Source organism: Chelatococcus asaccharovorans (genome assembly GCF_003201475.1).
GTDB classification, from domain to species: Bacteria; Pseudomonadota; Alphaproteobacteria; order Rhizobiales; family Beijerinckiaceae; genus Chelatococcus; species Chelatococcus asaccharovorans.
In genome coordinates this window covers 338,989-393,773 of record NZ_QJJK01000007.1, presented here as the reverse complement: position 1 = coordinate 393,773, position 54,785 = coordinate 338,989, and the positions used below count along the sequence as shown (strand labels likewise).

At 64.2% G+C, this 54,785-nt stretch carries 57 protein-coding genes and 3 pseudogenes (2 of these 60 only partly in view); 25 read left to right on the top strand and 35 right to left on the bottom strand.

Annotated elements, in window-relative coordinates; translation table 11 throughout:
- The 5 genes from C7450_RS18650 to C7450_RS18630 form a co-directional block, all read right to left on the bottom strand.
- Positions 1-762 carry the 5' portion of an ABC transporter permease gene (locus tag C7450_RS18650; protein ID WP_110375929.1) on the bottom strand. Its footprint begins 108 nt before the window's first position, so 762 of the gene's 870 nt are visible here — the first part of the coding sequence; its start codon is at positions 760-762; its stop codon lies off the left edge, out of view.
- An 11-nt stretch (positions 763-773) separates the two neighbouring features.
- Positions 774-1,700 (bottom strand): ABC transporter permease, encoded by a 927-nt coding sequence (locus tag C7450_RS18645; protein ID WP_110375928.1) that lies wholly within the window; start codon positions 1,698-1,700, stop codon positions 774-776.
- Positions 1,700-2,653, bottom strand: coding sequence for an ABC transporter ATP-binding protein (locus tag C7450_RS18640; RefSeq protein WP_110375927.1), 954 nt, complete (start codon positions 2,651-2,653; stop codon positions 1,700-1,702). The genes C7450_RS18645 and C7450_RS18640 overlap by 1 nt, the downstream gene beginning before the upstream one ends.
- A gap of 47 nt (positions 2,654-2,700) precedes the next feature.
- A complete protein-coding gene (locus C7450_RS18635; protein ID WP_110375926.1) occupies positions 2,701-3,687 on the bottom strand; it encodes an ABC transporter ATP-binding protein in 987 nt (328 codons plus the stop codon).
- 296 nt (positions 3,688-3,983) lie between these two features.
- The gene (locus tag C7450_RS18630; RefSeq protein ID WP_110376020.1) at positions 3,984-4,919 is read right to left on the bottom strand and encodes a pirin family protein; all 936 of its coding nucleotides are present in this window, start codon (positions 4,917-4,919) and stop codon (positions 3,984-3,986) included.
- Between the two features lie 408 nt (positions 4,920-5,327).
- Between C7450_RS18630 and C7450_RS18625 the strand changes: the two genes are divergently transcribed.
- The 4 genes from C7450_RS18625 to C7450_RS18610 all read left to right on the top strand — a co-directional run bounded on the left by C7450_RS18625 (position 5,328) and on the right by C7450_RS18610 (position 8,420).
- Entirely contained in the window at positions 5,328-6,035 is a 708-nt protein-coding gene (locus C7450_RS18625; RefSeq protein WP_110375925.1) for a glutathione S-transferase, read from the top strand.
- Between the two features lie 428 nt (positions 6,036-6,463).
- Positions 6,464-7,504 carry an aldo/keto reductase gene (locus C7450_RS18620; protein WP_110375924.1) on the top strand — a complete coding sequence of 347 codons (1,041 nt, stop codon included), beginning with the start codon at positions 6,464-6,466 and terminating at the stop codon, positions 7,502-7,504.
- Positions 7,505-7,642: 138 nt separating this feature from the next.
- Positions 7,643-8,071, top strand: coding sequence for a MerR family transcriptional regulator (locus C7450_RS18615; protein WP_110375923.1), 429 nt, complete (start codon positions 7,643-7,645; stop codon positions 8,069-8,071).
- Positions 8,007-8,420 carry a carboxymuconolactone decarboxylase family protein gene (locus tag C7450_RS18610; RefSeq protein WP_110375922.1) on the top strand — a complete coding sequence of 138 codons (414 nt, stop codon included), beginning with the start codon at positions 8,007-8,009 and terminating at the stop codon, positions 8,418-8,420. Before C7450_RS18615 ends, C7450_RS18610 begins: the two co-directional genes overlap by 65 nt.
- 220 nt (positions 8,421-8,640) lie before the next feature.
- Here C7450_RS18610 and C7450_RS18605 read toward each other — a convergent pair whose 3' ends face one another.
- From C7450_RS18605 to C7450_RS18590, 4 genes are read right to left on the bottom strand one after another with little or no spacing between them, the layout of a single operon-like run.
- Positions 8,641-9,162, bottom strand: coding sequence for a PaaI family thioesterase (locus tag C7450_RS18605; protein ID WP_110375921.1), 522 nt, complete (start codon positions 9,160-9,162; stop codon positions 8,641-8,643).
- Positions 9,152-9,403, bottom strand: coding sequence for a tautomerase family protein (locus C7450_RS18600; protein WP_110376019.1), 252 nt, complete (start codon positions 9,401-9,403; stop codon positions 9,152-9,154). The genes C7450_RS18605 and C7450_RS18600 overlap by 11 nt, the downstream gene beginning before the upstream one ends.
- A 60-nt stretch (positions 9,404-9,463) precedes the next feature.
- Positions 9,464-10,726 (bottom strand): beta-ketoacyl-ACP synthase II, encoded by a 1,263-nt coding sequence (gene fabF / locus C7450_RS18595; protein WP_110376018.1) that lies wholly within the window; start codon positions 10,724-10,726, stop codon positions 9,464-9,466.
- A 9-nt stretch (positions 10,727-10,735) separates the two neighbouring features.
- Positions 10,736-11,251, bottom strand: coding sequence for a winged helix-turn-helix transcriptional regulator (locus tag C7450_RS18590; protein ID WP_110375920.1), 516 nt, complete (start codon positions 11,249-11,251; stop codon positions 10,736-10,738).
- Between the two features lie 71 nt (positions 11,252-11,322).
- On the opposite strand from C7450_RS18590, the gene C7450_RS18585 reads away from it, so the two are divergent.
- The 4 genes from C7450_RS18585 (at position 11,323) to C7450_RS18570 (ending at position 12,846) form a co-directional block, all read left to right on the top strand.
- Entirely contained in the window at positions 11,323-11,487 is a 165-nt protein-coding gene (locus C7450_RS18585; protein ID WP_245449901.1) for a hypothetical protein, read from the top strand.
- 105 nt (positions 11,488-11,592) lie between these two features.
- Positions 11,593-11,895 carry an antibiotic biosynthesis monooxygenase family protein gene (locus C7450_RS18580; RefSeq protein WP_110375919.1) on the top strand — a complete coding sequence of 101 codons (303 nt, stop codon included), beginning with the start codon at positions 11,593-11,595 and terminating at the stop codon, positions 11,893-11,895.
- Between the two features lie 7 nt (positions 11,896-11,902).
- Positions 11,903-12,592, top strand: coding sequence for a helix-turn-helix transcriptional regulator (locus C7450_RS18575; protein WP_110375918.1), 690 nt, complete (start codon positions 11,903-11,905; stop codon positions 12,590-12,592).
- Positions 12,589-12,846: a TfoX/Sxy family DNA transformation protein gene (locus C7450_RS18570; protein WP_110375917.1), complete on the top strand. Its 258-nt coding sequence runs from the start codon at positions 12,589-12,591 to the stop codon at positions 12,844-12,846. The genes C7450_RS18575 and C7450_RS18570 overlap by 4 nt, the downstream gene beginning before the upstream one ends.
- A gap of 216 nt (positions 12,847-13,062) precedes the next feature.
- Here C7450_RS18570 and C7450_RS18565 read toward each other — a convergent pair whose 3' ends face one another.
- The 7 genes from C7450_RS18565 to ampC form a co-directional block, all read right to left on the bottom strand.
- Positions 13,063-15,870 (bottom strand): ATP-binding protein, encoded by a 2,808-nt coding sequence (locus C7450_RS18565; RefSeq protein WP_170147313.1) that lies wholly within the window; start codon positions 15,868-15,870, stop codon positions 13,063-13,065.
- A gap of 250 nt (positions 15,871-16,120) precedes the next feature.
- Positions 16,121-17,074, bottom strand: a complete 954-nt coding sequence (locus C7450_RS18560) for a helix-turn-helix domain-containing protein (protein WP_170147312.1) — start codon at positions 17,072-17,074, stop codon at positions 16,121-16,123.
- 214 nt (positions 17,075-17,288) lie between these two features.
- On the bottom strand, positions 17,289-17,714 hold the full coding sequence (locus tag C7450_RS18555) for an Ohr family peroxiredoxin (protein ID WP_110375915.1): 426 nt from the start codon (positions 17,712-17,714) through the stop codon (positions 17,289-17,291).
- Complete coding sequence (locus C7450_RS34030; RefSeq protein WP_170147311.1) at positions 17,711-17,887, bottom strand: hypothetical protein; 177 nt, start codon at positions 17,885-17,887, stop codon at positions 17,711-17,713. The genes C7450_RS18555 and C7450_RS34030 overlap by 4 nt, the downstream gene beginning before the upstream one ends.
- A 67-nt stretch (positions 17,888-17,954) precedes the next feature.
- Entirely contained in the window at positions 17,955-18,740 is a 786-nt protein-coding gene (locus tag C7450_RS18550) for an alpha/beta hydrolase (protein WP_210206479.1), read from the bottom strand.
- Between the two features lie 931 nt (positions 18,741-19,671).
- Positions 19,672-20,550 carry an AraC family transcriptional regulator gene (locus C7450_RS18535; RefSeq protein ID WP_110376015.1) on the bottom strand — a complete coding sequence of 293 codons (879 nt, stop codon included), beginning with the start codon at positions 20,548-20,550 and terminating at the stop codon, positions 19,672-19,674.
- 152 nt (positions 20,551-20,702) lie between these two features.
- Complete coding sequence (ampC, locus tag C7450_RS18530) at positions 20,703-21,890, bottom strand: class C beta-lactamase (RefSeq protein ID WP_110375912.1); 1,188 nt, start codon at positions 21,888-21,890, stop codon at positions 20,703-20,705.
- On the opposite strand from ampC, the gene C7450_RS34025 reads away from it, so the two are divergent.
- Positions 21,869-22,399, top strand: coding sequence for a hypothetical protein (locus tag C7450_RS34025; protein ID WP_170147310.1), 531 nt, complete (start codon positions 21,869-21,871; stop codon positions 22,397-22,399). The two genes, ampC and C7450_RS34025, sit on opposite strands and share 22 nt — an antisense overlap.
- 230 nt (positions 22,400-22,629) lie before the next feature.
- Positions 22,630-23,511: a LysR family transcriptional regulator gene (locus C7450_RS18520; RefSeq protein WP_110375910.1), complete on the top strand. Its 882-nt coding sequence runs from the start codon at positions 22,630-22,632 to the stop codon at positions 23,509-23,511.
- 150 nt (positions 23,512-23,661) lie between these two features.
- Here the strand turns inward: C7450_RS18520 and C7450_RS18515 are convergent, their stop codons facing one another.
- From C7450_RS18515 to C7450_RS18505, 3 genes are read right to left on the bottom strand one after another with little or no spacing between them, the layout of a single operon-like run.
- Positions 23,662-24,027, bottom strand: a complete 366-nt coding sequence (locus C7450_RS18515) for a cupin domain-containing protein (protein ID WP_110375909.1) — start codon at positions 24,025-24,027, stop codon at positions 23,662-23,664.
- Positions 24,028-24,030: 3 nt separating this feature from the next.
- Entirely contained in the window at positions 24,031-25,227 is a 1,197-nt protein-coding gene (locus C7450_RS18510; protein ID WP_210206478.1) for an MFS transporter, read from the bottom strand.
- Positions 25,224-25,589 carry a RidA family protein gene (locus C7450_RS18505; RefSeq protein WP_110375908.1) on the bottom strand — a complete coding sequence of 122 codons (366 nt, stop codon included), beginning with the start codon at positions 25,587-25,589 and terminating at the stop codon, positions 25,224-25,226. Before C7450_RS18505 ends, C7450_RS18510 begins: the two co-directional genes overlap by 4 nt.
- A gap of 129 nt (positions 25,590-25,718) precedes the next feature.
- Here C7450_RS18505 and C7450_RS18500 point away from each other — a divergent pair, with 129 nt between their 5' ends.
- Positions 25,719-26,540 (top strand): TrmB family transcriptional regulator, encoded by an 822-nt coding sequence (locus C7450_RS18500; RefSeq protein ID WP_110375907.1) that lies wholly within the window; start codon positions 25,719-25,721, stop codon positions 26,538-26,540.
- Here the strand turns inward: C7450_RS18500 and C7450_RS18495 are convergent.
- Positions 26,474-26,929: a helix-turn-helix domain-containing protein gene (locus tag C7450_RS18495; protein ID WP_110375906.1), complete on the bottom strand. Its 456-nt coding sequence runs from the start codon at positions 26,927-26,929 to the stop codon at positions 26,474-26,476. The two genes, C7450_RS18500 and C7450_RS18495, sit on opposite strands and share 67 nt — an antisense overlap.
- Before the next feature lie 15 nt (positions 26,930-26,944).
- The gene (locus C7450_RS18490) at positions 26,945-28,111 is read right to left on the bottom strand and encodes an MFS transporter (RefSeq protein WP_245449899.1); all 1,167 of its coding nucleotides are present in this window, start codon (positions 28,109-28,111) and stop codon (positions 26,945-26,947) included.
- Positions 28,112-28,258: 147 nt separating this feature from the next.
- Between C7450_RS18490 and C7450_RS18485 the strand changes: the two genes are divergently transcribed.
- A complete protein-coding gene (locus tag C7450_RS18485) occupies positions 28,259-28,846 on the top strand; it encodes a TetR/AcrR family transcriptional regulator (protein WP_110375904.1) in 588 nt (195 codons plus the stop codon).
- A gap of 26 nt (positions 28,847-28,872) precedes the next feature.
- On the opposite strand, the gene C7450_RS18480 is transcribed toward C7450_RS18485, so the two are convergent.
- The 3 genes from C7450_RS18480 to C7450_RS18470 all read right to left on the bottom strand — a co-directional run bounded on the left by C7450_RS18480 (position 28,873) and on the right by C7450_RS18470 (position 31,264).
- A complete protein-coding gene (locus C7450_RS18480; protein WP_110375903.1) occupies positions 28,873-29,175 on the bottom strand; it encodes a glutathione binding-like protein in 303 nt (100 codons plus the stop codon).
- Between the two features lie 169 nt (positions 29,176-29,344).
- Positions 29,345-30,631 carry an MFS transporter gene (locus C7450_RS18475; protein ID WP_110375902.1) on the bottom strand — a complete coding sequence of 429 codons (1,287 nt, stop codon included), beginning with the start codon at positions 30,629-30,631 and terminating at the stop codon, positions 29,345-29,347.
- Positions 30,632-30,649: 18 nt separating this feature from the next.
- On the bottom strand, positions 30,650-31,264 hold the full coding sequence (locus tag C7450_RS18470) for an isochorismatase family protein (RefSeq protein WP_110375901.1): 615 nt from the start codon (positions 31,262-31,264) through the stop codon (positions 30,650-30,652).
- A gap of 281 nt (positions 31,265-31,545) precedes the next feature.
- On the opposite strand from C7450_RS18470, the gene C7450_RS18465 reads away from it, so the two are divergent.
- From C7450_RS18465 to C7450_RS18455, 3 genes and pseudogenes are all read left to right on the top strand, one after another.
- Positions 31,546-32,505 (top strand): helix-turn-helix domain-containing protein, encoded by a 960-nt coding sequence (locus C7450_RS18465; RefSeq protein WP_170147308.1) that lies wholly within the window; start codon positions 31,546-31,548, stop codon positions 32,503-32,505.
- Positions 32,506-32,891: 386 nt separating this feature from the next.
- On the top strand, positions 32,892-33,221 hold the full coding sequence (locus C7450_RS18460) for a TfoX/Sxy family protein (RefSeq protein WP_110375899.1): 330 nt from the start codon (positions 32,892-32,894) through the stop codon (positions 33,219-33,221).
- A gap of 252 nt (positions 33,222-33,473) precedes the next feature.
- Positions 33,474-33,635 (top strand): annotated as a pseudogene (locus C7450_RS18455) (helix-turn-helix transcriptional regulator); the annotation flags it as partial.
- On the opposite strand, the pseudogene C7450_RS18450 reads toward C7450_RS18455, so the two are convergent.
- Positions 33,630-33,851 (bottom strand): annotated as a pseudogene (locus C7450_RS18450) (transposase); the annotation flags it as partial. The pseudogenes C7450_RS18455 and C7450_RS18450 sit on opposite strands and share 6 nt — an antisense overlap.
- Positions 33,852-34,033: 182 nt before the next feature.
- Between C7450_RS18450 and C7450_RS18445 the strand changes: the two are divergent.
- The 4 genes from C7450_RS18445 (at position 34,034) to C7450_RS18430 (ending at position 37,032) form a co-directional block, all read left to right on the top strand.
- The gene (locus tag C7450_RS18445) at positions 34,034-34,372 is read left to right on the top strand and encodes a GCG_CRPN prefix-to-repeats domain-containing protein (protein ID WP_210206477.1); all 339 of its coding nucleotides are present in this window, start codon (positions 34,034-34,036) and stop codon (positions 34,370-34,372) included.
- A gap of 50 nt (positions 34,373-34,422) precedes the next feature.
- Positions 34,423-34,941 carry a Spy/CpxP family protein refolding chaperone gene (locus tag C7450_RS18440; protein ID WP_245449898.1) on the top strand — a complete coding sequence of 173 codons (519 nt, stop codon included), beginning with the start codon at positions 34,423-34,425 and terminating at the stop codon, positions 34,939-34,941.
- A 47-nt stretch (positions 34,942-34,988) separates the two neighbouring features.
- Complete coding sequence (locus C7450_RS18435; RefSeq protein WP_110375898.1) at positions 34,989-35,471, top strand: cupin domain-containing protein; 483 nt, start codon at positions 34,989-34,991, stop codon at positions 35,469-35,471.
- 91 nt (positions 35,472-35,562) lie between these two features.
- Complete coding sequence (locus tag C7450_RS18430; protein WP_110375897.1) at positions 35,563-37,032, top strand: FAD-dependent monooxygenase; 1,470 nt, start codon at positions 35,563-35,565, stop codon at positions 37,030-37,032.
- Between the two features lie 92 nt (positions 37,033-37,124).
- On the opposite strand, the gene C7450_RS18425 is transcribed toward C7450_RS18430, so the two are convergent.
- The 6 genes from C7450_RS18425 to dld form a co-directional block, all read right to left on the bottom strand.
- Positions 37,125-38,816 carry an NAD-dependent malic enzyme gene (locus C7450_RS18425; protein WP_110375896.1) on the bottom strand — a complete coding sequence of 564 codons (1,692 nt, stop codon included), beginning with the start codon at positions 38,814-38,816 and terminating at the stop codon, positions 37,125-37,127.
- A gap of 11 nt (positions 38,817-38,827) precedes the next feature.
- On the bottom strand, positions 38,828-40,621 hold the full coding sequence (locus tag C7450_RS18420; protein ID WP_110375895.1) for a CocE/NonD family hydrolase: 1,794 nt from the start codon (positions 40,619-40,621) through the stop codon (positions 38,828-38,830).
- 54 nt (positions 40,622-40,675) lie between these two features.
- Positions 40,676-41,044 carry a hypothetical protein gene (locus tag C7450_RS18415; protein ID WP_110375894.1) on the bottom strand — a complete coding sequence of 123 codons (369 nt, stop codon included), beginning with the start codon at positions 41,042-41,044 and terminating at the stop codon, positions 40,676-40,678.
- On the bottom strand, positions 41,041-41,376 hold the full coding sequence (locus C7450_RS18410; protein WP_245449896.1) for a hypothetical protein: 336 nt from the start codon (positions 41,374-41,376) through the stop codon (positions 41,041-41,043). Before C7450_RS18410 ends, C7450_RS18415 begins: the two co-directional genes overlap by 4 nt.
- Positions 41,377-41,439: 63 nt before the next feature.
- On the bottom strand, positions 41,440-43,047 hold the full coding sequence (locus C7450_RS18405; RefSeq protein WP_110375892.1) for a thiamine pyrophosphate-binding protein: 1,608 nt from the start codon (positions 43,045-43,047) through the stop codon (positions 41,440-41,442).
- 69 nt (positions 43,048-43,116) lie between these two features.
- Positions 43,117-44,916: a D-lactate dehydrogenase gene (gene dld / locus C7450_RS18400; RefSeq protein ID WP_425351229.1), complete on the bottom strand. Its 1,800-nt coding sequence runs from the start codon at positions 44,914-44,916 to the stop codon at positions 43,117-43,119.
- A gap of 315 nt (positions 44,917-45,231) precedes the next feature.
- Between dld and C7450_RS18395 the strand changes: the two genes are divergently transcribed.
- From C7450_RS18395 to C7450_RS18375, 4 genes are all read left to right on the top strand, one after another.
- On the top strand, positions 45,232-46,404 hold the full coding sequence (locus C7450_RS18395; protein ID WP_110375891.1) for a PAS domain-containing protein: 1,173 nt from the start codon (positions 45,232-45,234) through the stop codon (positions 46,402-46,404).
- A gap of 183 nt (positions 46,405-46,587) precedes the next feature.
- Positions 46,588-48,111 (top strand): UbiD family decarboxylase, encoded by a 1,524-nt coding sequence (locus tag C7450_RS18390; RefSeq protein ID WP_170147307.1) that lies wholly within the window; start codon positions 46,588-46,590, stop codon positions 48,109-48,111.
- A gap of 70 nt (positions 48,112-48,181) precedes the next feature.
- Positions 48,182-48,706: a phenolic acid decarboxylase gene (locus tag C7450_RS18385; RefSeq protein WP_110375889.1), complete on the top strand. Its 525-nt coding sequence runs from the start codon at positions 48,182-48,184 to the stop codon at positions 48,704-48,706.
- Between the two features lie 676 nt (positions 48,707-49,382).
- Positions 49,383-49,598: a helix-turn-helix domain-containing protein gene (locus tag C7450_RS18375; protein ID WP_110375887.1), complete on the top strand. Its 216-nt coding sequence runs from the start codon at positions 49,383-49,385 to the stop codon at positions 49,596-49,598.
- Between the two features lie 68 nt (positions 49,599-49,666).
- Here the strand turns inward: C7450_RS18375 and gstA are convergent, their stop codons facing one another.
- Entirely contained in the window at positions 49,667-50,284 is a 618-nt protein-coding gene (gene gstA / locus C7450_RS18370) for a glutathione transferase GstA (protein WP_110376010.1), read from the bottom strand.
- A 101-nt stretch (positions 50,285-50,385) separates the two neighbouring features.
- Here gstA and C7450_RS18365 point away from each other — a divergent pair, with 101 nt between their 5' ends.
- On the top strand, positions 50,386-51,264 hold the full coding sequence (locus tag C7450_RS18365; protein WP_110375886.1) for a LysR family transcriptional regulator: 879 nt from the start codon (positions 50,386-50,388) through the stop codon (positions 51,262-51,264).
- A 62-nt stretch (positions 51,265-51,326) separates the two neighbouring features.
- Here C7450_RS18365 and C7450_RS18360 read toward each other — a convergent pair whose 3' ends face one another.
- Both C7450_RS18360 and C7450_RS18355 read right to left on the bottom strand, forming a co-directional pair.
- Positions 51,327-52,250, bottom strand: a complete 924-nt coding sequence (locus tag C7450_RS18360; RefSeq protein ID WP_110375885.1) for an EthD domain-containing protein — start codon at positions 52,248-52,250, stop codon at positions 51,327-51,329.
- Entirely contained in the window at positions 52,247-53,470 is a 1,224-nt protein-coding gene (locus C7450_RS18355) for an MFS transporter (protein WP_110375884.1), read from the bottom strand. Before C7450_RS18355 ends, C7450_RS18360 begins: the two co-directional genes overlap by 4 nt.
- 122 nt (positions 53,471-53,592) lie before the next feature.
- On the opposite strand from C7450_RS18355, the gene C7450_RS18350 reads away from it, so the two are divergent.
- Positions 53,593-54,516, top strand: coding sequence for a LysR family transcriptional regulator (locus C7450_RS18350; RefSeq protein WP_110375883.1), 924 nt, complete (start codon positions 53,593-53,595; stop codon positions 54,514-54,516).
- A gap of 30 nt (positions 54,517-54,546) precedes the next feature.
- Here C7450_RS18350 and C7450_RS34645 read toward each other — a convergent pair.
- Positions 54,547-54,785, bottom strand: a pseudogene (locus C7450_RS34645) (DUF3363 domain-containing protein) (it continues 500 nt past the right edge of the window).

Sequence of the window (54,785 nt, the reverse complement as noted above, 5' to 3'; positions counted from 1 at the left end):
TATCCAGGGCGCGCGCGCGAGATAGTCGCGGCCATAGCCGATCATCGACCCGAGCGAAGTCGCCGGCGGCTGAACGCCCAGTCCGAGAAAGCTCAACCCGCTTTCGACAAGCATGATCTCGGGGAAGGCGATCGTCATGGAGACGATCAAAGTGGATGCGATGTTGGGCAGGATATGATGCGTGTAGACACGCACGGGATGCGCGCCCAGCTGGCGAACAGCCCCGGCGTATCCTTGGCCGGTCGCGGCGATCGCCAGTCCCCGCGCTATGCGGGTGTATCGCTCCCATCCATGCAAGCCGAGCAGGAGGATGAAGATCGTCAAGGAATTGCCGACGAAGGCGAGCACCGACAGCGCCAGGATGAGGAACGGCATCGCCGCCTGGAAATCGGCCAGCGTCAAGATAACGGCCTCGATAACCCCACGAAAGTGGGCGGCAAGACATCCGAGAATTGTCCCGAAGAAAGCACCGATCATCGTCGCGCCGAAGGCTATGACAATACTCATCCGTATTGAATAGATCAGCCGCGAGGCCATATCTCGACCGAGTTCATCGGTTCCAAGGATATGATCTGCGCTGCCTCCGAAGCCCAAGGGAGGGGCAAGCCGATTGCGCAAATCGATCGCCATATAGTCGAATGGCGCCAGTTCATTGGCAAACAGGGCCACGATCGCCAGGAGCGCCACCCAGGCGAAGGCGATCTTGAGCAGCAGAGGAATCCGAAGTCGCTTCCTTCTGCTCGCCCGCGACGCGAGCGACATGGTGAGTGCACTCACTTGTGCCTCCGCGACAGCGTTCTCGGATCAAGCATCCCATAGAGCAGATCGACGGCCATATTGGCGATCACCATGGTCAAGGCGACCAGAAGGAGGATGCCCTGGACGACCGCGAGATCGCGACTGACCACCGAGCCAACGAGCAAGCGGCCGATGCCGGGCCAGGAAAAGATGCTTTCCACGATCACCGCTCCGGCCACCAGATGGCCGACCATGAGCCCGATGATGGTGACGGTCGGTATGGCTGCGTTCGGCAGGACATGCCGCTCGACGACATGCCGCCAGGGAACACCTTTGGCGCTGGCCGTCCGAACATAGCTCTGCGTGAGAACCTCCAGGACGGCACTGCGCGTATAGCGCGCCAGGATCGCCGCACCGCCGACGCCCAGCGTGAAGACCGGCAGAACGGCATTGATCCAGCTTTGTGAGCCGCCGGACGGAAGCCAGCCCAACCAGACACTGAAGATCAGGACCAGCCCAAATCCAAGAACATAGGAGGGGACGGTGAAGCCCGCGACGGCGCCCGCCATAAGGATCCGGTCGAGCGGTGTATTCCTGTTCAGCGCGGCGACCACACCGGCCGGGATGCCAATGACGATATTGATCATCAACGCCGGGAGGGTAATCGCCAATGTGACAGGGATGCGCTCAGCCACCACGGTCAGCACATCGCGCCCATCGCGCATGGAGTGTCCGAGTTCACCGGCGAAGACGGCCTGGGCGTAGCGAAGGAACTGGACACCAATGGAATCGTCGAGCCCCCATGCGCTGCGGAATGCCGCGATCGCGTCCGGCGTCGCATCGCTCGACAGGATCTCAAGGGCCGGATCGCCCGACAGCCTCAGGGCGACGAATGCAAAGCTCACCACCAGGGCAATGGTGATGAACGCGCGCAGGAGCCGGGAGAGCGCGAATATCAGCATCAACCGACCTCGATCTGGCGGTGATCCACCGCTTTTACGCCATCGAGGCGATGGCAGGCGACCCGCTTTCCCGGCCCGACCTCGCGCAGGACGGGGGAATGCTGCGAGCATACATCCACCACCAGCGGGCAGCGGGGATGGAAGGCGCATCCACGGGGCCTGTTCGCCGGGCTCGGGGGCTCGCCCTTCAGCACAATGCGATCGCGCCGCAATCCGCGGTGGTCGGGAACTGCGGACACAAGCGCCTGGGCATAGGGGTGCAGCGGATGGAACAGCACGTCGGCGGTCGGCGCTTCTTCGACAATATGGCCCAGATACATGACAGCAATGCGAGACGCGATCTGCCGAACCGCCCGCAGGTCGTGGCTGATGAACAGAATGGCAATGCCGAGCTTCTGCTGGAGCGCGACGAGCAGGTTTATGATCTGCGCCTGGATCGATACGTCGAGCGCAGAGATCGGCTCGTCGCAGACCAGGACGTCCGGGTTCGTCGCGAGCGCGCGCGCAAGAACGACGCGCTGGCGTTGCCCACCGGAGAGCTCATGCGGATATCGCTCGTCGTGGTGACTTTGCAATCCCACCGCGTCGAGCAATTCCCTGGCGCGCACGCGCCTCGCATGCGTGTCGCCAAGACGATGGATAATCAGGGGCTCTTCGATCTGCTGATGGACCGTCAGCCGTCGGTCGAGCGCCGCCAGGGGATCCTGGTAGACCATCTGCATGCGCGCACGGGAATGCCTCCAGGCGGCACTGTCCATCTTCGCCAGCGGTTTCCCCTCAAAAAGGACTTGTCCTGCATTCGCGGGTTCAAGCCCAAGCAGGAGGCGCCCGACCGTCGACTTGCCGGAACCGGACTCCCCGACAAGGCCGATCGTTTCGCCGCGTCTGAGGTCGATCGAAACGCCGTCGACAGCCCGTATCGTCCGGGCGCGGCTGAAGACGCCGCTACGCATAGGGGAATAGTGCCGAACAACCGCCCTTGCCTGAAGAACCGGCCGATTCACGCCGCGACCTCCACCATGTCACCGATCGCGATGGAATGTCGCCGCAGGCAGGCGACGGCGTGCCGGAATTCCACAGACAATTGCCGAAGAGGCGGCGATGCTCGCTGACAGAAGGATATTCCCTCGTCACAGCGCGGTGCGAACGGGCAGCCGCTGCCGACCTCGTTCGGATGCGGAACGCTGCCTGGAATGGAGCGTAGCCGCTGGACCGGACCGCCTAGTGAGGGGAGTGCTGCAAGCAGTCCACGCGTGTAGGGATGACTGGGCGCAGAAAAAAGGCTCGCGACCGTGCCCTCCTCGACGACCGTCCCGGCATACATCACATAGGCGCGGCTGCAGACCTCCGCGACAACGCCGAGATCATGCGAGATCAGCACCAGCGCCATGCCGGTATCGCGCCGTATAACCTTCAGAAGGTCCAGAATTTGCGCCTGGATGGTGACATCCAGGGCCGTTGTAGGTTCGTCCGCAACCAGAACGTCGGGCTGGCCGGCCAATGCCATGGCAATCATCACGCGTTGGTTTTGCCCCCCCGACAATTGATGGGGATAGGCCTTGAGGCGCTCGGCCGGATCTGGAATGCCGACCTGATCGAACAACCGCTTCGCCTCGGCCCATGCCGCGTCACCGCCCATTCCGCGGTGCAGTTTGAGCACTTCCGTAACCTGTCGACCGACCTTTTTGGTCGGGTTCAGCGCGCTCGCGGGATCCTGGAAGATCATCGCGATCCGTCGGCCGCGAATCCGGTCGAGCACTTTGGGCGGGGCACCGCGGATGTCTTCGCCCGCCAACCTGACCTGCCCGTCGATCGCGACATGTCCCGGCAACAGACCCAGCGCGGCGAGCCAAGTCACGGACTTTCCGCACCCGCTCTCGCCGATCACACCGATCGCTTCCCCCTCGCCAACCGCGAGATTCACATTGCGAACCGCCGGGGCTCCGCCGAAGGTCACGGTCAGGTTCTCGATCTCGACAAGCGCCATTCGCAGAGCTTTCTCTCGGAAGGCGCGTTCAAAGGGCCTTCACTTGCCTCATGCAAACCACAGGTCGCGCACGGCGACGTCCGTGTTTTCGCTAATGAACCCACGTGACATCGTGATGACATATGCGGCAATGCGAGAGAACATGTGAGAACGATGCGATCCCCCGGCCGATCGGGGGGACCGACCTCCCCACCGCGGAAGGGCCGACCCCATCGGCCCTGGCGGTCATGTCACGCGACGTCTCATCGCGTCTGAACCGTTCGGGCCGGTGCCAGGTGCCCTCCCCCGAAGCTCGGTCAGTCCGGCAGGGGGATGTGCTCGTCACGGTCGTCGAGCGGCAGATCGAAGCGCCCCTTGCCCCAGTTCTCGGCGCGCCATTCGGCCTTGGCCTCTTCGATACGCTCCCGCGAGGAGGCAACGAAGTTCCACCAGATGTAACGAGGGCCCGGAAAGGTCGCGCCGCCGAGGATCATCAGCCGCGCGCCGCGCGCGCCGGCGGCGACGGTGATCCTGTCGCCCGGGCGGAAGACCATCATCCGACCTGCCTCGAAATCCTGGCCGGCAACCGAGATCGACCCTTCGACGATGTAGATGCCCCTGTCTTCGTGGTCGTCCGGCATCGGCAACCGGCAGCCGGCTGCGAGCGTCACGTCGGCGTAGAACGTCTCCGAGAACAGTGTCGCGGGGGCCCTCTCGCCATAAGCGTTCCCGAGGATGAGCCGGACAGAGGCGCCACGATCCTCGATCACCGGCAGCGTCTCTTTGCCGTGGTGCTCGAATGTGGGCGCCATGTCCTCATGGCTGTCGGGCAGCGCCAGCCATGTCTGGATTCCGAACAGGCTGTTCGGACCGGTTCGGGCGGCGGCGGACGTGCGCTCCGAATGGGACACGCCGCGTCCGGCGATCATCCAGTTCAGCGCGCCGGGACGGATCACCTGGTCGGCACCCGTGCTGTCGCGGTGGTGGAAGTCTCCGCGATAGAGATAGGTGACGGTGCCGAGGCCGATATGCGGGTGGGGCCGAACGTCGATGCCCTGACCGGTCAACAATTCGGCAGGCCCCGCCTGGTCGAAGAAGATGAAGGGCCCGACCATCTGCCGCTTCGGCGCCGGCAGGGCGCGCCGAACCTCGAAGCCGCCAAGGTCTCTGGCCCGTGGAACAATAAGGGTCTCGATGGCATCGATACCCACCGCGTCGGGGCACCCCGGTTCGAGGGCTGGGTTCCAACTCATGCGCGTCATCCTCTCATCAGGCTTCAGGTCGTGGCCTTCCGGGCTGTCTCGCCCTGCCGATGCTAAGGCCTCATCGCGATCAACCCGGACCATGCGAGCGGGCGAGCGCTTTCGGCCAGACTACACTGAAATCTGCCGTGCGCGCGTCTGCCCGACGAGTGGAGCGAATTTGACATTTGATCTGGAGCCTGATGTCAGGCGGGACTCAAATGTCGGAGCAGAACCACTAGCCCCTTGATAACTCAAGCTGCGTCGCAGCAAGGGGAACGCGCCGGCGATGGGGCCCGGGGCGTTCCAGCGGGGCTCGCGCGGGGGCCATCGTGTTTCGGACGCGATCGCGCCGTACAATTGACTTCGCATGCGCTTTGGCGTGGCGCAGGTTGGACTTAACGAGCCTGGAGCCCTGAGATGTCTGATTATGAATTCTACTACTGGTCCGTGCCGTTCCGCGGTCAGTTCGTGCGTGCCGTCCTCGCCTATGCCGGCAAAACCTGGATCGAAGGCGGCGACGACGCCATCGCGCGGTTGATGGAGGGGCCGGTGAGGCAGATGCCGGTCCCCTTCATGGGGCCACCCCTGCTCATCGACAAGAAGGCGAATTTCGCCATCGCCGAGATGCCGGCCATCGTTCTCTATCTGGGCGAAACCCTGGACCTGATGCCTGCCACCCCGGCATTGCGCGCGCTCACCATGAAGGTCGTCAATGATGCCAACGACGTGATCGACGACATCACCCTGGATGGCGGCCGTGAGATGTGGACGCGGGAGCGCTGGCGCGCCTTTGTTCCCCGCCTGGAGAAGTGGATGGCACTCTGGGAAGAAACCGGCCACCGCCACGGCCTTACGCCGGATTCCGGCTTCCTGCTCGGCGGCAAGGTACCGGGCATCGCGGATGTCGTGACGGCGACGCTGTGGTCGACCATGGCAGATCGATTTCATGAGATCGCCGCGATCCTGGAGGAGACGGCGCCCATGACGGCAGCACTGACGCGGCGGATTGCCGATCTGCCACCGCTGGCCGAGCTGGCCGCCAAGGCGCGCAAGGATTATGGCGACGCCTATTGCGGCGGCCAGATCGAGGCCTCGCTGCGCAAGGTTCTGGGCGCTTCGCCGTGAGCTCTCAATAGATTGTCCATCCGGTCCGGACCGGGGACGCTGAGGTTGCGCGACGCCAGAGCCCCGGAGGGATCGGAGGGACATTCACAGGAATGCCCGTTGACGCCGTTTGGTCGAGAGCATCTGGTTCCCCCTATGCCGCAGGCGTCTGCCTGGCGACGGCCCGCAAATGGGTCTCCCGGTATCGCGCGTAGGGCGTGGCTGACTGCAGGAGCGAACGAGCGGAGCGCGCTGTCGTCATTCAATTCACAAATGATATTCCTGTCGGCGTTCTATATCATCGAAGGCCGAACATCTATCTGTTGTCCTAGCACTCACCGTGCCGGTCGCGGTGATCGTCGTCGCAGCCCTCGCTGCCGGCAAGGACCGCGCGGGGCGCGGCACCCGCTGAAGCCATCACAGCTTCACGGCTCAGGAAAGGACATGCCATGGACACTCGCTTTCTCGGCCGCTCGGGGCTCAAGGTCCCGGTCTTGAGCTTCGGCGCCGGCACATTCGGCGGCAGCGGCCCGCTCTTTGGCAATTGGGGCACGAGCGACGCCACCGAGGCGCGTCGCCTCGTCGACATCTGCCTCGAGGCCGGCGTCAACCTGTTCGACACGGCCGACGTCTATTCCAACGGCGCCTCCGAAGAAGTTCTCGGCGCGGCGATCAAGGGCCGGCGCGACGCCGTGCTGATCTCCACCAAGACCGGCCTGCCGATGGGCGACGGGCCGAACGACGCCGGCACCTCGCGCCTTCGCCTGATCCGCGCGGTCGACGATGCGCTGAAGCGGCTCGGCACCGATTATATCGATCTCCTGCAGCTCCACGCCTTCGATGCGGGAACGCCGGTCGAAGAGGTGCTGGCGACGCTTGATGCGCTCGTTCGCGCCGGCAAAATCCGCTATGTCGGCGTGTCGAATTTCGCGGGTTGGCAGATCATGAAGTCGCTCGCCGTCGCCGAAGCGCACGGCTGGCCGCGCTATGTCGCCCATCAGGTCTATTATTCGCTCGTCGGCCGCGATTACGAATGGGACCTCATGCCGCTCGGCGCCGACCAGGGCCTCGGCGCGCTCGTCTGGAGCCCGCTCGGCTGGGGACGGCTGACCGGCAAGATCCGGCGTGGCACGCCGCTGCCCGAAGGAAGCCGGCTGCACGGGACGGCGCAGTTCGGACCGCCGGTCGACGAGGAACGCCTCTACCGCGTCATCGACGTGCTCGACGAGCTGGCCGAGGAGACCGGCAAGGCCGTGCCGCAGATCGCGCTCAACTGGCTGATCCAGCGTCCAACGGTCTCGTCCGTCATCATCGGCGCGCGTAACGAGGCCCAGCTCCGGCAGAATTTGGACGCCGTCGGCTGGGCGCTGACACCGGACCAGATCGCCCGGCTCGACACGGCGAGCACCGTCATGCCGCCGTACCCGCATTTTCCGTACCGGATTCAGGAGGGCTTCGCCCGCCGCAATCCGCCGATTGTCGGCAGATGAGGTCGATCAGCGCCGATAATCGGCCGCATGCGGGGCTCCGCGAGGGCCACGCCGTCAGATTCCGTCAGTCGAAAAGCGCTTGACCTAGAGTGCACTCTAACCTGTAGCTTGCCGCGCGTCGTGACGAAACAGGTACGCATGAAGATCGGTGAACTGGCCAAGCGAACGGGACTTTCGGCCCATACGATCCGCTATTACGAGCGGATCGGGCTCATCCCCTATGCCGACCGGGACCGATCGCGCCAACGGGACTATGACGCATCCATCCTGATCTGGATCGAATTTCTCGGGCGTCTGAAAACGACCGGAATGCCGATCCGGGACATGCTGCGCTATGCGGCCTTGCGGGAGCGCGGCGACGGCACGGAAGCCGAACGCTGCGACCTGCTGGAACAGCATCGTGAACGCGTTCGCGCCCATTTGGCCGAGCTCGAAGCCTGTCTTCTCGTCCTCGACACCAAGATCGCCGGATATGCCGGCGACCAACAGAGGATGGCAGATTATGACGCAACACCCCCAGAACGCCGGCGAAAGCCGGTTGCAACGCGGACAGCGCGCGCTCGCTGAAATCGACGGCGAGGCGGGCGCCAAGGTCATCGCCGCACTGGCCGACATTGCGCCCGACTTCGCCACCTATATCATCGAGTTTCCCTTCGGCGACATCTACAACCGTCCCGGTCTCGACCTCAGGGCGCGCGAAATTGCCACCATCGCGGCGCTGACGGCGCTGGGCAACGCCGCGCCGCAGCTGAAGGTCCATATCGAGGCCGGATTGCATGTCGGGCTTACCCGTGAGGAAATCACCGAAGTCATCATGCAGATGGCGGTTTACGCCGGCTTTCCGGCAGCGCTCAACGGCCTGTTCGCGGCCAAGGAGGTCTACTCTCACCTGACGGATGGGAACACGGCCGGATGAGACTTGACTGTTCCGGCGTCAGGACGACCCCGGCGGGCCGGGCGTGCTGCGCGGGGGCACATCCCAGCTTAGGCCATCACAGCATTCGACGTCTCGAGACGTCGGGAGTGCAGGAACGGTGACGAGGTCGAGATCCGGCTTGTCGAACGCCGCCACGCACCGGATGCGGATACCTGCTCAAGCATCCTCGCGATTCCGTGCTGCCATACAGGATCTGGCGCTATCCGCCGGCCTCGCCTGCCCTCTGTGAGGCGGGAAAGCTGAACACCAGGCATGTCGTCGTCGCGTGCGCCAGAAGCCTGCCGCGCGCGTCGGTCAGTCGTCCCTCGGCGGAAGCAATCTGTCTGCCGACATGGATGATCTTACCTTCGGCGCGGATCGCGCCGGTGTCAGCGAAGAGCGGACGCACGAAATTCACCTTGAGCTCGACGGTCGTATAGCCCTGACCGGCTTTGAGCATCGAGTGGACCGCGCAGGCCATGCAGGAATCGAGCAACGTTGCGGCGTATCCGCCATGCACCGAGCCGATCGGATTGTAGTGACGGGCATCGGGCGTCGACACGAACACAGCCCGCCCTGCCTCGATCTCCTGCGGCGCGAAGCCGAGCAGTTCGGCGATGGGGGGCGGGGGAAGCCGACCGTCGCCCATCCGCTGCAGGAAATCGAGCCCGCTCAACGCGCTCACTATATCAGGCGGTGCCGCGCCGACGCGGGTGTCCGACTGGATCGGCTCATTGCTCATGGGACCCTCGGCCAGAGGCGCCTGTCTCGGTCCCGGCAGCTCCAAAGCCCGGGCCGAACTTGTCGACGTGCAATTCTCCGCCCGTTGCCCAATTCTCACGGTCGTATTCATCGAACAGGATCGTCACCCACTCGCGCCGGACGCCAAGCGTCGAGACCACCGCATCAGTGATGGCCTGAGCGGCGGCTCGTTTCGTCTCGATGGGGCGTCCCTTTCCAATCCGAATGGTAATCACAGGCATAAAGGCCTCGCTCTCCAAGGGTTCTCGTGTTCCACCCGCCAACGCCAAGGACGCCGTCGATCACGACCATCGCCGCAGGATGATGCTGGCATTGACCCCGCCAAAGCCGAAGCCGTTCGAGATAGCGTGTTCCATCGCCATCGGCCTCGCCTCGCCCGCGACAAGATCGAGCCCCTCCGCCGCAGCATCGGGGTTTTCCAGATTGAGGGTCGGCGGTGCGATCTGATCACGCAGCGCAAGGATGGTGAAGACCGCTTCGAGCCCGCCGGCGGCGCCGAGCAGATGGCCGGTCGCCGCCTTCGTGGCGCTCACGGCAATCGTGCCCTCCCCGCCGAACACCGTCTTGATGGCGGCCAATTCGCCGTGGTCGCCGACCGGCGTCGATGTCGAATGCGCGTTGAGATGCTGCACCTCGCCCGGCGCGAGACCGGCCTGTCGCAGCGCAGCGTCCATCGCGCGCGCTGCTCCGCTGCCGTCTTCCGGTCCCGAGGTGATATGGTAGGCGTCGGCCGTCGTGCCGTAGCCGACGACCTCCGCGATCGGTGTCGCGCCGCGGGCGCGCGCATGCTCCAGATCCTCGATGACGAGAATGCCCGCGCCCTCGCCCATGACGAAGCCGTCGCGATCCCTGTCGAAGGGCCGCGACGCGCGTTCAGGCGTCTCGTTGAAGCCGGTCGAGAGGGCCCGCGCGGCGGCGAAGCCGCCCAGGCTGACGAGATCGATACAGGCTTCGGCGCCGCCGCAGACCGCAATGTCGACCTCGCCAGCGCGGATCAGGCGCGCCGCATCGCCAATGGCCTGCACGCTTGCGGCACAGGCGGTGACGGGCGTGCCGATCGGTCCCTTGAAGCCGTGCCGGATGGAGATATGGCCGGCGGCCAGATTGGCCAGGAACGAGGGGACGATGAAGGGCGAGAGACGACGGACGCCGCGCTGGTCCGTGGTCCGCACCGCCTCGACGATGGCGGGGAAACCGCCGATGCCCGACGCGATCACGGTCGCGGTGCGCTCGGCCGCCCGCGCATCGGCCGGCGCCCATCCGGCCTGGGCGATCGCTTCGGCCGCCGCGACCAGCGCGAACAGGATGAAGCGGTCCATCTTGCGCTGATCTTTCGGGGCGGCGGCGGCGTCCGGGTCGAAGCCGCCTTCCGCATCCTCCGCCTTGCCGGGCACCAGCCCGGCGACCTTGGCCGGAAGGCTCGCCGCCCATTCCGGCAATGCGCGCAGGCCGGAACGGCCGGCCAAGAGACGCGACCAGGCGAGTTCAACGCCGCAGCCCAGCGGCGAAACCGCACCGAGACCCGTGACAACGATCCTGCGCATGGCGACCACCTATCCTTCGTGGGGGAAATTGCCGGGTCGCAATGCCCGGTTCGAATCAAGGCGCCTGCGCATGGCCTGGCTGGCGCTCGGACCGGCAACGAGGGCGACATTGGCGGTCGTGATCGGCGCCCGGCTTTCCGCATCGACCATGAGCGGATCGAGCGGACGCGCCGTTTTGCGTTCGGCAAGCAGAACCGCCTCGCCTTCGGGCGCAAGATGCCTGTTGCCCCAGGCGAACAGCGCCACCACGACGGGGAAGAAATCGCGCCCCTTCTCGGTCAGCACATAGTCGTGACGCGGCGGCTTCTCGCTGTAGAGGCGCCGCTCGAACAGCCCCGCCTCGGTCAGATGCGCAAGGCGCCGCGACAGAATGTTCGGTGCGATCCCCAGACTCGTCTTGAACTCCTCGAAGCGCGTGATGCCCTGGAAGGCATCGCGCAGGATCAGAATGCTCCACCACTCGCCGACGCATTCGAGCGCGCGGGCGGCGGGACATTCGGCAAGGGAACGCGCTTTAGGTTGCATTTTGATACCAACTAACGCAGTCAATAGCAAAACGCAACCGACAATCGAGTCCGCCCCCACCGGAGAATGCCTTGAGGCCTTTAGCCGAAGCCGAGATATCGGCGTTTCGCAGTGTCCGCTTTGTCCTGACCGATATGGACGAGACCCTCACCTACCGCGGCCGTCTCAGCGCCCGCACCTATGACGCGCTCGAACGCCTGCAGAGGGCCGATGTAACGGAAACATTTGGCAACTGACAAACGTTCGGCAACTGACAGACACTTACATCCAACTGACAGACACTTGGCAGTTGCGCGGGACTAGCGTGTCGCCTGCAATCGTTCAAACATCGCGAGGCGACCATGACAGGCATCATCGAGATCGTTCACTTCAGGCTCACGTCCGGCTCTTCCGAAGAGGACTTTCTCGAGGAAGCTAAAAAGGCAAGTCGGTTTCTGCAATCATGCCAGGGTTTCGTCCGGCGCCACCTGTCGAAGGGCGGCGACGGCGCCTGGATCGACCATGTGGAGTGGACGGACATGGAGGCGGCGCGCGCGGCGGCGGACGCCTTGATGAAAGCCCCTTCGCTCGCAGCGTTTATCGCCGCTATCGACGCGTCATCCGCCGTCATGGCACATAACAGGCTGATGCTGATGGCAGAATGAGCGACCGATGCGCCGGACCGACCGTCTCTTCGAACTCTTGCAGCTCTTTCGCGAGGGCCGGTTCTGGCGCGGCCGCGATCTGGCCGAGCGGCTGGAGACGTCGCTGCGAACCGTCTATCGCGACATCGACACGCTCGTCGCATCCGGCATACCGATCGAGGGCGAGCGTGGGGTGGGATACATCCTGCGCGAACCCATCTTCCTGCCGCCGCTCACGCTCAGCAGCGCGGAGCTGGAAGCCCTGCATCTCGGCGTTGAACTCGTTTCGCGCATGGGAGACCCCGCGCTATCGGAGGCGGCCGCGCGGCTGAAGGTCAAGATCGACGCCGTTGCGCCCACGTCGCAAAGAGGGGCCGACCATGCCGGCGCAGTCAGCCTGTTCACGCCGGCTCCGACAGGTCCTCAGCGCTTCCTGCCGATCCTGCGCGATGCCGTCAAGGCGCGCGCCCTGCTCGCCATGACATACCGTCGGCGCGACGGAATGCTGTCGGACAGGACCGTCAGGCCGCTCCATCTGGAATTCTGGGGGCGGGTCTGGACGCTCACGGCCTGGTGCGAGGCGCGGTCGGACTTCCGTGTGTTCCGTGCCGATCGAATCGAGGCCGTATCGTCCGGACGCGGCACCTTTCCCGTGGAGGCCGGCAAGACCTACCAGGATTACCTGGCACAGCTGCGGGCCCGGGAGGGAACCGCTTGAGCCGGCCGATCGCGGAGATGCGCAATCTCGGTCCGGCGACGGCCCGGATGCTCGCCGAGGTCGATATCGGCAGCGAAGAAGCGCTGCGGCGACTGGGCGCGGTCGAGGCTTATCATCGGCTCAAATTCCGCTTCGGCCGGCATGTCACGCTCGTCGCGCTTTATGCCATGGAGGCGGCGTTACGCGACTGCGACTGGCGTTCCCTTGAGCCTTCAGTCAGGGACGATCTGCGCAAGGCGGCCCGTCGGCCGTAGCCGCTGGGCCCCATCAACGATGCAGTTGGGCCTTCCGTCATCGCAAGATCCATGAATGTGACGAGAGCATATATGTTGTTAGCTCGGCTTGGCCTTTAAGCACATGCGAACGGTTGTGCAGCTGCGTGAGGATGGGCCTGACGGCGGAACGTGGGGCGCCAACTGCCGCAACGTGGCGCAAAGCGGCGTAAAGAGACGCAAACAGGAATGGGCAGGTCAATCAGGTTCCCGCGGCGCTCTCCTCAATATATGCGCGGCTTCGGTGAGCTCCCTCGTGCCGTCCTTTTCCGGGTGGGCTTCATAGATCGATCCCAGGAGTGCCTGCGCTTCGGCGTCCCTTCCCTGTTGAAGCAGGAGGCGAGCCAGCGGAACGGCAGCCTTCAGCTCCCAGGCTGTTGCGGACTGATCTCTTGCCAGTTCGATCGAACTCCGGAACGCCGCCTCTGCCGCTTCGACATCGGGAGAGGGGCCGCGCAGGAGGATCTCACCTCGCGTACGAAGAAGATCTGGCAGATAAAACCTTTGAGACATCTTCGTCGCGGAGGAAATCGCACCGTCAACGGTCGCGGCCGCCTCGCCATGGTTGCCGCATTGGGCGAGCGCCTCGGCAAGAGACCGCGACGCAGCCGGAATGATCATGTGGAAGCGCTCGCGAACGAGCATGTTGAGCGCTTCCCGCAGCGTCTCGAGACCGGCCGGGGATTCTCCGAGAAGTAGGAGCCGTTCTCCTCGCAGCACCAAGGCGGCAGCCGCGTGACTCTTGAGCGCGTGCCGCTCGGCATGAGCGAGCAGACGCTCGATATGTTCTCCCGACTGGTCGACGCTGCCACTCCAGAGCAGAACCGGAATGCCATGAGCGGCAGCCATGCTGTAGTCGCCTGGAAGAGACGACCGGGAGGCCCGGTCCATTGCCTCAAGGACCAGTTGGCTGGCAGCAACAGGAGCCCCCCTCAGGCTGAGCGCGCGTGCCCGCGCAAGTTCGGCGCGCAGGTGGTGATCGTATCCAAACAGATTAATTTCCAGCTGACCGACATTTGCCTCCAGCATGAAGCCGCGCTCGCAATGGTCGAGCGCCGCTGCCTGATCGCCCGCCATGTGATAGGCTGCGGCGAGTATCCATTCGGCGATGACTCGGTCGCCAGGCGTTCCGCTTTTCGCGGCAATCGCCCCGCTTCTTTTCGCGGCGGCCAGGGCGCCGTCGAAATCACCAAGCCTGGTGAGAAAAAGGTTGAGGCCGGCGAGCAGGCGGAGTTGCGTCAAACCGCCTCCCTCGGTGTCCGACAGATTCAACCCCCGCTCGATGGCGTTGCGTACCTCCTGCGTGTTGCCAAGCGTGTGCATCGTCGACACCGCCAACGCCTCAAGCAGACGGACTTCCCGTCGCGGGAGATCGCTGACGCCTTTGGCGACCTCCAACGCCCGACGCGCCCAATGACTGGACTCCGTGAGCAGCCAGAGACCGAGGAAAAGAGGCGCCGAATCGGCTGCAAGCTCAACGCCGATCGCGTGCCGATCGTCACTGGAGAAGCTCCATTCCAATGCTTTGCGCACATTGCCAATATGCGGCACGTAGCGGCCGATGTCGGTATATGCGCCGTGCTCCAGCGCAATTGCCTTGAACAGGGCCGCGAAATAGCGGGCGTGACGATCGGCGATCGATCCCGACGTATCACTCTCGTCCAGCCTGCCCCTCGCATAGGCGCGCGTCATGTCGGGAAGGCGGTAGAAGACCCCCTCACCTTCGGGCTGGACCCATACGAGGGACTTGTCGACAAGACTTGCCAAGGTCGCTGCGACCGCTGCATCCTGCTCTCCATCTCCCGCGACAGAGCAGGCAGCCTCCATCGTGAAGAGGCCAACAAACACGGACAGCCGGCAAAGGATGCGCCGCTCGTCTTCCGCGAGCAGGTTGAAGCTCCAGTCCAGCATCGCTTCCAGCGTTCGATGTCGTGCGACGACGTTGCGCCGGCCCGTCAGGCTGAGTTCCATGTTGCCTGCGAGCAAACTGGCGACACCGTGAATGCCATAAGTGCCAACGCGGCTGGCAGCCAGTTCGATGGCCAGCGCGATGCCGTCAGTCCGCCGGCATATCTCGGCTACGACCGGTGCATCGCCGTCGGTCAATTCTCCATGAAATCCGCTGAAGGCTGCCCGATCCATGAAGAGTTGCACGGCCGGCGTCGCCAGCGCCTCGGCGGCGGTCGGCTTCTCGTCGGCCGGGTAGGCCAAGGGGCTAAGCAGATGGACGGTCTCTCCCTCGACACGCAACGACTCCCGGGAGGTGATCAGCATATGGACGCTGGGCGCACGCTGATACAGTTTGCCTGCCAGCTGCGAGGTCTGGTCGACGAGATGCTCGCAACTGTCGAAGACGATCAGCATGCGCTTTTCGTCGAGGAAGGTGAGCAGTTCGGCGAAAGGATCTGCCCCGCCGACAGCGCAGCCGACCGCGGAGGTTATCGCGCCCAGAACCAGTTCGGGCTCGGAAACGGCGCCGAAATCGACGAAGACGACATTGTCATCGCCGAATTCCGACCGCAGCCTCTGCGCGATGGCTGCCGCCACCGTCGTCTTGCCGATGCCTCCCGCCCCGACGACGCTGACAAACCTTCGCGTCAGGAGGAGTTCGCTCAGGCTGCCGATAACATGATCCCGGCCGATCGGCGCGCGCGACGGCGCCGGCACCGGGCCAATGGATCGGGCAACCGGAGGCTCTGCCTGCGGCGGGTGTGCCTTCGGCTCATCACGTGCGATCGGAGCGACGAAGCTGTAGCCCCGGCCTGGGATATTGACGATGTACCGAGCACCGTCTCGACCGTCTCCGAGGGCACGGCGAAGAGAGGCCAGGTGCACCCTGACGGCCGCTTCGTCGACGACCACCCCCTTCCATACGACGTCCAGCAGTTCATGTTTGCCGACGACGTCTCCGGCGCGGTCAACAAGGGCGATCAGCAGATCCAGAGCACGCGAGCCGACCCGCACGGGCTCGCCATCTCTCAAGAGGAGCCGGCGTGCGTGATCCACTCGGAAGCTTCCGAACGATACCGTCCCCGGGCGCGCACCGGCTTGGGTGTGCGGCGGGGCAGGCAAGACCTTGTCCGTCCGGGCGGCTGCACGACCTGTCACAGCTTCCGCTCCTGCGCCGACATATTCAGGCCGTTGAACATGTTGGAGAGAACGGCGGGCCTGTCTTCCGAAAACCCGGCGTCGCTTGCGGAAATATGATTTCACCCCGTTTGCGGGGCTCGCGGCAGGACATTCGCCACGCTGGACGTCAGTTGAACTCCGGTCCTGTTTCCCGGAGACCCGACCGACGCCAGCGCCCGGGGCTTACGCCGGTATTCTCCTTGAAGGAGGTGGCGAAATGACTCTGGCTCGAAAACCCGCACGCAAGAGCGACCTCAGCAATCGAGAGCGTCGAGCCTGTCAACAGGACCCGTGCCCGCTTCATGCGACGGCGAAGTTGCCACTGATGCGGCGCAAGCCCGGTGGAACGCTTGAAAGCTCGACCGAAATGGGCAATGGAAAGGCCACATTCGTGGGCGAGTTCCGACAGCGACACGTCGAGACGTTCGTCGATGAGTTCCTTCGCGCGACGCTCCTGCCACGGGGTCAGACCACGGGGCCTGGTGGGAGCACCGCGGTTGTTCCCGGCATATCGCCCTAGTACGTTGATGCAGACCGCATCGAGGATCGCGTCGAGCAACAGGCCGCTCGTTTGGTGGCGATGGGCAAATGCCGCCAAGGCCGCCCCGGCAAGTTTGCGCATCACCGGATCGTCCTGGCCATCATGGGGAGGTTGAGGAAAATCCGTAAAGACCGGCATGTCGTTCTGCTCGGCATACGCCTTCAAGGTTGGGATGGGCATGTAGAAATTCACGGTGTGGAAAGGATCCCGTATGAGGACCCGCGGTTCCGGTCTCAGATCGGAAATGTAGGTCTTTCCCTGAAGCAAGGCATCGCTCAAGCGGAAACTATCGTTCAGCCAAAGCTCAAGCCCCATATGCCTGAGGTTTACAATCACCAGATAGGCATCGTCATAGCCGAAAGACGGTGTTGGATCCCGCGGCGGCGCTTGGGATTGCAACTCTGTGACAGCCAGCGCACCTCGTTTCAACGTGCGGCTGATGTGACTGAGGGGCTTCAACAAGCCGAAAGGTTCGCCCAATTGCGAGCCGTAGGCGCGCCTTCTGATGGCTCGATTTCCGGAGAGCGGCGTCTCGCTCATTGGGCACCCACGCATTGCACAAGTCCGGATCGGAGCGGAATGATCGCATTAATCACCCAAGCGTTCAAGAATCGCAGCGTCCGAGCCTTGCATTGGGCCCATTGGCTTTCTGCTCGCTCGACATCATGGCATTCGGTGATCGGCCAGCCTCACTCCCGGTACCCCCGGTCGCGACCGCGAGCATGCGACGGTGCGGAGGCGCGAGGCGGGCAGATCACCACGTCGTCACCGTCTTGACGATCTCGATGTTTCCCCGAAAGGCATATGTGTAAGGGCAGATCGCGTCGGCCCTGGCGACCAGCGTCTCGGCCGTCGTCTGATCGACACCAGCGATGGTGACGGCGAGGCTGGCGTGCAGGACAAAGACCTCCGGCTCAGTGCAACTCATGCCGATTTCGGCGACCACCGTCAGGTCGCCCGCCGAGAACCGGTGTCCCAACTGCAGGGCGACGCGAAGCAGCGAGTCCCCGAAACATGCGGCGTAACCGCCTGCTAGGAGCTGCACGGAATTGGTAGCGCCTCCCGGTCCCCCCAATTCAGTCGGTACGGCGAAGTCCAGGTCGAGGACGCCATCCTCGCTGCGGATTCGACCTTGCAATCCGCCAGTCGCGGAGACTTTGGTCGAGTAGAGAATAGTCATTCGTCGTTTCCTTGCATGCACGTCTTTTCGTCATCCTGCAGGCGCGCTTCGCCATCCTTCTGCGCGACCTGCTTGCCGCGCGCATAGGTACTGCCGGCGGCGATGCGCTGCTCGCGCGACCGATGCGATGTGCCCCAAGTTCTGCCTGGCGAAAGATCTGAAAGAGCGGCCATGGCCCACCCGCTTGCCCTGAAGGAAGCCGTCATGCGGATTGCGCGATACGACGGCTTTGGATTGCGATCATTTCGTCTTCTCGCCGACATCCCGCGCGGCCTCCTCGATCACATCGGCAACGCGTTTCGGATGGGATTCGTAAACCGAATGGCTGGCGCCTTCGATGACGATGAACGGCGCCTTGGCCCGCTCGTAGTAGAAGCGTTCAAGGTCGGGATTGATAATCTGGTCGTTGCCGGCCACGATGCCCCAGGCTGGCTTTGTCTTCCACGCTGCGGCGGTCAGCGGCGTGTTGAAAACCTCGGCCTTGGCCAGCACCTGCGAGCGTGCCTCGAACTCAGCCTGTTCGCGCGGCAGGTCAGGGGCGAACAGCTTGGGGAACAAAGCCGGGTCGAGGTAGGTGTAGCCGTCCGGCGTCACCTTGATGGCGCCTTCGGTCTTGCCCAGCACGCTCGGCATCTTCTTTCCGAGCTCGCCCTCATCCTCGCCAACGTCGGGCGCGTGGGCAGCGACGTAGACAAGTCCTGCCACCTTTGGGTGTATGCCAGCTTCGGTGATGATAGAGCCGCCGTAGGAGTGTCCGACCAGGATGGCCGGCGCATCCTGCATGTCGAGCACGCGCTTGGCGGCGGCGACGTCATCCCGGAGCGACGATTCCGGCTCCTGGACAATCGAAACCTGGAAGCCCTTCCTGGTCAGTATCTCATAGACCGGCTTCCAGCCGGACCCATCGACCCAGGCGCCGTGCACCAGGACGATGTTCTTGATGGGTTCGGCCATCGCCGCAGCGGGGGCGATCAGGACCAGGGAAGACGCCAGCATGGCGGCGGAACAGATGCGTCGAAGTGGCATGGCAGCACCTCAGTGTTTTGTTGACGTTCGGACACGATGAACGACGAAGATGCTGACACGCGACGCAACAGCGCGCCCGTTAAGTTGCGTAAATAGCTGCAAGGCGACGACAGGAAGTGCGTTCGGCGCCGAAACCGCGCCTGGTCCGGCTACTCGTGGTTCGACTCCGACTTTTGCATCCGCTTGATACGAGCCTTGGAGCCAATGTCGGAGTCAATAGAACCACCAGCAAGCTATTGGTTCTATTGGCGCTTTCGAATCTGACATTTGATCCGGAGCTTGATGTCGGGCGGGACTTACATGTCAAATTCGAAAGCTCCACGAGGCCGGAATGTCGGGCCGGGCCGGCGATCTGATCGAGGCACCACGGCACCGCGGAACGCAAACTGGTCGAGCGCTCTGCCTTCGGCTCTCAACAACACTTTCCAACACTTTGCGCGCGGCACGCGCGTGCCTGTGCAAGCCTGTGCTTCTGATGACGATTGACGCCGTCGTGACGCGGAGGACGTTATCGAGATGCAGCCCCTGAACAGCATTCTGTTTGACACGGACAAGGCTGGCCGCCCGTCTGCTCCAAACGAAGGAGGCTGCAACGGGCATTGCACCGACCAAGCGGCCCCGGACTGCGCGCGATCTCAGATCGCGGATGCCCTCACGGCCATCATGTTCCAAGCCGAAGCAATCCGATTGAGGAACGCATATGGAAGCTCGACCGAAGCCGAATTGAATCAGTCGATCCAGCTCATTGTCAGCAGCGCCAAACGCGTTTGGAGCATCCTGGGCGACACCCACAAGGCGCCTTGCATCTGCAGGGGGCCGCCGACATGACAGCCAAGCCGTGGCTCCCGCGCAGAGGATCGAAGGTCAACCACCGCAACCTGACGACGGCAATGATCGACAGCCGCGACGTCCCGGCGGCGAAGCGAGGACGCTATTTCAGCGGCAAGAACAGTTCTACGACAGTCTCATGCTCCGGCACTTCCGGGAAGAAGCTGAGCCGCTGGCAATAGATCGGAAAATCGCGGGCTTCCTCGCCGCTGGCCGGCAACCAGTCGCGATAGAGATAGAGCGCGGCGGGCTCCAGATTGTGGGTGTTGCCGACGACCCGCAGCACCGCGCAGCGGCCGCCGGGGATCTCGCCGGCCTTGACCTCGCTGTTCGGCTCGATCGGCTGGTCGGTCCCGACACAGAGGTCCACGCTGTAATCAGCCGGCTGCTCGGGACAGCGCTCGGAACGCCAGACGTTGAAGGTCGGATTTGTCTTGGGGTGAAGGCCGGCGGCCTTGCGCCACGCGATGAACCGCTGGATGGTGGCGCCGAGCGTCGCCGGGTCGCCCCGATGCTCGAAGATCGCCACCGGCGTCGGCGGCACGTCGCGGATCGTCACGTCCATTGCGGTGAATGTTGTCTGCATGAGCTTGTTCCTCGCGTTCTCGAGAGGCCCGAAGGCCGCCAGCCACGTTTCCCAATCGGGAGATTTCCGGAAGGACGACGGCGATTGCCCGAACCGTTGCCGAAAGGCGCGGGCAAAGGCGTCCGGCGCCTCGTAGCCGGCATCCATCGCGATGTCCGTGACGCTCTGGGCGTCGCTGTAAGCCAGCCGGTACGAAGCGCGCTTCATGCGAGCAAGCTGGACATAGCGGTGCACGGACAACCCGAAGGTCGCCACGAACTGCCGGTGGAAATGAAACTTCGAGAAGGCCGCGATGCCGCTCACCGATTCCAGGTCGAGATCGCGGTCGAGATGCCGGTCGATATGGTCCAGCACCCGCCGCATGCGGGCATGATAGGTCCGAAGCGCCGCCTTCATCATTCCTTCCTCCGTGGCCGCGCCAGTTAAGTCACCAAGAGCCGCAACTTGCTCGACCGATCTTGCGGTTTGGCGTGAATCCGCCAGAAACCTGCGACGACCATCGTGCGCTTCTGGCCTGCCAACGCGCGTTGATTGCGCACCAACGCCCCTTATCTGCGCTGACCCTTGGTCGGACTGGTCGCAGCCCCGATTGCGCGCAAGATCGCATACGCGGCGTTCACGCGCGCCGGAATAGGAAAATTCTTGTTCGCGAGAATTACAACGCCGACTTTTTCTTTTGGCACGAACGCGGCATACGCAGCGAAACCATTCGTCGACCCGGTTTTATTGATCAGGATGTCGTCCAAGGGCCTTGCGGTTGGTGCGATCGGAATTGCCTTCTGGGGCGTGAAAGCCATCTCGGAAGAATTCGCGGCAAGCAGTGTATCCAGACTGGTCGGATATCGCACGATCTCCCATCCCAGGCCTTGCGCCATGGGGCCAATCTGAAAACGGCCGATATGTGTCTGCAGGATCGCGCGATGAAGCGCGCTTTCCCCATCGCCTGCGTCGATATTGGCTTTCACGAACCGGAGCACATCAGCGGCGGTGCTCTTCACGCCATATGCCTCTGCATCGAACAGGCCAGGCGCAACCCGGATCCGCTTGTTCTCTTTCGTATACCCGAAGGCGTAGTTCTCGATCTGGCTGTTGGGAACGGTGATGAACGAGTGCTTCAACCCAAGAGCGGACAGAAGGTGCTTCTGCATCAGCTCATCGAACGGCATAGCCATGCTTTTCGCAGCTAAATGCCCATATAGTCCGATGCTTGGATTCGAATAGCGCCTGCTTGTGCCTGGCCGCTGATCGGGTTTCCACGCTCTATAAAACGCGATCATCTGATCGTGGGTTGTTACCTCGTCGGGAAATTGGAGAGGCAGGCCACCTGCCGTGAACGTTGCGAGGTCAAGAACACGAACCCGGTCGAATTCCGTGCCACTGAGAGCAGGAAGATACTTGCTGGCCGGATCGCTAGGGGAAAGCACTCCCTGCACCTGAGCATAAGCACCCAGGGTCGCCGTAAACGTTTTGCTGACAGAGCCAATCTCAAAGATTGTATCACTCGTTACCTTCCTGCCACTTTTCTTATCGGCAACGCCATAGCAGAAAACGTACTCCTTTCCGCCGACCGTAACGCCGACTGCTGCTCCCGGGATGTCACCTTCAACCATCATTGGTCGAACCGCCGCGTCGACGATGTTTCCCACGCGCGTGCGGTCATCCGTCTCGGTCGCCTGAGCGCGCCCGGAAAAGCTGAGGCACACGGCAGCAAATAATGCAAAATTTCTACGATTCATGTTCGTCCTTTCCGGACATGTTCGATTCTCTTCTTGTGATGACTGCTGCGGATTGCGATCCGGCGGGCTCAAGCCGTTGGGAAACGTCAATGAGAATAGCGTCCGAAGCGGCCCGCCCCGTCGATGCGGATAAGTCCTCAATCGCGATCTTGCCGATTTCCGCAGTTACTGCGTTCCGATCGCCGGCCGAGATCCCTGGGATGTCGCAACCGGCGGCTACAACTTGCGAACGGGATGCCGGCGATAGAACATCGCCGAATACTAGCTTCCTAAGGCTTTCGACGATTGCCGCAGAAGTAGTCGTGGCGCAAATGTCCTCCACATTGCAATATATGCGCAGCCGCCATCGCTTTGAATGTGCTCACGTGAGCATCCGCACATTGGCACGGCTCGATCCGCCGTCCGGTTCCCATATCCAAAATGGAGAGACAGAAAAGCGCCTCGCGTGGCGGCGCTCCATTTCGGTTAGCGCCGACCCTGTGGACGTGGATTCTTGGGCGAAAACATGAGAGCTCACTGCTGTGGCTGCAGCCATTGCAGGTAAGCGGCCAAGCGCAAGCTGGCATTACACCATCATTGTCATCTTCTTTCCTTCAGAATTTTTGCGAAATGGGACGGCGACGAAAGGTTGGCAGCCGCTCGTCCGTCCCCACAGCCGAACCATTGCGCAGCGCTATGCCCAAGGCAAATGATCATTAATCTGCTATGACATGAATAAAAGTTGGTCAAAGGACGAAATATGGAAATTTCGAAGCTCCCGCTCAACGCCCTGCGCGCCTTCGAGGCGTCAGCCCGTCACACGAGTTTCACCCGAGCGGGCCTTGAGCTTCGTGTCACCCAGACAGCCATCAGTCACCAAGTAAAGTCCCTTGAGGACGCTCTTGGAGTGATGCTTTTCAAAAGACTTCCTCGCGGACTGTCGTTGACCGATGAGGGAAATGCTCTTCTACCGGTGCTCTCAGACGCCTTTCACAGGATGAGCACGACGCTAAGCCAGTTCGAAGAGGGCAACTTCAGCGAGATCCTTACTGTCGGAGTCGTAGGAACCTTCGCGATCGGATGGTTGCTACCGCGTTTGTCCGGATTTAAGCGAGCCAATCCCCATATCGATCTTCGGCTTAAGACAAATAACAATCGATCCGACATCCTTCTCGACGGACTGGATTTTTTCATCCGCTTCGGAAACGGTGCATGGCACGGCACTGAAGCGACCCATCTCATCGACGCTCCACTCTCCCCGGTCTGTTCCCCGGCGTTCGGCGATGTTCTTGCGACGCCGGCGGACTTGGCAAAGGCTGAATTGCTGCGGTCCTACCGTATTGACGAGTGGCCTCGCTGGTTTGCGGCAGCAGAGGTGGATATATCTAATCTGCGGGGCTGGATGTTCGATTCGTCTTTGACTCTTATGGAGGCCGCTGCTCGAGGAGTTGGCGTCGCGCTTGTCCCCGTTTCGATGTTTGCACACGAAGTTGCTACCGGCCGCATCATCCAGCCATTCGCACTAAGTATCTCCGTGGGTGCCTATTGGCTGACGAGACTGAAATCTCGCTCCGAGACCGCAGCAATGGGAGCGTTCCGCCACTGGCTACTCGGCGAGGTAGACGCGCAGCAGGGGCCCTGACCGGCGCCGGGGGACGTCAGTATGGCGGCCCGCAGGCAACCATCAGGGCTGACGGATTCGGTGCCGCTTGTGCATCGTCGATGAAGACGGCCGTCCGGTGCGCGACTTCCGGATCGGAATACAGTCGGCGCGAGCGGATATGGATTCACGTCAAATCGTTACGCCCTGAGGAGCGGTGAAGATCTCGTCGACGACATTGCCAGTGTTGCGGGTTTCCGCAGGCTCGAAGATAATGATCTCCGCTTCCTCATCCGCCGCGGTTCGATGCTCCACGCCACGCGGAATAACGACGTATTCCCCCGGTCCCATATCAACAATCCGGTCCCGAAACTCGACGCGAAAGCGGCCCTTCCACACAACGAACATTTCCTCACAGTCATCATGTATGTGCCAAGGAAATACCCCCAGAACTTTCACGATCTTGACCTCCTGGCCGTTGAGGCTCGCGATGATCTTCGGCCGCCAATGTTCGGAAAAAGCAGAGAATTTCGAACCGAGTTCACCCTGTTGAAGCATCTTTCAGATCCTCCGCGTCTCTGGCTTGAAGTGAAAGCAAGAAACCACGATCGCGCCAACGATGGCTGCGACGGCGGCGCTGGCAAGAAGGGTCCATCCGCCGGCCGTCACAAGTGGTCCGGCCACGGCCGTACCGATTGCTCCGGCAACGTAATAGAGCACTAAATAGGCCGAGTTCAATACGCCTGAGCGGGCGGGATCGAGCCGGACGACGGCGGCCTGGTTCGCGACCTGCGCGGCAAAACAACCGGCATCAAAGACCGCAAGGGCCGGTGCGCAGACGAAGGGCTGACCGAGAGAGAATAGGAGAACGAGGCTCGATGCGGCCGCAGCCGTAAGGCCGACAAGCTTGACCCGTCGCGCGCCGTACCGGTCCGCAAAGCGCCCTGCCATGGGTGTGACGAAGAGACCGAGCAGCCCGACAAGACTGTACAAACCGATCGCATCGGCACTCATCGACCATGGCGGTAGCGCCAGCGAGATCGCGAGCCCGACCCAGATGGTGCTGAAGGCGAAGAACCAGAGCATGCCTGCCGCCGCCGACAGACGCAGTTGTGGAAAAAGGATCAGCAGCCCCGGCACCGAACGCAGTGTGAAGAAATACCCTTCTGTGGCCTGCGGCCGGCGATCTGGCAGCCTCAGAGCCGTCGCCAATGCAGCGATGCAACAGGCACCGGCGAAGCAAAGCAGCATTGCGCGCCATCCGCCCCAGGTCGATAGCAGACCGCCGACGAAGCGCGACAGGAGAATTCCTGCCGAGATGCCTGCGGAGACGAGGCCCATCTGCTTGCCCCGGTGAGCAGACGCTGCGAGCTTGCCGACAATCGCGCTTGTCTGCGCGGCGACCGTGGTCATCGCCCCGACGAGAACGAGGCAGCTCAGGAGAATGCCTGCGCTCGACGCTGCCGAGGCGGCAGTCAGCGCTGCCGCCAGCGCAAGGAGTTGGCCGGGGATCAAACGGCGCGGGTTCACATGATCGGCCAACGGCACAAGCAGCGCCAGCCCCGCGAGATATCCGAGCATGACGCCCGAAACCGTCAGGCTGATCATACTCGCCGTGGCGCCGATATCCTGCGCGATCGCACTGAGGCTCGGTTGGATCGCGTAATTATTGGCGATCGCTCCGCCGGCCGTGATTGCCAGGAGGACGACCACGCCGGCGGAAAGCGGCGTCTCGCGTGGATCGGGTGCGGTGGTCACGCGCTCCCCCGCACAGCGATGGCCTCCACTTCGACGAGGATCGTGTCCTCGACGAAAGGCAACGCATGCACCAGCGAAAATGCCGGTCGGATCGCATTGTAAACTTCGCCATGGGCGCGCGCCGCATCCTGCCAATGCGCGAAATCGGCGACGGCCAGCCGGCTTTGCACGACGTCGGCCAACGCGAACCCATTGTCCGTCAGAACCTTTTCGATCGTGGCGAGAGCGTCCCTGGTCTGGGCGTAGAGGTCGGCGCCCTGACCCGCCGTCCCCGAAATGTAGATTGTGTCGTTGACGATCACGGCCCGCGAATAGCCGACCTTCGGCTCCCACGGGGAGCCCGTGCTGATGAGCGTGCGCATCGCAATTTCTCCCATTACTACCGCGGTAGTAGTTGCTATTTATGCTACCTACCACCATGGTAGTCAATAAATTCATCCTCGCTCTTTCGAGAAGCGGGCCGATACGGGAACGCCGTCGACCTGATGCCAATGACGATCGACCCAGAGCTGATCAACACACTGACCCGTCTTGGGTTTTCGCAATATGAGGCGCAGGCCTATATCGCGCTGGTCGGTCGAGGCGCCCTGACGGGCGCCGAGGTCGGCCGCGGCGCGGGCGTGCCGCCGTCGAAAATTTATGAAACGCTCGGGCGGCTGGAGAGCAAAGGAGCGGTCCTGGTCAACCGGTCCGAGCCGGTGCGTTACTTAGCCGTTCCGCATGCCGAGCTGCTGGCCGTCGCCCGGTCTCGCTTCGAAGCTGATGTCTTTGCCGCCAAAGAAAAGCTCGATGACTTGCCGGTCCAGGAGGAGCTCGGCCTTGTCTGGTCATTGCGCAGCCGTCAGACGATCGTTCCGGCTTTCGCGCGCGTCACGGCGGGCGCCGAACGCCGCATCTTTGCGGGCATCTGGGACGAGGAGATGGACGAGATCGGTCCGCTGCTTGAACAAGCGGCGGCGCGTGGCGTCGAGACCCACGTGGCGATCTATGGCAAACGGACTCTTGTCGGGCCGCATACATACGATCTCTCCGAATGCGGGGCGAGCGCCCGCCTGCGCCTTTCCGGCCGCCGGCTGGCCGTGGTCGTGGCCGACGACAACGAGACGGTCGTCGCCGAATTCGGCGACCGCACGCCCGATCAAGCTGTTCTGACGACCAACGCGGTGACGTGCCTTCTTGCGGTCGAATACATCAAGGCCGATGTCAGCGGCCGACTGCTCATCAACGCGCTGTCGGCGAGCGAGTATCAGCGGCTTCTGGCGACGCCGGATATGCGGGCCATTCTGAGCCCAGCCGTAAGCCAAGCCGAATAGGCACGATCCAAGGTTTTCGCGCAGGCGGTGCCTGCGGGCTTGCCTGAGGGCCGGATCGCGCTGAATCTCGCCGCCCCTGCGGTCTTGATCGCAAGATCGAGATGGCTGATCCCCGCGGCCACTTCCGTGATGAAACTGCGGCCGGCGTCGGTCAGACGGACGCCACGGTGGCGGCGCTCGAATAGAACAACACCGAGATCCTCCTCCAACGTCTTGATCCTGGTGCTTACGCTCGACTGACTGACGCCAAGAGCATTCGCCGCGTGGCGGAAATTCAGATACTCGGCCACGGACAGCGTCTGGATCAGCGCTGCAAGGGGGATGCGGCCTCTCAACAGTGCATTCTGTTGATCAACAACCTCCTGGCCATTGTGCGCTCGTCGCCGCATCGCGCCTCCGATCCGCTAAGCGCTCATCGATCGGATGCGACGAGGCGCAAGGCTCAACAGACCGAACACGGCAAGCGCGAAGCCGACCCACAGCGGCGCGGTGAGGCCATAGCCAGCGTCGATCCCGACGCCACCCGCCCACGCGCCGAAAGCGAGGCCGGCTGTTATGGCCGAGGTATGGACCGTGTTCACCAGCGGCCCCGGATGCGCGATCCGCATCACGCGCGCGACCATTGCCGGATTCATCGGCACCCCAACAATGCCGATAACCAGAAAGGCCGAGACAGCAAGGTAACTGTTGGCTGCAAAAACGGCGAAAGTCATCAATGCCAGCGCAAGGGCTGTCAGTCCGGCGAGCAGGATCGGGATCGTATGGCGGTCGGCAAAACGCCCGACGACGAGATTGCCGATGACATTGGCTCCGCCATAGGCAGCGAGCAGCGTCGGCATGGTCGCCGGAGACAGCTTCGTCATGTCGATGAAGAGCGGCACCGCGTAACTGAAGGCGGCGAAGGTGGCACCGATGATGAGGCCACTCGTCGTATAGGCCGCCCAAAGGCGCCCCTTCCTCAACGCGTCGAATTCCGCGTCGAGGCCATTCTTGATGTGGTTCTGCGAGCCAGGCACGAAGACGGCAACCAGAGCAGTGGCCAGCATGGCGAGGGCGGCAACGCTCCAAAAACTCGACCGCCATCCGAAGCCCTGCTCGATGGCCGTGGTCACCGGCAGACCGAAGACCGGCGCGAGCATGAGTCCGCCAAGCACGATGGATGCTGCCCGACCTCTCTCTTGTGGCGTCACCAAGTCCGCGGCAATCGCCAGTGCCACGCCGAAGCAGGCGGAACTGGCCGCGCCAGTCACGATCCGCGCGATCGCCATGACGCCGTAGCCTGGTGCGAGAGCCGCAAGCACTCCGCCGATGACATAGAGGCCGAGCAAAACGAGAAGCGCCGGCTTGTTCGGTGCGTTGAGGCGGAGGAGCAACGCCATCACCAGCGGGCCGCCGATCGCCATGCCGAGGGCATAGAGCGAGATCAGATAGCCGATCTCGGCCACCGAAACAGTGAAGGCCGCCGACAGGGCCGGCATCATACCGGCGACCATGAACTCCGAGGTGGTGAGCGCGAAGATCGTCAGCCCGAGGAGATAGACGACCGACGGCATTCCCTCATGCCCCTGCATGCGATCTCGGCTTGATGCTGAATTGGCGTCTCTCGCCCCACCCATGGCCCTCGCCCCATTTCTATAGTCAGAATTATAGAAATGGCTATCGCGCTTGCCCGAATGGGTCAATTGAATTATATAAATCTGACTACAGAAAGGACTTCCATGGCACTCCGTGGCCGCCCCCGCAGCTTCGATCGCGATTTCGCCCTCGAGCAGGTGATGGAGGTGTTTTGGGCCAAGGGCTACGAAGGTGCGCAACTCAACGACCTGACGGCCGCGATCGGTGTGACGCCGCCAAGCTTCTATGCAGCGTTCGGCACGAAGGAAGCGGCCTTCCGGGAAGCCGTTGACCTCTACGTCGCAACGGTCGGCTCGGTTCCCATGCGAGCGCTTGAAGACGCGGGCACTGTCCGCGACGGCATTCGAGCCATGCTGGCGGGCAGCATCGACGTTGCCCTGTCGACTAAGCCGGGCGGATGTCTGCTGATTCTCGGTGTCGTCAACTGTTTGCCGGAGAACCTGCCTGTGCGTGAGCACCTGTTCCAGGCACGCCGCAAGACGGTCGAGTTGATCGCGGCACGTCTTGAACGCGGTACGCGCGAGGGGGAGCTGCCGACGGGCACGAACGTCGCGCAGCTCGCGGCCTTCTATCACGGCATTCTGCAGGCCATCTCCTTCCAGGCACGAGATGGCGCAACGCGAGCGGAGCTGGAGGCGCTGATCGAGCCGGCTCTCGCTGTGTTGAAGTAACCGGAACCAGCGTCCCGTGTCCTTCATCACTCCACCGGAGGCGTCTCCGCCTGCCGTGCCAGTGCAGATTGGACGGACGCCCGCCCGCCGATCCGCCGCATGTAGCGCGCGGTCGCAGGCCAACGGTCGAGGTCGATCGAAAAACCTTTCATCCAGCCGAGCACGGTGAAGAGATAGGCGTCGGCGACCGTGAAGCCGTCCCCCACCAGATAATCCCGAGATGCGAGATTCACCGCGATGAAGTCGAAGCGCCGGAACAGCCGGTCCCGGAAGATCACCAGCGCCTCCTCCGGCAAGGCTCGGTTGAACAGCGGGCTCGACCTCGGCATAGCGCAGCACGCGCGACGTTATGGCGACCGGTCGCATTCGCGATCCGTCTATGGACGGCGAGACCATCGTCGGGATCGTCGACAGCGCGGCCGGTGTCCTCCGCATCTGAGACGGCAACAACTCGGCCGAAGCGTGCTGCCGGTCGACGCATCACGCGCGGAGATCGTATCAGAGCCTGTCCGGTACCGCTTCGCCTGCCTCGTCGACGCTGCGCGTAGCAACGGTAGCGCCCACTTTGCGCGGCGCAGTTTCGCGCAGGAAGAGACTGACTGGGATACCGGCCATTAGGCCGCCGAGCGCCAGATGGAGCGTGTACTGGATGCCATACCGGTCGGCTACGAAACCGGCCACGAATGGCGCCACACCGCCGCCGAAGATTTCGCCAACGCCCGACACCATACCGATCGCCGAAGCGATCAGAACAGCTGGAACAGCTTCGGTTGCCACCGGGCCGGTGAACAGCGCAAGCAGGCCGAGGCAGAAGAACGCCGAGACGAACAGCAGCGCAAACAACACCCACGGATTAATATCGGCCTGGGCAAACAGAATAAGGAAGATCGATGCGCCGACGAAGGCGAGGAAGGCGGTCGGCTTGCGGCCAATCAGGTCCGAGATGCCGGGCACGCCGAATTCGCCGAGGAAGCCGCCAAAGCCGATCGCCGACATGACGAAGCCCATTTGCGGACCGGTCAGCTTAAGGAAGTCGACGAGGTAGTTCGGTATCATCGCCCCCATCACGAACACACCGCTCATGGCGCAAAGCAGGCTGAGCATGGCAACCAGCACGTTGCGGTTGCATAGGAGGTCACGCCAGCGTGGCGACTCTGCCGGCCGTGCCTTTTCAACCGGACGTGGTGTCGTTGCCGGGCGCTTGGGCTCGCGGATGATGCGGTACATGAAGACGGCGAGGATCAGGCCTGGGAAGGCCGAGATGACGAACACCCAGCGCCAGGAGGGCACCACTTCGAGCAACTGCGTGGCGATGATCGGCGCGAAGCCGAAGCCGAACAGCGCAAACAGGCTCTGTTGCAAGCCTTGATTGAAACCGCGGCGCTTGGGATGCGAGGCCTCCCCGGTGGCGGCGATGCTGGTGGGGCAGAACGAGCCTTCCGCCACACCCATCAGCGTGCGGATGATGATGAGGCTGGCAAAGCCGCCGCTGAAGCCCGACATGGCTGACAGTAGCGAGAAGGCGATCATCGCCGGGATCAGCACCTTGCGGCGGCCAACGCGGTCCGAAACATTGCCCATGATGATGGAGAAAACACCCCAGGACAAGCCGAACACGCCGACGGTGGTCCCGAGATGCTGGTAGGTCAAGCCGAGATCTTCCATCACCGACGGAAACAGCGGGGTGATCAGCCAGCGGTCGAGCCCAACCAAGCCGAAGCCGAGACCGAGCAGTGTGACGGCCTTCCATTCATAGCTTTTGTCGATATTATCTTGCTGAGGCACGGGTGTTCTTTCCCCCCATCAGAGATTTTCAATGAGTTCGCTCGTGGTAAAGACGCGTCCGAATACGCGGGCGATGATTTCGAGCGTTGCATCGTGCGAGGCCTCATCCAGTCCGCCATTGGCGTCGCTTATGAAGGCCACCTTGTAGTCACGCATGAAGGCGCCGCGGGCGGTGGACTCGCAGCAGATGCTGGTGACGGTGCCGATGATGATCACCGTGTCGACCTGGCCAGCGCCGCGGATGTTGCGCAGTACTGTTTCGAGCTGCGTGTCGTGAAAGGCGTCGTAGCGATGCTTGGTGATCACCGTCTCATCGGGCAGCGGGATCAGCTCCGGCACGATCTCGATGCCTTCGCTGCCCTCGCGCATGCCGGTCACCTTGAGCTTGGGCTGATAGGCGGTTTCCAGCGGCGAGACTTCGAAGCGGTCACTGAGGACATGGCGCGTATAGATGACCGGCACGCCGGCTACCCGGCACGCGTCGATCACCCGCCGCATGGCCGGGATGCGATGACGCGCCATGGCCACTTCCATGATCGCGCACTCGTCGACGAAGTCCTTCTGCATATCGATGACCAGAAGGGCGGCACGATCCTTATCGAAGAACCACGGTTCTTCCCTATGCTCAGGCATTGTCACGCTTTCAGTTCATTGGCGGTAAGCAGTTCTCACGCGTCGCTCCGATCCACTGGAGCCGCTGTTGCGGTGGAATGAACCGACATTGGCCAGTTTCGGATTTTCTGGCCATAGCCTGGTGCCCCGCTCACCGCACGATGTCCGAAACGGACAAGAGCGGTGTCTGCCAGTGACAAATTTTCCCGAGATGCGCTCTATGAAAGGACAGTCGGACCGGTACCTATACCCAATGGCATGCGGGCTTTTTGGCGCGCCGTACGAAGAGGGAGGACATGGACATGGTTGATGTTTCGCCGTCGCTGATGCGCGCCTCTACGCAGGACGTGCCGGAAAGGCAGCGCATCGACTATTGGGAAGCTTATAACGCCTCTTCGCTTACAGGCATCCGCTGCTCCACCCATGACAGTAGGGGCCTGAGTGCCAGCGTGACGCGCTGCGAGGTGCGGGGTCTTTCGCTGAGCGACATCCGCGGCAATCAGCACATAGTCGAGCGCACGCCGCAGATTGTGCGCGAACAACCGAAGGACTCCATCTTCGCCTGCGTGCTGATCGAAGGCAGCGCCTTCTTCTACCAGCACAGCCGCTTCCTGAACGTAAGTGCCGGCGACGTGTTGATCTATGACGCCGAGCAGCCCTTCCTTTACGGCTTTCCGGGCGGCATGCGGCAGATACTTATCGACATTCCGCGCTTGAAGCTGATGGACGACTGCAAGGCGGGGCAGTTGAGCACGCCGGTGCATATCGACGGCCATATGGGCGCCGGGAGGACGCTCTCGGGCGCATTGCGAAATGCCGGGCTGAGGTTGATGGCAGGCGGGAATCCGGAGGATGCAGAGCGCTGCTGGCAGCTTATCTCTGCTATATTCAGCGGCGGCAAGGGCCTGCAGCGGTCACGCGTCCTGCCTCTTGTCGAGGCCAAGAGCATCATATCCAGCCATCTTTCGAACACCGAGCTGGGGCCGGAATTCGTCGCCGAACGGCTCGGCATTTCGGCGCGCCACCTCAATCGCCTGTTCGGCGGCGAGCAGGTGACGGTCAGCGAATATATTCGCAACAAGCGGCTGGACTGCGCCCATCGTGATCTCTCCGACACGGGACAGGCCAGCGCGACCATCGGCGAGATCGCCTACAGGTGGGGCTTTGCCGATCTCGGCAACTTCAATCGCGCCTTCAGGCACCGCTTCGCCGTGACGCCAAGCGACGTGCGCAGGCAGGCATCGCTGAAGATTTCGTTCTAGTGGTTCTGCTCCGACATTTGCATCCGCCTGATACGAGCCTGGGAGCCAATGTCGGAGTCAGGAGAACCACTAGCAAGTTAATGGTTTTAGTGGAGCTTTTGAATTTGACATTTGATCTGGAGCTTGATGTCAGGCGGGGCTCAAATGTCAAATTCGCTCCACTAGGAGACCTTTGGAAACATCATCAGCGTCGGAAACACCGCCCCCAAGCGATTGCCCGGCATGAGCGCCAGCGGGCGCCGGGCATGATGACCGGATCAGGATGTGCAACGCCGCCGAACCTGAAGGCCGCGCATTCTGATCGTCATAGGCTTCATCCACTCTTGTGATACCGTTTCTGAAACAATGGTCGTCACCTGAGCCGAATGGGCGTCCGGATGGTGTAAATGGCAAGAGATGCAGGTCTTGAGGAGTTGCTGAGAGAGCATCTCGACCCGACGTCGGGGCTCACCGAACGGCCGATGTTCGGCGGATGGGCGTGGTTGCTCCACGGCAATCTTCTCTGTGGCGCCCGTGACGATGGCGTCCTTGTCCGGCTCGGTAAGGGCAATGATCAGTGGGCTCTTGAGATTGACGGCATCGTGCCGATGGTTTCGCGAGAGAGGGTGATGTCGGGCTGGGTGCGCGTCGCACCTCAGACCTTTGCCGATGACGCGCTCGCTGTACGGCTCCTCGATGCAGCTCTTGCGTTCGTTCGAACTCTGCCACCCAAGTAGCGCCGCTGTGAAGCACCCCGCCCGACGGCAGGGCGCAATTGCGATCGTCAGGCGGTGACGATCCTGCCGGATTGGCGGGTGCAACATGCGTCATCGTGGTCGCAAGTCATTCCACAGCGATCGAAGGCGATCGACATGAAACGCGACCAGACGATTTCTCGAGAAGATCGGACCTTGGCCTCAGACGCCATGCAGCCACCTGCCAACGAGCCTGTCGAGAGCGGCTCGAAGCGGTTTCAGCCAGCTACCGACATGTTCAAGCGCGCGATCCGTCGCCCGGAGCTCCGCAAGATCGTGCCACTCGCCGACACGACGATCTACGAGATGGAACAGCGCGGCGAGTTCCCGAAGCGCTTTTTCCTGACGCCGCGCTGCGTCGTGTGGAATCTCGCCGAGGTCGAAGCATGGCTCGATGACTGAGCGCCGCCCCGAGGTGTTCTGGGCCACGTGCGGGTGCACATTCATCGACCGCAACTCGTTGACGAAGTCCTCCGCGTCATAGCCCTTGTCCGCACCCAGTGTGACGGCGTAGGGCCGGTCGGCCCAAGGCTCGATCATCGACGGAGCGGCGCCCCGCTCGGCATGGCCGTCGGCCACCGTCAGGCGGGTGTCGACGATCAAGCCCGAGCGGGGCGCCTGTTGTCGCGGCCGTTTTGATGCCGAAGCGCCGAGAGATGACATGGCGCATCACCAGTTCTGTCGATGCGCCCTCAGCGCGGTGGAGATAATTCCTTGGCACCCGGGTCCGCAAAGGGGCCCATAGTGCGGGCTGCGATCGTCGAGGCCCGGGACGTCTCACTGCGAGTGATCCCATGCGAAACACCTTCGGACTGATTTTCGGCTTGTGGCTCGGTGCGCTGACGGCGCTGCCGGCTTCGGCGATGCCCCTTGCCCCACCCCCTGTGCCGGCGACCGCCACCGTGATCCCGGTCGCCCAGGGCTGCGGCCCGGGCTGGTGGCGCGGGCCGTGGGGCCATTGCCGCCACACCCCCTATACCGGCCGCGTGCCGGGCGGCGGGTGGGTCTACAACCTGCCCCCCACCTACGGCTACTTCGGCAATGGCTGCCCGCCCGGCTACTGGCACGGGCCGTGGGGCCACTGCCGCGACACCCCCTATCACGGCCGGCTGCCCGGCGGCGGATGGCAGTGACGGCGACGGCCGTCTCCTCTCAAATCCAATGGTTAAGAAAGATCTTCACCATGAACCGCACGACCATGAACCGCACCCTTGTCGCCACCCTGATGGGCGCGCTCGTCATCACAGCGCCCGCAGCGCAGGCCCAGACCGTACCGTCCGCCGGCGTTCCGCAGGAGCCGCCCGCCGTGGAGCTCTACAGCGCGGCGGATGCCCAGGCCGTGCTCGAGGCGCGCCTTCTCGCGCTGAAGACGGTGATGACCCTCAGTCCCGAACAGCAGAAGCTCTGGCCGCCGGTGGAGGCCGCCATCCGCGCGGCGGCGAAGCTGTCCGCCGAGCGCCGGGTCGAGCGGGCCAAGGCACCTCCGCCGGCCGATTTCGTGGACATCCTGGACCGGATCGCCGATGCTGAAGCTATGCGGGCGAAGGACCTCAAGATGGTGACGCACGCCCTGAAGCCTCTTGTCGCCGCCCTCACGCCCGAGCAGCAGCGACGCATCCCCGCCTTCCTCGGCCTGCGCGAAGGCACTGACGGTCTGCCCCAGCCTACTGCGGAGATCTGGCTGTTCGAGGAAGAGAACTAGGATCAAAACAATATCATCTCATCAACTGCGGTCTCAAGGAGGTTCCCATGCCCATATCGTTCCTGCATTCGAAAGGAACCGAGGCGCCCATCAAGATCCCCGCCATCGGGCTCGACCTCTTTGTGCGCATGCCGCCCGCGGCGAGTTCGGGCGAGTTCTGCTTCATCGAGACCATCAACGCCCCGGGCGCGGGTCCCCCCCGGCATCGCCACCGCGAAGCGGAGATCTTCCGCGTCATCGAGGGCCGGTATCTCTATGAGGCGGATGGGCGGCGCTTCTATGCCGAGGCGGGTGACGTGGTCAGCATTCCCGGCGGGGTCGAGCACGGCTTCTGCAACGTGACCGACAAGCCCGCGCGCCAGTACATCCTCATGGCCCCGGCGCTTGATGCGGCTGCCTTCTTCACCGAGTTGGCCGGCGTGATGCACAACGGCATCCCCGACCAGGCGGCGCTCAATGCCTTCGGGCTGAAGTGGCACGTGGAGTTCCTGGGGCCGCCCGTCAACAGCAACGACCAGCCCACGGCATAAGGCGGCCGCATCGGCACCGCGGCCATCGACGCAGGATCGAGAGGCTCATCCCGCGGGGCGGGCCGAAGCACGACATCAGGGGGAGGACAGGATGAAGGAACAGGTGCTCGTCGCCGGCGCGGGGCCGGTAGGCCTGACAATGGCCTTGGAACTGGCCCGCTACGGCGTCCCGGTGCGGATCATCGACAAGATTCCCGAGGCGGCCCACACGGCTCGGGCCGTCGCGGTGTGGCCGCGCACGCTGGAGCTGCTCGACCGCTCCGGGGCGGCGGCGGACATCCTCGCCATGGGCAACAAGGTCACCATCGCCAACATCCTGTCGGGAGGTCGTCCGGTGGCCTCGCTGTCGCTCGAACACGTCCCCTCACCCTATCCGTTTGCGCTGATGGTGCCGCAGTACGACACCGAAGCCGTGTTGCGGCGTCACCTCGCCGCTGACGGCGTCACGCCGGAGCTCGGCGTCGAGCTTCTCGGTTTCGAGCAGGACGAGGATGGCCTCTCCGCCCACCTGCGGGAGCCCGACGGCACGGAGCGCACCGAGCCCTATGCCTATCTGGTGGCCTGCGACGGCGCGCATAGCGTGGTGCGCCATCAGCTCGGCCTCGACTTCCAGGGTGACACCCTCGGCCTCGACTGGACGCAGGGTGATTTTCACCTCAGCGGATACCCCTTCCCCTCCTCGCAGATGGCCATCTTCTGGCATGAGGACGGGCCGCTGCTGTTCTTCCCCATGGCGCCCGACCGCGCACGCATCATCACCAGTCTCGGCCCCTCGACCGAAACGCCGCCCGTCGCGCTGGACCAGCAGGCGTTCCAGACGATGATTGACGCCCGCGGCCCCGGCGGCATCACACTCACCGGGACGGAATGGGTCAGTGCCTTCCGCATCAACGAGCGGCAGGTGGAGAACTATCGGTCCGGGCGGGTCTTCCTCGCCGGCGATGCGGCTCACGTCCACAGCCCGGCCGGCGGACAGGGCATGAATACCGGCATGCAGGACGCCATCAATCTGGCGTGGAAACTGGCCCTCGTGATCCGCGGCCTCGCCGGCGCGCCGGCGCTGCTCGATAGCTATGACCTGGAACGCCGCCCGGTCGGCGCGCTGGTGATCGCGGCTTCGGGGCGCATGACGCGGATCGGCACCCTGGCGGACCACACGCTGCAGCACGTCCGCGACTTCGTCGCCCATGTCCTGATGGGGCTGTCGCCGGTGCAGCGGACCATCACGGGGCTGATGGCGGAAGTCTCCATCGGCTATCCCGACAGCCCGCTCAACGGCCCCTTCCAGGGCGAAGCGAAGGCCGGCGCGCGGGTCGCGCCGGTGGCGGGCGACACGCCGTTCGGCGCGGGCGACGCGCCGCTGTTCACCGCCTGCGGCGGAAGCGGCGCGGCCGAACTCGCCGCGCGCTTTCCCCGGCTCGTGGCGGCAGCGTCGCGTCCGTCCGACGGCGGAGCTTTCCTTTCGCTGGTCCGGCCGGACGGCTACCTCGCAGCCCAGGTGGAGGATGCGGACTGGCAGGAACTCGTCCCCTATCTCCGGCGGATCGGCGCGGAGCGGTGACCGCCCGTCGCGTGAAACCAGCCCCGAAGGGCCGCGGCGGGCGAAACGACCGCCCGCTCCATAGCTGAAAGAACCGGCGCCGTTGCAGGCGTTTACCGCGCCATTGCGGTGAGCGGGACGTAACGCGGCGTCCAGACCTTGGCGCGCAGGCGCTGCTGGATCTGATCGACCGCGACGTCGGGGGCGGCGCCTTCCCGGTGCGCCTGCATCGCGACCGCGAGGGCGACGTCTGCCGCGACGTCGCGCAGGGCGCTCACCGGAGGCAGGAGATTGTGCTTCGGGTTGTTGCGCGCCGGCGACGCATCGGCCAGCGCCTTCGCCGCCGCCATGAACATGCCGTCCGTCACGCGGCGCGCGCCGACCGCCAGAACGCCGAGGCCAACGCCGGGAAAGATATAGGAATTGTTGGTCTGGTCCACCTTGAAGCGGGTGCCGTCGCGCAGGAGCGGGGGAAACGGGCTGCCGACGCCCACCAAAGCCCGCCCGCCGGTCCAAGCCTCGATATCCGCCGGCGTCGCCTCTGCGCGCGAGGTCGGATTCGACAGCGGAAAGATCACCGGCCGGTCGTTGCACTCGGCCATGGCGCGGACCACCGGCTCGCCGAAGGCGCCCGCCAAGCCGGAGACACCGATCAGCACGGTCGGCCGGGCATTGCGCACCACGTCCAGGAGCGCAATCCTGTCGGGATGTTCGAGCGTCCAGCCTTCGATGGCCCGCCTGCTCTGCACGAAGGGGGTCTGGAATGGCGCCAGGCCGGACATGCCGTCCATCAGCAGCCCGTCACGATCGATCATGAAGAAGCGCTGTGTCGCCTCGCTTTCCGACAGGCCGGCCTCGCGCATGGCAGAGCGGATCAGGCCGGCGATTCCGCAGCCGGCCGAGCCGGCACCGAACACCGCCACCCGCTGCTCGGTCAGTGGCACGCCGGTGACATTGATGGCCGCCAGCAAGGTGCCGGTCGCCACGGCTGCCGTGCCCTGGACATCATCGTTGAAGGTGCAGAGCCGGTCGCGATAGCGCTCCAGCAGGCGCGTCGCATTGCTCTTGGCGAAATCCTCCCATTGCAGAAGGACCTTGGGCCAGCGCCGGATGACGGCGGAGACGAAGGCCTCGATGAAGTCGTCATACGCCTGGCCCCCGACCCGCTCGTGACGCCACCCCACATAGAGCGGGTCGGCGAGGCAGTCGGCATTGTCGGTCCCGACATCGAGCAGGATCGGCAGGGTGGTCGCGGGATGCAGGCCGCCGCAGCCGGCGTAGAGCGCGAGCTTGCCGATGGGGATGCCCATGCCGCCCGCCCCCTGGTCACCCAGCCCCAGGATGCGCTCGCCATCGGTCACGACGATCGCCTCCACCACGTCGAAGCGCGGTTGCGCGAAGATCTGGTCGAGCCGCGACATGTGGGGAATGCTGAGGAAGAGCCCACGCGGCTTGTGATAAAGGCGGCTGAACTGCTGACAGCCGGCACCGACGGTCGGCGTGTAGACGATGGGCAGCAGCTCTTCCAGGTTCCCGACCAGCGTCGCGTAGAACAGGGTCTCGTTGGTGTCCTGCAACTCGCGCAGGAAGGCATAGCGCTCGAGATCGGTCTCGAACTGGCGCAGCGACTGGAGGGCGCGGGAGATCTGCTCGTCCAGGGTCGAGACATGCGGCGGCAGCAATCCGTGCAGATGGAAGGCGTCGCGCTCTTCCTCGGAAAAGGCGGTGCCCTTGTTGAGCTGGGGATCAGCCAGCAGTTCGTATCCGCTCAGCGCGGTAGCCATTGATGCCGTCGCCTCAGACATGAAAATCTCTCCTACCTCTGCCCGGCGCGCCGCAGCTCGATGAAGGTTTCCGGCCCATAATGCAAGGTGTTGCGTGCGTAATAGGGCGGCACCTGCATGTCGAACTGGGCGTGCCCGTGGCTCACGTCGCTGCGCAGGAGATCGGTGCGGCTGGCGATGTCGAGGACGAGCCGCTCACCCGGCTTTAGCACCACGGGCTGCGGCGTGAGGCTGAAGCGGAGCGTCACCGGGACGCCGGGCGTGAGGGGCTCGGGCTGGTCGATGTCGATGGCGATCTCGGTCGCAGTGGAGCGCGCCGCGTCGAGCCTGCGGCAGGCGGGGCGGATCGCCCCCATGGAGAGGATCTGGTAGCCGCCGTCAGCGAAGACGACGCCGGTGCGGGCCACCACGTGGGAATCGATCTCGTTCGAGCTGAAGGAGAGGCTCACGGTCACGGGCCCGGTCAGCTCCATCTCCTCGTCAACCGGCAGCTCGAAGGTGAGGCGCTGGCTCTCCACCGCCTCGAAGCCCGCCGTCACGATGGCGCCCAGCGGCACCGCCGCCCATCGGTTCGTCCCGCCCTCGCCCGGCGCGCGATCGAGGCGATGGGTTGCGGCGTCGGCGCCATTGGAGGCCGGGAAGAGGCGGAGTGGAGTGCTGCCGGGCAGCGGCCAGTCGGAAGCGCTGCGATAGTCCTTCGCCCCTTCCGTCCAGTATCGCACCCGCGGCTGGGCGGCATAGCCGTTGTCCGCGCCATAGACGAGACTGTCGAAGAAGGCGAGCGCCTCCAGCTGCCACGCATAGACCGGCAGGTCGTAGGCCGCGGGGCCGATGATGAGCCAGCGTTGATCCTTCGGCGTGCCGGCATTCTCGAACAGATCGTAGGCGCCGAACTGGTGCAGGTTGAGGTAACCGGCATTCTGCACCACCACGAACGGCACCGGGATGTCCCCGAGCGCGCCGGACGGGCCGGCGGGCAGCACGCTCGTCGCCCGCGTCTTGCCGTCGAGCATGAGGCCGGCGAACAGGCGGCGCGTCTGCGGCGTCGGCACCTGCCGCTGGAACGCCTTCATGATCCGCGCCATGCGTTTCTTCACTTGCGGCCACCACAGGTGCTTCAGGGACGAGTTGGTGATGTGGCTCACGACCGCGCGCAGCAGCGGCGGCAGATGCAGTCTGAACTGCAGGGGCGTGAAGTTCGCCCCCATCCAGAGCGCGAAGAAATCCGGCTGCGGCGCGCCGCCGAACATGGCGATGTGGCGGAAGAAGTCCGTGCACATCTCGTTGGTGAAGAAGCCCTTCAGGGCCGGCGGGCGAAGCCGCGCTACCTGCGGCTGGGCCAGCCCGTAATAGGAGGTGCCGAACAGCACGACCTGCCCGTCGCACCACGGCTGGGCGGCGGCCCATTGGATGACCCTGGCGTGGTCCTCCACATCAGTATCGTTGAGATAGACGGCGTCGGCGCCGCCCGAGCGGCCCATGCCGCGCCGGGTGACGATCACATGGGCATAGCCGCGGTCGGTGAAGACCGGCGGGCTGCCGGTCTCGTTATTGCCGGCAGGCACGCCGGCGGCCTGCAATTCCTTGGAATAGGCCGCGAAGCAGATAACCGCCGGCCAGCGGCCCGGCGCCTTCGGCACATAGACATCGGCCGCAAGGCTGATGGATGGGGCGACCTCGACCATCTGGTCCGCGAGGACGCGGCAGCCGAGCCCCGACTTCGCCGCGGGCCCCGGCGTCCAGCCGGCGAGTTGCGCGCCGAACAGGCCGCCCTTCGGCGCGACGAGATTGTCAAAGAAGCCCGGCTTCCCGGTCTTGGCCGTCATGCGCGTTCTCCCCCGGTTCCAGGCCCGCCGCGTCAGGTCGCGGCACGGGGCGTCCTACAATTGCGCGATGTCGAGGCCGGTCTTCTTCTGCGCCGCCAGCCGCATCTCCCGCACCACCCATTTCTGCCTGTCATCCGGGATGAAGAAGCCGCCGATGCCGGACGAAAAGAGCAGATCGAAGACCCGCTCCGTCACCGCGGTGAGCGCCTGCTCCAGGTCTTCGCCGGCCTCCGGCTTCGGGGGCACCATGATGACGATGGTGTCTTCCACCTGCTCGATGATCTCGATCTTCAAATCCGGGCCCGGCGTGTAGCCGAACTCGGCGCAGACCACCCCGACCGGGTCGGCGAGGAGCTTCGCGCGATAGTCGGGATCTGTGGCGATGCGCTCGTAATTCTTCTCGACGAAATCGGCGTTGCTCACGGCTGATCTCCCAGGGTGCGGGCCGCGTTGCGCAGGGCCAGCAGCTTGAATTTGGCGGCGACGGGCACGAGCCAGATGAACAGGCCCTGGCTCGCCCAAAGGTCCATCTGGTTCAGCGGCGCCGGCGGTGGCGGCGCATGGGGCGCGCGGGCCGGCGGAATGGTGAAGTAGACCCGGTCGCGCCGCTGCACCACCACCTTCACCTTGACGCCGGCCGGCACCTCCACGCCCATGGACTTGAGCGCCCCGGCAGGGTCGCTCTCCACCTGGGCGGCGAATTGATCGTCCGTCCACACGCGCCTGGTCAGCTCCTTCTCGAAATCTCCGGACACGGATGTCTCCTTATATTCCGCTTCGATGGGGATGCGGCGGGGCAGTGCCGCGCCGCCGCCGGTTCACGGCTCGCGATTGATGATCAGGAAGCTCGGCCCTTGATGGGCGAGCGCGCGGGCGAGCACATCGCCGACGCTCCCGACAGCGTCGATCCTCTCGACGCGCGCGCCGAACCCCTCGGCAATCTTCTCAAGGTCCACATCGGGATCGCTGAAGTCCAGGCCGACAAAGTGCGTGGTCGCGATGGTCGTTCCCATCACGTTGCACCACAGGTCCTTCAGCAGCCTGTATTCGTTGTTCACGAAGCAGATGAAAATGGACGGAATGGCGTATTTCGCCGCCGTCCACAGCGCATGGATCGAGAACAGACTTCCGCCGTCGCCCACGAAGCAGACGGCGTGCTTGCCGCTCGCCAGGCCGATGCCGACGCCCAGCGGCAGGGCCCAGCCCAGCCCGCCGCCGCGCGGCGAGAAATGGACGTTCCGGAACCCCAGGCTCACCGCCATATCCTGCACGATGGCGTCCTCGGACGACCCTTCCGTGATGACGTGGGTGGACCGGTCGAGATGGCGCAGCACAGCCAGGATCAGCGCATCGCTCGCGCGCGGCCCCAAGCCGGGATATTTCGCATCCAGAGCCGCCTCGTCGACCGCCCGCGCGGCGGCTTGCGCCGTGTCGGCGCCGAGCGCTGTCGCCAGCGCATCGAGTGTCGCGTGGATGTCGCCAAGCACGGCCATGTCGCAGGGAAAGTCGAAGCCCAGCTGGCTGGCCGCCGGGGCGATCTGGATGACCTGCAATTCCGCCGGCAGCGCCTGGAGGCCGTCGTAGGTGAAGCTGTCCACCTTCTCGCCGATCAGCAGCAGGGTGTGGTAGCGGCCCAGCGTCTCGTTGATCGCCTTCGTGGTGGGCGGAAGCTGGCCGCGGAAGTTCGGATGCAGCGGATCAACCGTGCCCTGCACGTGGAAGGGGGCGGCATAGATGTCGGCCCCGAGCGTGCCGGCGATGCGGCTGACGGCGTCGATGCCGTGCGCCGCGCCCACCGCATAGTCGGCGACGATGGCGAGCTTGTCCCTCGGCACCGCCGCGAGTGCGCCGGCCACCTCGCCGATGGCGTGCGGCACCACGTCCTCGACGATGCGCGTCTTCTTGAAGGTCGTGTGCCCGGTTGCCTCCAGCATGAAGTTCATGGGGATGGAGAGGAAAACGGGACCGGTCGGCTGCAGCCGCGCGTGCAGGTAGCAGCGCTGCAGGGCGACGGCGAGATCATCCGTGCGGGTCACCTCATAGGCGTATTTGGTGGCGGTCTGCGCCAGTTGCACATTGGGCGCGCCCAGCACCGGATTGTGGATCAGGAAGCGGGAGTCCTGCTGCCCGTTGATGACCAGCAGGGGCACCCCGGACATCAGTGCATTGCGCATGTTGAACATGCCGTTGGCGAGGCCCGGATAGGTATGGAGGCTGACGATGGACGGCTTGCCGGTGATCAGGGCATAGCCCGCAGCAATGCCGACCGCGCTCGATTCATGCAGCGCCAGGATATAGGTGGCCTGCGAGGCCGCCACGGCCGCGAGGAAGGTCGTCTCCGTCGTCCCCGGATTGCCGAAGACGAAGGGAATGTCATAAGTCTCGAGAAAATCCTGGATGAGCTCGCCGCCGGTCCGTGTCGTCATGGTTCTCCCCCAAAATGATCTTGCCGCAGCATTCCGAGCGGCTCGGGCCGCAACTGGCATGCGATATTGTCAGCCGTCGCATCGGATGCGGCTTGGTGCATCGTTCTGTCCGCGCGGCATCCAGTGCGCGCATTTCGTGGTGCGCCCGATCCCGGGGTTGAAGGTGTTGCAAGGATCGAGCGCCCTGAAATGGTCGACCATTGCGGGCTTCGCGAAATAAAGGTGCCCCACATTGTGCTCGGCGGGATATTCCGCGCCGCGCTTGTCGAGGAGCTTCCACATGGCGTGCTCGATCTCCTCGCAATTGCTGCCCTTCGCGACGATATAGTCCTGATGGAAGACGTGGCAGAAGAAGTGGCCGCAATAGAGCTTGCGGATCATGTGCTTGTCGATTTCCTCGGGCAGCGTCTCGAACCAGTTCTCGTCGTTGCGGCGCAGCGCGATGTCCAGCGCAACGATATCCTCCACCTCCCTGTCGTGCACCGCGCGGTAGCGGATGGCGGCGCCGGCGGCGGCGAAGCGGTGCAGGAAGGCCTTGTCGCCTTCATCGGGCGTGCACTCGAAATAGTCGCTGGTCTGCGAAGGGAAGATCGACTTGAGGTAAGCGCGCGCCTCCGCGATCCCGTCATCGCCCATCTTCAGAAGAAGATAGTGCTCGAAGCGGTCGCGATAGTCGGTCATTCGCTTGGGTAGATGCTTGGGGAAGAGATGGCTCAGGGCCTGCAGCATCTTGGCGCTGAGGTTCTTCGGCAGGAACGCGATCCGCCGGCAGAAATTGTCGAATGCCGCTTGGAGCGCGAACAGCCGCGGGATCATGTCGGTGCCGAGATAATGGATCACCAGGAAGGTGTCCTTGCCGTAGACCTCCGCGCAATCGAAGGAGTCCCGGTGCATGTACTCGCCCTCGATGGGCAGCGTCTTGAAGCTCTGGAGGATGTGGCGGCGGATGCTTTCGAGCTCGCCCGTGTCGTTTGAGCCGATGTAGAAGACCACCTGCTCCTTCTCTTTCGGGAAAGTGTCGAGGCGCACCGCCATGAGCATCACCTTGCCGGCGCTGCCGGAGGCCTCGAACAGGCGGCGCGGATCGGCATTGAAGCGAGACGGGGTTGCCGCATCCACGTCGCGCACATGGTCCGCATAGTCATGGTCGGAGGCGGCGCGGGCGGGGTCGTTGACGATGTCGGCGGGTGTGAACGCCCCCGACTCCAGCTTTTCGAGGATGGTCTCCGGGTCGTTGCCCAGCGCGATACCCAGGTGATTGACGAGATGCAGCCCGCGCGCCTCGTCCAGCCGCGCGAACAAGGCGAGCTGGGTGAAGGCCGGGCCACGATGGATCAGGGCGCCGCCGGAATTGTTGCAGACGCCGCCGAACACCGACGCGCCGATGCAGGACGAGCCGATGACCGAGTGCGGCGCGCGGCCGATCTTGTCCAGCGCCTTCTCCAGATGGAACAGGGTCGTGCCCGGCAGGCACACCACCTGCCTTCCATCGTTAATCAGGTGCAGGCCCTCGATACGCATGGTGTTGATGAGCACGATGCCGCGGTCGTAATCGTCGCCGTCGGGGGTCGAGCCGCCGGTGACCCCGGTGTTGGCAGACTGCATGATGACGATCTTGTCCGCCGCGACGCAGGCCTTCAGAACGCGCCACTGCTCCACCAGCGAGCCGGGCCGCACCACGGCGACCACCGGCCCGGAGCCGAACCTTATGCCGGTGCGAAAGCGCCGCGTCGCCTCCGGGTTTGTCAGGACATGCGACCGACCGACGATGTCCTGCAGGACCGCGATGAGGCCCGCTTCATCCGCGATCGTCTTTTGTCCGGCAGCGTCGCGCATTGGGACGCTCAAATCGAGAAATGCAGCGTCCATGGCGACAGGTCTCCCTTACGTCACCTCTGGCTATCGGCCGCGTGCGGCAAACGGCCTGATCTGGCGATCGTCCCTGAAATAGATCCGTCGGTGGCTGATGGGCCGCCCGGCGTGTGCTTATGAGACGTCAGCCTATCTCTACAGCATTGGGACGCACATCAACAGAAGTGGTGAGGTGCCCAAGATTGTTGTTCGGGTTGAAAGAAGAGCTGTGGACCGGGGTCAAAACGCTTCAGCCGCATCCCGGTAGTCGGTATGCGTTGAAAGGGCAGCGATTCTCTGGCATCTTCCGGATACCTTCAAGGCTGAACCAGCGTGAAAGACACGGAGCGCGAGCTCGCCGATTGCGTCGGCGCCATCTACCAGGCCGGTGCCGGGGACGGCAGTTGGCTGGATGTCGGCGAGCGCATTTGCCGGATCATGGGCGCCCGGCGCGCCGTGCTGAACCTCGGTGGACCCGGCGGGCCGCGCAACCTCCTGATGCCCGCCGACGGCAGCGAGACCGCATATTCGGCCTATTTCCACGCCAGCGACCCCTATGCCGCCAAAGCCCGCTACGACTTTGCGACAGCGCGGGCCTACCACCTCGGACGCGCGAAACTTGGCGCCGAGCTGGTCGCCGAGAATGACTTCCTGCACAGTGAGTTCTATTACGACTTCGCCAGGCATCACGAGCGTCGCCACATGATCGGCGGCATGGCCGGCATCACCGAGGCCACCCCGATTCTGGTGGCCCGCGGCGACGACGCCGGGGCCTTCGAGGAAAACCATGTCCGGCTGCTCATGACCCTGATGCCACATGTCCAGCGCGCCATCGAGCTGCGCGCGCGGCTGGGGCGGGAGGACGAGGCGGGCGCCCTGACACGGGCCGCCCTGGACGCGCTTCCCGTGGGCGTGAGCGTCGTCGATGCAGGTCTGAAGATTCGCTTCATCAACGATATTGCCCGCAGGTACCTGGCCGGGCCCGATTCCGGGCTGTTCTCCCTGCGCTCGGGCCCTTACGCCGGCAGTGGTGTCTATCTCGCCGCCATGTCCCGCGAAGAGGCCGGCATGCTCCGTAAGCGCGTTGCCTCCGCCACGTCAGGGGGCTCCGGGGGTGCTATGCGTGTCACCTCGCGCAACGGTGCCATCGCCGCGCTGACGGTCGCCCCGGCGCCGCTGGGCCTTGCCAATGACGTGAGAGGCCGGGACGAAGGCGACGCCAGGGACCCTTTGGCTCTCATCCTCCTGCGGCCGCTCAACCGCAAGGTGGTGCCGCAGGCGGACATGCTGAGCGAGATGTTCGGCTTCAGCCGGGCCGAGGCTGAGGTCGCGGTCGCGCTCACCGGCGGCGCCAGCGCCGAGGACGTGGCGCGCGGACGCGGCGTTTCTCTCATGACCGTCCGCAGCCAGATCCGCTCGATCCTGGGCAAGTCGGAAGCGGACAATCTGCGCGACTTCGAGCGCACAATGGCGACCCTCGGGGCACTGGTGCCGCAGCTGCGCTGAAGGATCTTCGGCCCGCCCCGTCCGTCGGTGATGGGTCTTTGGACGACGCCACCGAAAGCACCGTCGACGCCAAATGTTCAGGCGACCTGGAGGCTCTGGTTCCCGCATAGACAGTTCTGACGATGAGGCGGCGGGCCGGGCTGGCTAGTCTGCCGTCAATCGAACCGGGACCGGATGCGCGCAATGCAACAGCACGTCACCCCTGCGCCAGGCAGGCGCATGATCGCGCCGCTCACAGACCTGCGCCTTTATATCGAGGCTCTGCGCGCCCTCGGGGAAATCCAGGAGATCGACGCGCCGGTCTCCCTCGACCTGGAGCTTGGCGCCATCATCCGGCGCTGCATCGAGACCGGGGCGCCGGCGCCCCTGTTCAACGTTCTCTCCGACCACCCCGGTCGCTTCCGCATCCTTGGTGCTCCGGGCGGCGCCAGCGCGCAGCCCGGCATGGAGCTCGTTCGCGTTGCCGTCGCGCTGGAGCTGCCGTCGACCACGGGCGGCCTTGCGATCGCCGAGGCCATTGCCGCGAGCCTCGACAGGCCGGCGATCGACCCGGTGGTCGTGGACGACGCGCCGGTGTTCGAGAACGTCGTCACCGGCGCCGCGGTGGATCTCACCGCGTTGCCCGTGCCGCTGCTGCACTATGGGGACGGCGGTCGCTATCTCAACACCTTCGGCTGCATCGTGGTCCGCACGCCGGACGGCGCCTGGACCAACTGGTCCATTGCGCGAATGATGGTGATCGACGGCGATCGCCTCTCGGGGATCGTGGCGCCGGAGCAGCACCTCGGCATGGTGGCGAAGGCCTGGGCGGATCTGGGCAAGCCGATGCCGTTCGCGCTGGCGCTCGGCGTCGAGCCTGCCATTCCCTTCATCTGCGGCATGCCGTTGCCGGCCCATGTCGACGAGGGCGGGCGCCTTGGCGCGTTGCTCGGGCGCGCCATCAGGACCGTGCGATGCAGGACGGTCGATCTTGAAGCTCCCGCCAGCGCGGAGATCCTGATCGAAGGGCATCTCCATCTCGACCAATTGGTCGAGGAAGGCCCCATGGGCGAGTTCGCCGGCTATATCCCGTTGGATACGCAGATGCGCCGGCCGACCTACCGGGTCTCCGCCATCAGCCATCGCGACAACGCGATCCTTCCGGTCGTCGTCGCCGGCGAGCCGGTGGAGGAGAACCATACCGCCTGGGGCCTGCCGAGCTCGGCGCAGCTCCTCCATGAGCTGCGCAAGGCCGGCATCCCGGCCAGCACGGCCTGGATCCCGCTGCAGTCGGCGCTGCACTGGCTGGTGGTCACCGTTCCGCGTGACTGGCGCCGTCGCAGCGGCGTCGGCGAGAGCGAGGCGCTCTGCCGGCGCATCGGGCAGGCGGTGTTCGCGAGCAAGGCGGGGGCGGTGATCCCCAAGATGATCGTGCTCAATGACGACGTTGATCCGACCGACCTGAAGGAATTGGTCTGGGCCTTCGCCACGCGCTGCCATCCCCTGCTCGGCCATGTTGTGTTCGACGATGTCGAGGGCGCGCCGATGCTGGCCTATCTCCGCAAGAGCGAGAAGGTTTCTGGCCATACAGGCAAGATCGTCTACAACTGCCTTGCCCCGGACGAATGGGGCGAAGCCCTGCCGATGCGGGCATCGTTCCGCCACGGCTATCCGGCGGACATCGTCGACCGCGTGCGTCGGCGCTGGAGCGAGTACGGGTTCACGTAAACGTCGCGATCCACCCCACGTCAAAAGCAGCCAGTCCGGGCATCAGCCCGCCGCCGGAGAGAGGAAAGCCATGACCGACGCATTCGAATCCACCCATCCGGCGGAGATCGCCGCCTTCGTAGGCAAACACATCATCTATACTTATGCCAATGGCTGGCAGTATGAGATGTACTTCAAGAACGAGCGCACCATCGACTACCGCGTCCATGGCGGCATGGTCGGCGGGCGCTGGGTGAAGGGCCAGGAGGTCCACATCGTCCGCCTTGCCGACGGTGTGTACAAGGTCTCCTGGCACGAGCCGACGGGCACCTGCGTGAGCGTCGCCTACAATCTCCATGAGAACCGCGCCCATGGCGCCACCTTCTTCCCGCGCTGGATCGAGCAGGAACCGAAGAAGATCATCGGCTTCCAGAACGAAAAGATCGACCTGATGCGCCAGTATCGCGACGCGGGGCCGACCTATCCGACCATGCTCGTCGACGAGTTCGCCGACATCACCTTCGTGGAGGATTGCGGCCGCGACGACGAGAGCGTCATCGCCTGCGCGCCGGAAGACCTGCCTGCGGGCTATGCGACGCGACGCAACGTGGGCTGATGGGCGCCGGCGGCCGGACGCGATAAAGAGGTTCGAGAGTGGGTGTCTGCGACCTTAATCGTCGTCAAGTCGCGATGCTCGGGGTAGCCTTGGCCGCGACACGGCGCGCTCAGGCGGAAGCAAAGACGAGATCCCCAATGCTCTATCCGGGCGAGGAGTTGACCGAGGCGGCCGGCTATCCGGCTCTGGTGCGGTTCGAACCGGGGCGCGAGGGCCTTCCGGTCGTGGTGTTCGTCACAGGAGGAGGAGTGCTCGGTCGCATCGCCTATGGACCGCCCGGGGGAAGGGCCGCCGATTTCCTTTGTCATTGGCTGCATGAGGAAGGCTTCCCGTCGCTGGTCCTGTCCTATCCGATCGACAACAGGGATGTGTTCGACGCCGCATTCCCGCAATTTTCGGTCATCGACTGGGCGGAGCAGAGCGCTGAGATCATCGCTCGCTACATGGACCGCAATGGCCTGCCGGCCAACGCCATCGTGCTCGGCTGGAGCATGGCAGGGCGGATTGCGGAGCCGCTTCATGCCGCGCTGCGAGGCAGAGGAAAGGGCATCGAGCTTTTCATCGCGATGGCGGCCGCAACGGCGCTTCCCAATACCCTGCCCGGTCTCGACCACCTGAAGCCAGCCGCAAGCGGCCTCGCCGCGATCAGGGGCGCCTACCTCGACTGGCTGCTCCAATGTCTCGCGGATCAGAACGCGGCCGCGGGCCGCCCCTGGACTATCTCATCCGCTGGCGCATGGTGCTCGCGGCGGAACGGCTCAAGCGAACGAACGACAGCGTCGGGGCGATCGGCTTTTCCATCGGCTATGAATCCGAAGCGGCCTTCAGCACAACCTTCCGGCGGGTCGTCGGCTCAGCGCCGGGAAAGTTCCGACGCGACGACGCTCCCTGAATCTTCTCTGCCGCGCGCCGTGTCCGCTGACCGCTCTCCGATCAACGGGTCGAAGTCGAACTTGCGTGTCATTCCACCGGAGGGATTTCGGCCTCCCGTGCCAAAGCAGATTGGACGGACGCCCGCGCGCCGATCCGGTGCTGGTAGAGCGCAATCGCCGGCCAACGGTCGAGGTCGATCGAAAAGCCTTTCATCCAGCCGAGCACGGTGAAGAGATAGGCGTCGGCGACCGTGAAGCCGTCGCCCACCAGATAATCCCGAGATGCGAGGTTCACCTCGATGAAGTCGAGGCGCCGGAACAGCCGGTCCCGGAAGATCACCAGCGCCTCCTCCGGCAAGGCTCGATTGAACAGCGGGCTCGATCCGGCATGAACCTCGCTGGTAATGAAGTTGAGCCATTCCTGGAGCCGAACCCGCGCCAGCGTACCGGCGGCCGGAGCCAATTCCGCCTCCGGCTTCAGGTCGGCCAGATACTGAACGATGGCCGGCCCTTCGGTCAGAACCTCGCCGGTCTCGAGTTCGAGCGCCGCGACATAGCCCTTCGGGTTGATGGCGAGGAAGTCCTCGCCTGCGGATGTGCGTTTCGTCCGGTTGTTCACGCGGACGAGCTCGTAGGGCAGTCCGAGCTCCTGAAGCACGATGTGCGGCGAGAGCGAACAGGTGTCGGGGGCGAAATAGAGCTTCATCGTCGGGGCCTCGCTGAGGGGGTAGATCGCCACCCACATTGGCAGGTCCCATGACATAATAAAAATTACTCACATGTTTTTCTGGTATAAGCTCACCTACTATGAATCTGACCCAGCTCCAGAGCCTGATCGCCGTCGCCGAGGCCGGCAGCTTCACCGCAGCTGCGGACAAGCTCGGCGTCACCCAATCGGGGATGAGCCAAGCCCTGGCCGCGCTCGAAGAGAGCCTGGGAGTGAAACTGCTCTTCCGCCAGCCACGGGGTGTCGAGTTGACCGCCTTCGGAGAGCGCGCGCTCGACCATGCGCGTACGGCCCTTTCGCATCTGGAGGCGATCGAAAGGGAGGCGATGGCACTGATCGGCGAGGAGACCGGCGCCATCCGTCTGGCGGGGTTTCCAAGCGTCTTCGCCACGGTCCTTCCGCCTTTGCTTCGGCGTTTTCGTACGCTCCATCCGGGCATCGACCTCGTGCCGCTCGAAACCGACGACATCGAAGTGGAGGCTTGGCTCGCGGCGGGATCGATCGACCTCGGCGTCGTTCTCAACCCGTCTCCGGCAAGACATGCCGTTCCGCTCGGGCGAGATGCCTGGGTGCCGATCCTGCCGGCGGCGCATCCCCTGTCACGGCGGACTTCGGTCTCGTTGGCCGAACTGGTGGCAGCGCCCTTCATCCTCGCCACCGGCGGATGCCATACGAACGCCCGCTCGCTTGCCGACGCGGCTGGATTGACGCTTGAGAACGTTGAGATCGAGGTGCGCGACTGGTCGAGCGCGATTGCCCTGGTTCGGGAGGGCGCGGGTGTCAGCCTCGTGCCGGAATCCACCCTGCCGGAACAGCACCGCGGCTTCCGGGTTTCGAAACTCACTTCACCGCTGCATCGCGAGTTCGGGCTCGTCGCCTCGCCGGTGCGGCCACTCTCGCGAGCCGGCAACCTATTTGTCGAACTCGCTCGGCGCCTGACCAACGCAGCGGGCGGATAGCGAAAGCTGTCTCGCCGAGTTTGTCGCCTGTTTCCAAACTCAAGCCGGGGCATAGGCTTTCCTCATGACGTTCTCGATGCCCGTTCCGGCGCGATCTGATCGACAACGGTGAAGGTCAGGCCGGTCCAATATTCGCTCGCGTCGACGATCGCGATGGATCGTTCCGCCTCCTCGATCGCGGCATGACCACCGGACAACAGGAAGCTCTCGACATCCTTCATGGAAGCGAAGGCCATGAGCGTCACACCATCGATCCGGCTGGCTACGGGGTGGAAGAAGGGCGCGCCCGCTGTGACGGGACCGATGTTATGCAGTTGGACGTAGCGCTTCACGAGACGCTGCGTATCGGCCTGGCCGACCACCAGTTCGGCATGATCGTGCAGCCAGCGGCGCTGGAAGGTCTCGCGGTCGAGATCATCGCGCCGGATATGCGTCTTGATCAGGACGATCGAGTCGTCACCAACCGTGTTCGGCATGATGATGAACTGGCGGGCGAGCACCGGTCCGAGATCCCGGAAGATGGCCTGATCCTCGGGAAGGATCTTGCGACGAACACGCTCAGCACCGAGAACCGTGCCGAGATCGTCGAGCCCCGCGAAGTTGAGATACGCGACCCCGTCCCACTCAGGACGTCGGTAGGGCTCGACGTGACCGACGATGGTCTCGAACAGGCGACCGTCCGCGTCGAGCGGTGGCTGGTAAGGCGGCGGGTTCAGGCTCGTCGGTCCCGACGCCACGCGGTGAATCTGATCGTAACGCAGCAGCCGCTCGATGGTCTTGCGATCGTCCGGCTCGTCGGGATGGAGGAAGCGTGGGCCATGCACCTTGCGCCAATAGTCCCCCCATGTTTCGAAACTGAGATTGGGGTCGGGTTCGGACGCGTTGGCAACCGGATCGGCGCGCAGCAGGAACGAGAACAGCACCGTCAGCGGAGCGGTTCGAGCGTCGGGCTCGGTTGACGTGGACGGTGCGATAGAGGCGGTCATCGGGCGTATTCCTTTGCAGCGAAGGGAACGGATGGCGGAAGCAGAGAGCGCAGCAGCGCGACGAGGCCGCAGGCGGCACTGGTGAGGCACACGCCGGCCCAGCCGTAGCGGCTCCAGGCCCAGCCGCCGACGAGCGCACCGATTGCCATGCCGATCATGGCGGCGGTCATCAGCAGCCCGTTCAGCCGGCTGCGCGCGGCGGGGTCGATCGTCGTGACGATGGTCTGGTGCGAAACCAGCGCGGCCATGACGCCGAGGTCGAACAGCACCGCTCCAGCGATCAGCGCGGCGATCGAATGCGGCAAGACCAGCATCAGGGTGAAGGCAAGAGCGACCAGCAGACAGCCGAGGCGGATCGCGATGGCAGGCCCGCGGGCGTCGGCGAGCCGTCCGAACAGGGGCGCGCCGAAGGCCCCCGCCGCGCCGGCCAATCCGAAGGCGCCGGCCACACCCGCACCGAGATGGAGCGGCGGCTCGGCCAGCATCAGCGCCAGAGTGGACCAGAAGGCGCCAAGCGTTGCCGCCAGCAGGCCTTGCGTCGCCAGAGCCTTGCGCAACACGGCATGTCGCTCGACCAAGGTGGCGAGACTCAGGAGAAGAGCACCATAGGAACCGCTGGCGGTCGCCGGCTGGAGCGGCAGCCAGCGCCAGACCGCGAGGCCGACCAGCGCCACCATGGCGGCGGCCAAGGCGTAGATCGCTCGCCAGCCGAAGAGATCGCCGACGACACCGCCCAAGGTGCGCGACAACAGGATGCCGCAGAGTAGGCCCGTGGTCACAAGCCCGATGGTGCGCCCCCGCTCATCCGCCGTCGCGAGGTGCGCCGCCATGGGCACGAAGTCCTGGCCGAGGCTGCCGAGCAGTCCGACGGTAAGGCTGACGGCGAGAAGCACGGAAAGGTTCGGGGCAAGCGCCGTCACCAGCAGGGCAAGCACGAGCAGGATCGACTTGGTAAGGACGAGCCGCTTGCGGTCGATGAGATCGCCGAGCGGGGCCAGCAGCAGCATTCCAAGGGCATAGCCGGCCTGGCTCACCGCAGGGACGAGGCTTGCCGGCTCCGATCCGATGCCGAAGGCCTCGCGTACCAGCGGAACCACCGGCTGGATGTAATAGACATTGGCGACGCCGACGCCGGCTCCGATCGCCAGAAGCCAGATCAGAGCCAGCGGGATCGACCGCCTCTCTTTGTCTCTGCCGGTGGAATGTGATGGTCCTGGCATGGCGCCGCTCCGTGGGATGCGGGCCGGACGACCCTACCCGGAGCATTTTATTGGCGACTGTAGTGGTGATAAATCGCCTCGTATGGCAAAATGAGTTGACTGATAGTCGTCAATAGGTCGCGATGATTTCCGCCGAACATCTCAGTGGCATAACAGCCTTCGTCCAGGCCGCCGACGCGGGCGGATTCACGCTGGCGGCGGAGAGGCTCGGCCTCTCGAAATCCGGTATCGCCAAGAGCGTGGCGCGGCTCGAGGATCGGCTCGGAGTTCGATTGTTCAACCGAACAACACGTCGCTTCGCGCTGACGACCGAAGGTCAATCCTTCTACGAGACCTGCGTGCGCGTCCTGGCCGACCTGGAAAACGCCGAGGCGGCACTCAACGCCCATCGCCTGCGGCCGCGCGGGCGCCTGCGGATCGATCTGCCCGTGGTGTTCGGCCGACGATGGGTGCTGCCCGTGCTCCTCGACATTGGCGCGCAGTATCCGGAACTGTCGCTGGAAGTCTCGCTGACCGATCGGCGGATCGATCCGATTGACGAAGGCATCGACCTCGTGATCCGCATCGGCGATCTCGATGACAGCTCCACACTCGTCGCCAGAAGGTTGGGTGTGCAGCAATCGGTGCTCTGCGCCAGCCCCGATTATCTCGACAGGCACGGGCGCCCCACCTCGCTCGATGATCTCAGCGCTCATGCCTGCGTCGTCTTTGGCCGTGGCGGACAGTCCTTGCCGTGGTGGTTCCTGGATGGGAAGGGTGCGCCCATGGCGAAGCCCGTCTCCGGACGGCTCTCGTTCAACCACAGCGAGGCCATCTGCGATGCGGCCCTCGCCGGCCAAGGCATTGCGCTCCTCTCGACTTGGCTGATTGCCGACCACTTACGCGACGGGCGTCTTGCGCAGGTGCTGCCGGCGGTGACGACGCGAGGCTTTCCGATCCACGCTCTCTGGCCGCAGACCAGGCAGATGAGCCCGAAGGTGCGCGTCGTGGTCGACGAACTGGTGAACCGCTTTTTGCCTGAGCCGCCGTGGGATCGCGACAGATGAGCTTTCGCTCCAGCTTTCCCGGTGTTGAGATCAGATCTCCAATCCCTTCTGCCGCCCCAATTGCCACGACACCGATCCACCCCGCACGATGCCGGACACTTCCTTGCCGAGCTGGCGGTCGATGACCGGCCGCCGGGGAACCAGTGTGAACTCGTGGCTCTGCTCGACGATCGCGAACTTGCCGCTTGATAGCTGCACGGTTCCGGTGAACTTTCCCCGCGATGGCTTCGCCATCAGCCGCGGCTCGGAACGGCAGCGATTTCTTGGCT

Excerpts from the sequence above, each read along its gene's own strand:
- C7450_RS18360 (WP_110375885.1), bottom strand. The coding sequence starts at position 52,250 with ATGACCGCCTCTATCGCACCGTCCACGTCAACCGAGCCCGACGCTCGA.
- C7450_RS18440 (WP_245449898.1), top strand. The coding sequence starts at position 34,423 with ATGAACCGCACGACCATGAACCGCACCCTTGTCGCCACCCTGATGGGC.
- C7450_RS18430 (WP_110375897.1), top strand. The coding sequence starts at position 35,563 with ATGAAGGAACAGGTGCTCGTCGCCGGCGCGGGGCCGGTAGGCCTGACA.
- C7450_RS18630 (WP_110376020.1), bottom strand. The coding sequence starts at position 4,919 with ATGAGTTGGAACCCAGCCCTCGAACCGGGGTGCCCCGACGCGGTGGGT.
- C7450_RS18515 (WP_110375909.1), bottom strand. The coding sequence starts at position 24,027 with ATGCTTCAACAGGGTGAACTCGGTTCGAAATTCTCTGCTTTTTCCGAA.
- C7450_RS18365 (WP_110375886.1), top strand. The coding sequence starts at position 50,386 with ATGAATCTGACCCAGCTCCAGAGCCTGATCGCCGTCGCCGAGGCCGGC.
- C7450_RS18385 (WP_110375889.1), top strand. The coding sequence starts at position 48,182 with ATGACCGACGCATTCGAATCCACCCATCCGGCGGAGATCGCCGCCTTC.
- C7450_RS18600 (WP_110376019.1), bottom strand. The coding sequence starts at position 9,403 with ATGCCTGTGATTACCATTCGGATTGGAAAGGGACGCCCCATCGAGACG.
- C7450_RS18390 (WP_170147307.1), top strand. The coding sequence starts at position 46,588 with ATGCAACAGCACGTCACCCCTGCGCCAGGCAGGCGCATGATCGCGCCG.
- C7450_RS18505 (WP_110375908.1), bottom strand. The coding sequence starts at position 25,589 with ATGCGCACGCTCATCAGCACGGGCTCCCCGTGGGAGCCGAAGGTCGGC.
- C7450_RS18550 (WP_210206479.1), bottom strand. The coding sequence starts at position 18,740 with ATGCCACTTCGACGCATCTGTTCCGCCGCCATGCTGGCGTCTTCCCTG.
- C7450_RS18420 (WP_110375895.1), bottom strand. The coding sequence starts at position 40,621 with ATGACGGCCAAGACCGGGAAGCCGGGCTTCTTTGACAATCTCGTCGCG.
- C7450_RS18405 (WP_110375892.1), bottom strand. The coding sequence starts at position 43,047 with ATGACGACACGGACCGGCGGCGAGCTCATCCAGGATTTTCTCGAGACT.
- ampC (WP_110375912.1), bottom strand. The coding sequence starts at position 21,890 with ATGAATCGTAGAAATTTTGCATTATTTGCTGCCGTGTGCCTCAGCTTT.
- C7450_RS18375 (WP_110375887.1), top strand. The coding sequence starts at position 49,383 with ATGTCTCGCGGATCAGAACGCGGCCGCGGGCCGCCCCTGGACTATCTC.
- C7450_RS34025 (WP_170147310.1), top strand. The coding sequence starts at position 21,869 with ATGCAAAATTTCTACGATTCATGTTCGTCCTTTCCGGACATGTTCGAT.
- C7450_RS34030 (WP_170147311.1), bottom strand. The coding sequence starts at position 17,887 with ATGGCCGCTCTTTCAGATCTTTCGCCAGGCAGAACTTGGGGCACATCG.
- dld (WP_425351229.1), bottom strand. The coding sequence starts at position 44,916 with ATGGACGCTGCATTTCTCGATTTGAGCGTCCCAATGCGCGACGCTGCC.
- gstA (WP_110376010.1), bottom strand. The coding sequence starts at position 50,284 with ATGAAGCTCTATTTCGCCCCCGACACCTGTTCGCTCTCGCCGCACATC.
- C7450_RS18520 (WP_110375910.1), top strand. The coding sequence starts at position 22,630 with ATGGAAATTTCGAAGCTCCCGCTCAACGCCCTGCGCGCCTTCGAGGCG.
- C7450_RS18555 (WP_110375915.1), bottom strand. The coding sequence starts at position 17,714 with ATGACTATTCTCTACTCGACCAAAGTCTCCGCGACTGGCGGATTGCAA.
- C7450_RS18620 (WP_110375924.1), top strand. The coding sequence starts at position 6,464 with ATGGACACTCGCTTTCTCGGCCGCTCGGGGCTCAAGGTCCCGGTCTTG.
- C7450_RS18610 (WP_110375922.1), top strand. The coding sequence starts at position 8,007 with ATGACGCAACACCCCCAGAACGCCGGCGAAAGCCGGTTGCAACGCGGA.
- C7450_RS18560 (WP_170147312.1), bottom strand. The coding sequence starts at position 17,074 with ATGAGCGAGACGCCGCTCTCCGGAAATCGAGCCATCAGAAGGCGCGCC.
- C7450_RS18350 (WP_110375883.1), top strand. The coding sequence starts at position 53,593 with ATGATTTCCGCCGAACATCTCAGTGGCATAACAGCCTTCGTCCAGGCC.
- C7450_RS18425 (WP_110375896.1), bottom strand. The coding sequence starts at position 38,816 with ATGTCTGAGGCGACGGCATCAATGGCTACCGCGCTGAGCGGATACGAA.
- C7450_RS18490 (WP_245449899.1), bottom strand. The coding sequence starts at position 28,111 with ATGCAGGGGCATGAGGGAATGCCGTCGGTCGTCTATCTCCTCGGGCTG.
- C7450_RS18460 (WP_110375899.1), top strand. The coding sequence starts at position 32,892 with ATGGCAAGAGATGCAGGTCTTGAGGAGTTGCTGAGAGAGCATCTCGAC.
- C7450_RS18465 (WP_170147308.1), top strand. The coding sequence starts at position 31,546 with ATGGTTGATGTTTCGCCGTCGCTGATGCGCGCCTCTACGCAGGACGTG.
- C7450_RS18645 (WP_110375928.1), bottom strand. The coding sequence starts at position 1,700 with ATGCTGATATTCGCGCTCTCCCGGCTCCTGCGCGCGTTCATCACCATT.
- C7450_RS18535 (WP_110376015.1), bottom strand. The coding sequence starts at position 20,550 with ATGAAGGCGGCGCTTCGGACCTATCATGCCCGCATGCGGCGGGTGCTG.
- C7450_RS18435 (WP_110375898.1), top strand. The coding sequence starts at position 34,989 with ATGCCCATATCGTTCCTGCATTCGAAAGGAACCGAGGCGCCCATCAAG.
- C7450_RS18625 (WP_110375925.1), top strand. The coding sequence starts at position 5,328 with ATGTCTGATTATGAATTCTACTACTGGTCCGTGCCGTTCCGCGGTCAG.
- C7450_RS18605 (WP_110375921.1), bottom strand. The coding sequence starts at position 9,162 with ATGAGCAATGAGCCGATCCAGTCGGACACCCGCGTCGGCGCGGCACCG.
- C7450_RS18500 (WP_110375907.1), top strand. The coding sequence starts at position 25,719 with ATGACGATCGACCCAGAGCTGATCAACACACTGACCCGTCTTGGGTTT.
- C7450_RS18480 (WP_110375903.1), bottom strand. The coding sequence starts at position 29,175 with ATGCCGAGGTCGAGCCCGCTGTTCAACCGAGCCTTGCCGGAGGAGGCG.
- C7450_RS18470 (WP_110375901.1), bottom strand. The coding sequence starts at position 31,264 with ATGCCTGAGCATAGGGAAGAACCGTGGTTCTTCGATAAGGATCGTGCC.
- fabF (WP_110376018.1), bottom strand. The coding sequence starts at position 10,726 with ATGCGCAGGATCGTTGTCACGGGTCTCGGTGCGGTTTCGCCGCTGGGC.
- C7450_RS18590 (WP_110375920.1), bottom strand. The coding sequence starts at position 11,251 with ATGCAACCTAAAGCGCGTTCCCTTGCCGAATGTCCCGCCGCCCGCGCG.
- C7450_RS18615 (WP_110375923.1), top strand. The coding sequence starts at position 7,643 with ATGAAGATCGGTGAACTGGCCAAGCGAACGGGACTTTCGGCCCATACG.
- C7450_RS18355 (WP_110375884.1), bottom strand. The coding sequence starts at position 53,470 with ATGCCAGGACCATCACATTCCACCGGCAGAGACAAAGAGAGGCGGTCG.
- C7450_RS18580 (WP_110375919.1), top strand. The coding sequence starts at position 11,593 with ATGACAGGCATCATCGAGATCGTTCACTTCAGGCTCACGTCCGGCTCT.
- C7450_RS18445 (WP_210206477.1), top strand. The coding sequence starts at position 34,034 with ATGCGAAACACCTTCGGACTGATTTTCGGCTTGTGGCTCGGTGCGCTG.
- C7450_RS18485 (WP_110375904.1), top strand. The coding sequence starts at position 28,259 with ATGGCACTCCGTGGCCGCCCCCGCAGCTTCGATCGCGATTTCGCCCTC.
- C7450_RS18640 (WP_110375927.1), bottom strand. The coding sequence starts at position 2,653 with ATGCGTAGCGGCGTCTTCAGCCGCGCCCGGACGATACGGGCTGTCGAC.
- C7450_RS18635 (WP_110375926.1), bottom strand. The coding sequence starts at position 3,687 with ATGGCGCTTGTCGAGATCGAGAACCTGACCGTGACCTTCGGCGGAGCC.
- C7450_RS18495 (WP_110375906.1), bottom strand. The coding sequence starts at position 26,929 with ATGCGGCGACGAGCGCACAATGGCCAGGAGGTTGTTGATCAACAGAAT.
- C7450_RS18575 (WP_110375918.1), top strand. The coding sequence starts at position 11,903 with ATGCGCCGGACCGACCGTCTCTTCGAACTCTTGCAGCTCTTTCGCGAG.